Origin of the sequence: Mongoliibacter sp. (genome assembly GCF_007692705.1) — a bacterium.
Taxonomy (GTDB): domain Bacteria; phylum Bacteroidota; class Bacteroidia; order Cytophagales; family Cyclobacteriaceae; genus Mongoliibacter.
This window is the reverse complement of the sequence record NZ_REBN01000116.1, coordinates 1-57,671: the sequence shown is the minus strand read 5'-3', so window position 1 is coordinate 57,671 and position 57,671 is coordinate 1. Positions and strand designations below refer to the sequence as shown.

Below are 57,671 nucleotides of genomic sequence, written 5' to 3'. Positions count from 1 at the left end.
CTATTGTCATGGGAAATGCAGCTTATGAGGCAGGCAATATAAGCGGTGGAGTCATGGGCATGGAACTCTTTTTTCAGGTGCCAATCATTGAATTTGGCAAGCTACAGGTTAACCTGATGAACTTGCTGATTGGAGCTGCTGCTTGGTTCTTATTGATGACAGGTTCCTATCAAAGAATTACAAAAATTTTAACAGCTTTGGTGATTTTGATGAGTCTGGCCTTTCTTATCAATGCAATAATGGTCCGTCCTTCTTTTATTGCAATATTCCAAGGGTTCAAACCAAATATTGATCAAAGCAATATACTCCAAATCGTGGCTTTGATAGGGACTACAGTGGTGCCATATAATTTGTTTTTACACTCATCCCTAGTGGGTGAAAAATGGCAAAAAATACAAGATTTAAGAGCAGTAAGAGTTGATACAATAGTTTCTGTTGTTTTGGGAGGATTGGTTTCCATGGCTATAGTAATCACCGCAGCAGGAAGTGGTGTTAAGGAAATCAATTCAGCCCTTGAACTGGCGATAGGTATAGAGCCATTACTGGGAACATTTGCCAAATACTTTATAGGGTTTGGATTGTTTGCTGCAGGCATTACTTCGGCCATCACAGCACCTTTGGCGGGCGCATTTGTGGTAACTGGAATTTTTGGTTGGTCAGGAGATTTAGGTAAATCACCCATGCGCTGGAGCATAAGTGGAATATTGGGCTTAGGACTGCTCTTCGCATCTTTTGGAATCAAGCCTGTACAGCTGATCAACCTGGCCCAATTTGCCAACGGTTTGTTGCTTCCCTTGTTGAGTGCATATATTCTTTGGCTGGCCAATAAATCCTCCCTTATGGAAAAGCAAAGCAATACTTTAATTATCAATCTACTCGGTTTTGCAGTTTGGCTAATCACTTTGGTATTAGGAGCTATGAGCGTGGCAAAAGTAATGGGCTGGATTTAAGAATTAATAAATAAGAAATTGATTAATTTACTCTTTAAATAAATATAAACCCTATGAAATCGATTTTACAGCTGTTACTAATTTTCATGTATTGTCCTTTAGTTTTCGGGCAAGGCACGCAATTACTCAGAGAACCCAGTATATCGGATCAGTATATCGTTTTTGTCCATGCCAATGATCTGTGGCGTGTAGATAAAAATGGAGGTGATGCCATCCGTTTAACCACCAATGAAGGAATGGAACAATTGCCTCATTTTTCCCCTGACGGAAAACACATTGCTTTCACTGCCCAATATGATGGAAATACGGATGTTTACGTCATACCTGTGGAAGGAGGAGAACCAAGGAGGCTTACTTGGCATCCTGGGCCTGATTTGGTTTCCGGTTGGGCCCCGGATGGAAAGCATATTCTTTTCACTTCAGGAAGAGAAAATGTTCCTACCAAAGAATCAAGATTTTATAAAATTTCTCTGGAAGGTGGCATGGAGGAAGCCCTCCCTATTCCAAGAGCAGTCAATGGCAGAATCTCCGGTGACTCAAAGTATATTGCTTATCAACAGATTGCATTCTGGGATCCAGAATGGAGAAATTACAGGGGTGGACAAGCCAAGCCAATATGGATTGTGGATATGGAGGATTATTCCCTTAAAATGACCCCAAGATCTGACAATGAAAGACATACACAACCTATTTGGCATGGAGATAAGGTGTTTTTCCTTTCAGAACTCGATTTTGCCAGTAACATCTGGTCTTATCATCCCGGTTCAGAGGAGCTGAAACAAGAAACATTCCATACAGATTTTGATGTTAAAAATCTGGATTCCAACGGTGAAGAAATCGTTTATGAACAAGGAGGATTCCTTCACTTGTTAAACCCAGTTACTGGAGAAAGCAAGCAACTTGAAATTTATGTCAAAGGTGACTTTCATTGGGCAAGGGAACGTTGGGTGGAGGTCAAGTCAAATGGACTTTTAAATGCTTCCCTATCACCTACTGGCCAAAGAGCACTTTTCGAGTACAGAGGAGAAGTTGTTACCGTACCGAAGGAAAAAGGCAATGCCCGAAACCTGACAAACAGTTCCAATGCTGCCGAAAGAGCACCTGTATGGTCTCCTGATGGACAACAAATAGCTTGGTTTTCGGATATTTCAGGTGAATATCAGCTGATGATCAGTGATCAGGAAGGGCTCAAAGCAGCCAAGGAAATCAAACTTCCCAATAAGTCATTTTATTTCAAGCCTGCCTGGTCCGCTGATGGAAAATACATTTCATTTACAGATACAGACTACAATTTGTGGTTGGTCAATGTCAGTAGCGGAGATTCCAGAATTTTGGATACGGATCGCTTTGCGCACCCCAACCGTTCACTCAATCCTGAATGGTCTCCTGATGGAAAATGGATAGCCTATTCAAGACTCTTGGACAATCAATTCAAAGCGATCTTTTTGCACCATGTAGAGAGCAATAAGAAAATACAGGTAACTGATGGCATGGCTGATGTAATCTCTCCAATTTGGGATAGCAAAGGCGAATACCTTTATTTTTTGGCCAGCACAGATTTTGGCCTGAATACAGGTTGGCTGGACATGAGTTCGTATGATAGGCCCATCAACAGGAGTCTATATGCAGTGGTCTTAAGCAAAAAAGGTAAATCACCTTTCCTTCCGGAAAGTGATGAAGAAGTAGAAAAGGAGGAGAAAAATGGAGATAAAAAGGATGACAAAAAAGTTCAGGTCCAAATCGATGAGGAGGGTTTAAGTCAAAGAATTATCCCAGTTGACATTACGGCAAGAAATTATACAGCCTTATATTCCGGTCCTGAAGCCCATGTTTTTTATGCAGAAAGTGTACCCAACGAATCCGGTCTGAAGCTTCATCGATACAATTTCAAGGATCAAAAATCAGAGGTATTCCTAGAAGGAATCAGTACGGCGGCAGTCTCTCATGACCGCAAATCAATGCTTTATCAAGCAAAGGGGAATTGGGGAATTGTAGAGACAGAAGGAGGTACAAAGAAAACTGGCGACGGTGCCTTGAAAGCCCTTTCAGGTTTCAAGATTAAAGTGGATCCGCAAGCGGAATGGAAGCAGATTTATCGTGAAGGATGGCGTTATCAAAGGGACTTTTTGTATGTGGACAATGTACACGGGGCTCCTTGGGACGAAATTTACGAATGGTACCTTCCGTGGGTAGACCATGTCAAGCATCGGACGGATATGAATTATGTTATAGATATTTTGGGTGGGGAAGTAGCCGTAGGACATAGCTATACCTCCGGTGGTGACTTCCCTGCCATCAAAACGGTTCCCATTGGTCTTTTGGGAGCGGATTATATCCAAGATAATGGTAGGTACAGAATCTCGAAAATCTATAATGGAGAAAGCTGGAACCCTACCATCAAAGCACCTTTGGCAATGCCGGGACTGGAGGTTAAAGAGGGAGATTATATTTTGGAAGTCAATGGTGTAGCAGTAAATTCCGATGATAATCTTTATAAGTTTTTTGAAAATACAGTAGACAAACAAATCCGACTCCGCATCAATGACAAGCCTGAATTGCAAGGTTCGAAATTGCTTACCGTAGTTCCTATTGCCAATGAAAACGGCCTGAGGATGATGGATTGGGTGGAAGGTAACCGTAGAAAAGTAGACGAGTTGTCAGAGGGCAAATTGGCATATGTATATGTTCCCAATACAAGTCAGCCTGGATACACTTATTTCAACCGCTATTATTTTGCCCAACAGGACAAAAAGGGGGCTGTTATAGATGAAAGAAATAATGGAGGAGGATCTGCTGCTGATTATATGGTCGACATTATGGCAAGAGAGCTGCACGGATATTTTAATTCCAGGGCAAGTGACCGAAGACCTTTCACCACACCGATGGCAGGTATTTGGGGGCCTAAAGTCATGTTGATCAACGAGCGGGCAGGATCCGGCGGAGATCTTCTCCCCTACCTCTTTAGCAAGATGGAAATTGGACCATTGATCGGAACCCAAACATGGGGTGGATTGGTAGGAACCTGGGATACACCATCATTTATTGATGGTGGCCGAATGGTAGCTCCCAGAGGTGGGTTCTTTGATGTTGATGGAGAATGGGCTGTGGAAGGCGTAGGTGTCGCACCGGATATTGAAATAGAACAATTGCCAAAATTGGTGATAGAAGGCCAAGATCCTCAACTTGAAAAGTCAGTTCAGGAGGCTCTTCGCTTACTGGAAACCCAAGGGGTGGAGTTAAAATCTGAACCTGAGGCACCTATTAGATATTTCAGGCCTGAAAAGAAAGACTGAATCAGAAACTAAAGAAGGCGGAAAATACCTTGCCGCCTTCTTTCTTTTTTTATGATTTTAAGCATCTAATTGGTATCAATTTCGTTTGGACGGTAAAAATCCCTGAATTAGTTGCTATTTTTTCAATTGTTATCTCAAATGATTGAATATTATTCATTACTTTTCAAATCTAAAGTCTAATCACCAAGTCAAGATCTATGAGCGTATTTTCTGTTATCACAGGATCGGGAAAGTATATTCCTGAAATAGTAGTCAAAAATCAAGATTTTCTGAAAAATCACTTTGTAAATGAAAAAGGGGAAGATTTGCCAAAATCAAATGAAGATATTGTCAATAAGCTACAGGAAATCACAGATATACAGGAGAGACGATATTTAAGTAAAGAGTACAATACTTCTGATATGGGTTTTTTTGCTGCAGAGCAGGCTATTAAAGCATCAGGTATAGATCCTGAAAAACTTGACTATATCATTTGTGCACACAACTTTGGAGATATTCTTCACGACAATAAAAAATCTGATCTTGTACCTTCATTGGCCTCAAGAATCAAACATTTACTTAAAATAAAAAACCCCTACTGTGTAGCATATGATTTACCTTTTGGTTGTCCGGGATGGGTTCAGGGAGTTATTCAGGCAGATTATTATATCAAATCTGGAGATGCTAAAAGTATATTGGTAATAGGCGCTGAGAGTCTTTCAAGAATTTCTGACCCGCACGATATAGACAGTATGATCTATTCAGACGGTGCTGGTGCGGTGGTGGTAGAAGCTGAAAATTCAGAAAAACCTATTGGAAACCTAGCACATAAAACACGATCAGATACTTTTTCGGAAGCACATTATTTAAAAATGGGTATCTCATATCATCCTGAATTTGAAGACAATACCCTCTTTATGAAGATGAATGGTAGAAAGTTATATGAGTATGCTTTAAATACTGTACCTCAACTTGTAGTGGATACCATAGCAAAATCCGGCGTGCCCTTTGGAAAAATCAAAAAAGTATTGATCCATCAGGCCAATGCCAAAATGGATGAAGCCATCATTCAGCGTGTTTTTAAGTTGGCAGGGGCCAATGGGGTAAATTCACATGAAATTATGCCCATGACTATTTCCAAGCTTGGAAATAATTCCGTGGCTACAGTTCCCATTTTATATGATATGATTGTAAGAAACGAGTTGAATGGACATCAGATCAATTCTGGTGACCATTTGGTATTTGCATCAGTCGGAGCAGGAATGAATGTCAATGCATTTGTGTATTTGGTGCCTTAAACAAAGCTAGTTGAAGATAGCCTGTTACTTTTAGCATTGAATTTTAAAGGCAACATAAGAATTTTGATTTGATCGACACTTATAAAAGTTCATAAAGATGAGGCGTAGCTTTTAACTACGCCTCAATCAATGCCTTCAAGTCCGATAAATTATTTTCTTGTTACGGCTGACCAATCTGGGTGAATTCTAAGTGCTCGGTTTTCAAAATTTATAGGCTGGATATTGCCGTTGATTTTTGTTTTTCCAAAGTAAAAATTGAACCCATTAGCGATATAAAATATCATTTCAGTTTTATCAGGGGAAAGTGTAAAAGACTGAGGCAAATCAGTTTCGGAAAACCCAAGTTTATTCTTGATTTGGATATCATCAGTTCCATCTAGATTCATCATCCAAGGTTCAAGGAAAAAGCCTGGGGCATTGAATCTTTGCATATAAACTATCGTGTTGCCATTTACAACCCTAGGTGCAAGGAAGGAATAATCGGTGGTTTCTTTAAGAATTTTAATATCACCGCCATTTGAGTTCATTGTTGCTATAGAACGCTTGGCAGGCTCCCCTACCTCATTAATGAAATATATACCCAAAAATTTATTACCGTTGTCAAGAATCTCGTTTACCGAAAATGATTCCCCATTATCTAATTCAAGTTCAACTCTTGCCGCAGTTTCAAGATCATAGGTAACTACTTTATTCCCACTTCTGAATGTAATTTTCTTGCTGTCAGGGTGCCAAACCGGATTAAATTGATTCATAAACCCAACGTTTGTGTTTTGTTCAAAAGGAATCATTTCCAAATTATCACCATTTGCATCCATAAGGAAAAGCTGAACAGAATTATTTTCCTCGATTCTATCGTGAAAGATGAGTTTTGTTCCATCAGGAGAAATTCTAATAGAGTTCGGAAAGCTGATTACTTTATCCAGAAGTAATTTTTCATTTGTCCCATCCAATTTTGAGGTATGAAATTTAAACTCTGTGAAATTGTCCAATCCTTTTGAATATACAATTCTATCTCTCAATATGGCTTTGCAGCTGACTTCAAATTCTACGGATGTTGTTCCATCAGCTGCGACAGTCACCTCTTTGAGCATATTTCCATTTCCCGTACAGTGAGATGAAATATTTGTCAACTCTACATTGTATAGCCCAACTCTTTTATTTGGAATGGTATACTCCCCGTTTGCATCAGTATTTAGTTCTGCAGAGCCTTCTACCTTTAAAGTATATCCATCCGGATCATCATCTGCGCCCAAAGTGCTGATTTTGACCAGAATATTCCCCGTTGGTTCCGGATCATTGGTATTAGGTGCTGTAGATTCTTCCTTATCACATGAACTTAAGAAAAGCATTGTGCCTACTAGGAAAATAAGAAATGTCTTATTTCCAATACGAGAGAAAAGTAAAGCAGGAATTATTTCACTTGAAATGACAGTCTTTTCGTGAAGCTTTGTTGAGCTCGAAAACTGTCTCAATCCGGATTTTGTTGGATTTTTCATAAAAGGTACTGATTAGGTTGAAAATAATATCAAACCCATATCCAATACCCTTGAGTCTTGTTACCAGTATTTTTTCATTTTATATTCAAAAATTCATAAAAAAATATTTCCAATCAGATAAGTAATTGCATGACCCCTGATTTTCACCCTTTGTTCTGCTAATTCACAGCTAAGTTTTCCACCTCTATGTGAAACTTGATGTGCCAAAAGATGCATTTTACCTAATTTTTGTGCCCATAAGGGTGTCAAACTGGTATGCGCGGAACCTGTAACTGGATCTTCGGGCACACCCACCAAAGGGCCAAAAAAACGGGAAACGAAATCAACTTCATCACCAGGCGCAGTAACAATAACTCCCCTAGCCCTGATCTGGGAAATCTTATGCAAGTCATAATGAAGTGTCTTGATTTGCTGCTCATTATCAAAAATGAGGATAATGTCGGATTTTCCTTTATAAGCCTCTGTCGGAACTGGTTGAAAAGGTGCCGTCAACCAGGGTGAAAGTTCAATTTCTTCTATTAGGTCAGTAGGAAAATCCAATTCTAAAGACCCATCGCTTTTTTTCATTACGGATAAATCTCCACTTCTATGAGAAAAAAATGAAATTTGATCTCCATCAAAATTTTCATGCTCAAAAAGTACATGTGCAGTAGCCAAAGTGGCATGTCCGCACAGATCCACCTCAATTCCAGGGGTAAACCACCTTATCAAGACTTTTTCACCATCTATGATATAAAAGGCTGTTTCTGAAAGATTATTTTCCTGCGCGATTTTTTGAAGTATATCATCTTCAAGCCAGGATTCTAGTGGAACCACTGCGGCTGGGTTTCCGGCAAAAACCTTATCTGCAAAGGCATCTACCTGATAGATTTTCAGTTCCATATCTTTAAAATTATATCAATACAATAACCATTCTTTCTTGACCATCATTGAAATTTGCGGTAAGGATGTTAATTCCAAATTAATCACATTCCATACCTACCAATGATTGAATATAGCGATTTTTAACTATTCTGTCCATACCCTTTGCATTTGAAAGCAGGAACAAATCAGATTCCAAAAGGGTATAAAACCAAAAAATGTCTAAAACAGGTATGCTATGAAATAGGTCAAAAAAAGACCGGAGAAATCCGGTCTTCTCTATGCTACTCTGATTTTAAAGAATATACTGGATTTACCCTGGAAGCTTTAAGTGCCTGAAGCGTCACTGTCATGTAGGCTATAAAGAGAATTATACTAGCTGCAAGGACTATAAACCACCATTCAAAATCAATCCTATAAGCATATCCGGAAAGCCAATCCTGCATTAACCAATAGGCTATGCCAGATCCAATCAAAATGGATATTCCTACTATCGTGATGAACTCTTTATTGATCACATTCAAGATAGAAAAAGTTGAAGCCCCAAGTACTTTTCTAATTCCTATTTCTTTTGTTTTTTGTTCTGCGATATGTGCCGATAAACCAAATAAACCCAAACATGAGATCAGAATGCAGAGTATGCTGAAGTATTTGGCAAGTTCCTTGGTCCTCATATCCTCTTCATACATCCTTGCATAATTTTCATCCATAAAACTGTAATCAAAAGGAAAGAAAGGCTCAAAGGTTTCTGTGACATTCCTGATCTCAGCTAAAGTTTGCTGAATATTATTGGCATTCAATCTTACGTATCCCCTTGATGCATAAGTCGGTTCTAAATTTATTATGACAGGTTCCATCCCCTGATGCAAACTCTGAAAATGAAAATCTTCTACGACTCCAAGAATCCTCTGCTCCTCATTCCAGGAGAAATTGCTGACTTCAGGATTGTCTTTTGACATCAATTCAAAGGCCCGCTTATTCAGAAGTACCGCATTGCTGGTATCACTGACTCTGTCTCTTGAGAAATTATCACCTTGAATTAGCTTTATACCTGTGGTTTCAAGAAAATCATAATCCACATTCATAATTTCGAACAAGGCTGTAAACTCAGGATCTTTTCCTTCCCAACTGACGGACCCTGTATTGGAATTTCTTCCTAATAAAGAATGGCTTGCCCTACTTGCAAGTTGAACTCCTGGCAAAAGCTCCAATTGGTTTTTGTACTCTTCAAAATTGTTGAAAAGTCTTCCTTCCAAGTTGACAATCAGTAACTGCTCTTTATCATAGCCTAAGTCTTTGTTCAAGGTAAAGTCAATTTGTTTGAATACCACGATGGTGGCTACGATCAACATGGTCGCAAGAATGAACTGGAATAATACCAGTCCTTTTCTAGCCATTACCACACCTTTTCCTGAGCGTGTGAGGTTTCTGAAAACAGATACAACCTTGGTTGCGGAAAGGTAGAATGCAGGGTATGAACCTGCAATGATTCCAGTAACCAAAAGGATACCCAATAAATACAGCCATGCCCTCAAATCACCGTAAGGAACTGTCATGGTTTTGCCAGTTAGGTTATTGAAAATAGGTAATGTCAGTTGCACTAAAATCAGAGCAAGAAGACCTGCTAAAACCGTTAGAATGATGGATTCTGCAAGAAATTGTTGAATTAGTCCATTTCGGTCTGCCCCTACTACTTTTCGAACACCCACTTCCTTAGCCCTTTTTTGTGATTTGGCAGTTGAAAGATTCATGAAATTGATGCAGGCAATGATCAGCACAAACAGTCCAATAATTCCAAACAACCTCACGTATTCAATTTTTCCGCCAGCTTGTTTTCCATCTACAAACTTTCCTCTCAAATACAATTCAGCCTGTGGATAGGCAAACAATTTGACATTACTTCCTTCAAATTTTTCTGAAATAAAATTCTCAATATTGGCAGAAAAATTTTCCCAGTCAGAATTTTTATTCAATTTCACAATGGTATTTGGACCGTTATTTCCCCATTGTTTCAACCAAGAGTTATATGGTTTTTCGAAGAAAAAATCAAAAGGCAAAATGAAATCAAAACTTCCGCTAACATTATCTGCCTGAGTATCCAATACAGCAATTACCTTAAATGCTGTATCTTCATCAGTCTCTTTGAAAGTCACAGATTCTCCTATGACGTCGGTTCTTCCGAACAGTTTGATAGCGGCTTCCTTGCTCAGTACAATATGGCTGATTTCATTAAGGGCTTGATTTCTGTCCCCATGCAAAATATCATACTGCATGATATGAAGATAATCTGGTTGTGCATAAAAGCCCGTTAGGTTCAGTTTATTATCTTCATAGATAAACAATCCGGATTGATTCCATGAATAACAAGCCGATAACTCTACTTCAGGAAACTCCTCTTTCAATGCAGCTGCTAGAATTCCTGGTGTAGAAGTGGTGGTGAAAACTTCAGAACCATAGATCTGATGTTCCATTATCCTGAAAACCTGATCGATTTCCCGGAAAGACCTGTTCATGGTCATTTCGCTCTTTACCCATAAACCAATGGATAAGGTAGCCCATAATCCTAATGCCAGTCCAAATAAATTAATGAAAAAGGTCAACTTATGCTTGGCAAATCCCCTTAGTGCGATTTTGAGGTAGTTAGAAAACATGGTGTTGAAAGTTTAAGTGGTTGGAGGTTGGATAATAGAAATAAGAAGCGAGAACCGAGATACGAGATTATGCCTATTCAATATTTAGTTTTGTACCTCATTTCAAACTTGTAATAGTTTCATCTATTTAGATTTAAAACTGGTTCTATGTTCCTTATCTACCGAGTAACAAATGGAAATGAGTAAATCCGAATGATGCTAGATTTTTATATCGCCGAAGGCATATATCAATTTATATCGCAATGCATATATCTGGTTGGACATAATCAGACCTTAATACTAATGTTTCTTTAAGCTTATTTCTACCCCCTGAACTTCTATCAAATATGAAACTGCTCTCTTATATTTTCGGTGACAACTTTACCATCAAATAGATTGATGATTCTGTGTGCATAATTGGCATCGTGGGGAGAGTGGGTGACCATCACAATAGTGGTTCCCTCATTGTTCAATTCTTCCAAAAGTCTCATCACTTCTTCTCCGTTTGCAGAATCAAGATTACCTGTAGGTTCATCAGCAAGGATCACTGAGGGTTTGGCTACTATTGCCCTGGCAATGGCCACACGCTGCTGCTGTCCACCTGAGAGTTGTTGAGGGAAGTGATCTTTTCTATGCATGATGTTCATTCTTGTCAACACTTCTTCCACCCGTCTTTTTCTTTCATCTGCAGGAGTCTTGAGGTACAATAAAGGCAATTCCACATTTTCAAAACAGGTCAGTTCATCGATCAGGTTGAAGCTTTGAAAAACAAAACCAATGTTACCTTTTCGTAACTGGGAACGCTGTCTTTCAGAATATTGCGCCACTTCATTGTCTATAAAATAGTACTGACCTGAGTCAGGGTTATCCAAGAGCCCGATGATATTTAGTAAGGTAGATTTCCCACAACCTGATGGGCCCATGATTGCTACAAACTCGCCTTTCTTGATTTCAATATTGATGTCATCCAACGCTGTAGTTTCTACTTCTTCTGTGGTGTAAAGCTTCTTGAGGTTTACGGTTTTGATGATGTTTTCCATGGTTGTATTAGTATGGTAGATATTAGATTTATGATTTTAGATTTTTTCTTGTTTCTTTTTGGCATCCTCAGATCACGGTCAACAGTCCAGAGGAGCGTAAGTCTTAGATGGTCATTTAGATTATTCTGGTTACTCACTTTCCATCTCGGGTCTCATGTCTTATTTCAAATTCAATACCTCATTCTTCCCAAAATTCTCGTATCCACTCACGATTACCTTTTCTCCCACTTGAAGTCCTTCAATAACTTCATAGAATTCAGGGTTTTTTCTGCCCAACCTGATATTTCTTCTTTCGGCTTTTCCCGAAGATTGGTTGAGGACGAATACCCAATTGCCTCCGGTGTCTTTATAAAATCCACCTGTAGGAAGTAATATTGCTTGCTCACTTTCGCCTAATTCCAACCTAATCCTGACTGTCTGACCTCTTCTGATTCCAGTCGGAACTTCATCAGTAAAGAACATATCTACTTCGAATCTTCCAGAAGTCACATTTGGATAAATTTTCCCTATTTCAAGTTCGTAAGCGCCCCCAGAAAAATTGAAAGATCCTTTTAGCCCTGTATAAACCCTAGGAAGATAAAGTTCATCAATCTGAACCCTCACCTTGAATTTATCCAGAATATCAATCTGCCCATAGCGTTGTCCGGGACTTATAGATTGACCGACTTCCATCTGTTCTGTAGCCAATTGACCAGTAATTGGTGCTCTGACAGCCAAGTTGTCAAGAATATGCCCTACCCCATCCAATGACTGATTCATTCTTCTTTCAGAATCAGAAAGCTGTTTTTTCTGGCCAGCTCTTGAAATGGAATCGTTTCTATAAGCTTCATAAGTCAACTTTCTTCTTTTTACATTGTATTCGTATTGTTCTTTAACCTCCTCAAACTCTCTGTCCGAGACTAGTTTTTTCTGATGAAGTTCTTTAAATCTTTCATACTGAGGTTTTAGAAGGCTGATTTGGTAATCTATTTCGGCCAATTGGGCTTGCTGACTAAGGTCATTCTGATCCAGTTGGAGTCTTACCTGCCTCAGGTTGTTGATCTGAAAATAAAGGCCTGATTCCCTTTCCATAACTTCCAATTGGAGCTTAGAATTGGCCAATAGTAAAATGGTATCTCCTTCGTTCACAAAGGAACCGGACTCCTTGACCAATTTCTGAATATTTCCTCCCTCTAAGGCATCCAGGTAGAAAGTCTCACCTGGTTCTATATTTCCACTGACAGGTATATAATCCGTAAACTCACCTTCTTTGACTGTTGCCAAGGTCACTCTTTCCATGTTTACATTCATGGTGGACCGGGCGTCTGCAAATACAAATTGGTATATTATAAAACTCACGACCAAAACAGCACCGGTTATCATAGCGATAAATTTTGGAGTCCAGGTCTTCTTTTTAATTTTTCTATCCATTTTAAATTACGGGTTATTCCTTGTCCCTCATTTGCCAATTAATATGCCATGCGTAAAAAAGGCCATTAAGGGCCAAAAAGGGCTTCCCCATGGTTTTCATTGGAAATTTTCCGTACAAAATTGTCCGCTAGCGACCAAAAAGTGTAGAATAGAACACAGAGATCTCAATATGCAGTGGTAGTACAAAAAAATAAAGATAGGCTGAATGCGCTGCTTAGACCTTTTTTTCAAAATCTTTGACCGATTGTATCATTTCGGTACAAGTTTTGGCAATTTATAGCTCAAGATAAATTGGGGTGAATTACATTTCAATTTTCGTAGCTCAGCTAAATTGATAATTTGTTCTTATATTTTTGATATCCATGAAAGAAAATAAAACCGGAAAAATCCTTATTGTTGACGACAACGAGGATTTATTGAGAGCAGCCAAAATATTTCTTAAGAGACATTTTGGACAGGTCGATACGGAAACCAATCCCGGGCTTCTACCTGTGCTTATTGTCAATGAGCAATATGATGTCATCTTATTGGATATGAACTTTACCAAAGATGTCAGCAGTGGGCAGGAAGGTTTTTATTGGTTGGATAGAATATTGGAATTGGACTCCTCTGCCGTAGTTGTACTGATTACTGCTTATGGAGATGTCAATACCGCTGTCAAAGCTATTAAAGAAGGAGCCACCGATTTTGTACTCAAACCATGGGAAAATGAAAAGCTGTTGGCAACACTCAATTCTGCCCTACAACTAAGAAGGTCCAAACTTGAAGTTTCACAACTCAAAAATCAACAGCAGCAACTTTATCAGGATATTGATAGCAGATTCAAGGATATCATAGGTCAGAGTTCTGCCATGGTCAAGGTTTTTGAAACCATAGAACGTGTGGCCGTAACCGATGCTAATATTTTGATATTGGGAGAAAATGGGACAGGAAAAGAGCTAATTGCAAGAGCCATTCATAGGAACTCTAAAAGACATAAAGAAGCCTTTGTAGGTGTGGATCTAGGTTCGATTACGCAAACCCTTTTTGAATCAGAGCTATTTGGACACAAAAAAGGTTCTTTTACTGACGCGAAAGAAGATAGGGCTGGCCGCTTTGAACAAGCTAATAAAGGCACTTTGTTTTTGGATGAAATTGGAAACTTACCTTTATCTCTTCAATCCAAATTATTGGCTGTACTGCAAAACCGAGAAGTTACAAGAGTCGGTTCAAATAAGAGCCTGCCCGTAAATATAAGACTCATTTCAGCCACCAATATGCCAATTCACAATATGGTATATGACAATACTTTCCGACAGGATTTGTTGTACAGGATCAATACCATAGAAATTACCCTCCCACCCCTTAGAGAACGTTTGGAAGATATTCCTTTGTTGGCAAATCATTTTATTGAACTGTATTCAAAAAAGTACAATAAGGATATTAGAAAAGCAGGTGAAGCATTGATCAAAAGGATGCAGAAATACCATTGGCCAGGAAATATCAGGGAATTGCAACATAGTATTGAAAGGGCTGTAATCATGACAACACATTCTGTTCTACAACCCGAGGACTTATTTATGCAAAAACAGTTGGCACCTGAAAAGCAGGAAGAAATGGTGAGTTTAGACCATTTGAATATAGAGGATGTTGAGAAGATTTTGATCAGAAAAGCTTTGCAGAAACACAACGGGCATATTACCCGGGCAGCAGAAGAATTGGGACTCACGCGATCTTCACTCTACAGAAGACTAGAAAGGTATGGGCTTTAAATCATTTGCTGTAGGAGTAATCATCAGGGTACTTTTGATCCTGATCTTTATCTATTTGGGAGTATACTTTTATTTTCAGGAATTGCCTGTGATTCAGGTATTGATTTTTGTTTGGGTCACTGTTTTGTTGACAGTAAACCTGATTTCCTATGCTACCACTACCAATAAGAAAATAAGCAGGTTTTTAGAATCTATCAGGTATTCGGATTTTTCGTCTTCTTTCACAAAAGACAGCAAACTGGGTAACTCATTCAAGCAAATGAACATGTCCTTCAATGAGGTGATTGAAGCATTTAAGAAAACCCGCGCGGAAAAAGAGGAGCAGATGTTGTTTCTACAGATTATGATTCAGCATATCAATACGGGTATTATTTCTTTTGACAGTAAGGGTAAAATCGGAGTGATTAACGGAGTGGCCAAACAACTGCTTCAGATCCCCCAATTCAAGGACATACACGACTTGGGAAAGCTTTCTGTAGAGTTATTACAAAAAGTACTAAAACTCAAACCCGGAGGCTCCTTTTCTATGAGGATCAGCTCTGACTTACACCTCAATGTACAGTCAGCTGCATTTAAAATGGAAGGTAATAGTTGGACCTTGCTTTCATTTCAAAATATCAAGTCTGAATTGCAGAAGAATGAGCTGGAAGCCTGGCAAAATCTCACCAAGGTACTCCGGCATGAGATTATGAATTCGATGACTCCTATTGCCAGTCTAGCGAATTCATTAGGCATTATCCTAGAAGAGGACACAGAAGAAAATGAAGATGGTAGTCTTCATTTAGAAAAAGAAAGCTTTTTAGACCTATCTGAGGGTTTGGGCACTATTTCCAAAAGAAGCGTAGGCTTGGTTGATTTTGTAAACGCTTACAGGGACTATACAAATATTCCAACACCTGTATTGAAAAGATTTAGATCCAAAGATCTTATCGATAACATTTGTGTACTGATGAAAGAGGAATTACAAGCCTCTGACATCAAGTTGGTTTCTACTATTAGCCCTATAGACCTAGAATTACTTGCAGACCAGGACCTGGTACAGATGATACTTATAAACCTGATCAAAAATGCCAAGGAGGCTATGGAAATTTCCTCAAAAAGGGAAATCAGGATTATTTCTGGCAATGATAGCCAGTCCATCCCATTTATTCAGGTTGTTGATTTTGGAGAAGGAATTGTTCCCGAAGCCTTGGAAAGGGTGTTTGTTCCTTTTTTTACAACCAAAAAAACAGGTAGTGGCATTGGGTTGGCGATTTCCAGACAGATTATGAATCTTCATAAAGGAAGTTTGGAGGTAGAATCAAAACCTGGTGAAAAAACAATTTTTACGCTTAGATTTGGCTGATGTTATTATCTCTTTATGAATTACGACTTTATCATCAAAACTTCAGATACTGAAGAAGAACTTCAGGGAATTTTACAACTTCAGGCAGTAAATCACGCGAATTCCTTGACTTCTGTAGCAGATGGCTTTGTCACGGTCAGACATCATTTGGAAGATCTGAAAAAAATGAATGCTATTGCTCCTCACATCATAGTGAAAGATGGGCCTAAAATAGTAGTTTATATTTTGGCAATGACGTCAGAATGTAAGGAAGATATACCGGTATTAAAACCTATGTTTGAGCAGTTTGACCAAATTCTATATAAAGGATCTAATGTGTCTGATTATCAATATATAGTAATAGGTCAGGTTTGTGTAGATCAAGATTACAGAGGTAAAGGTTTATTAGATTTGGCCTATGCTTTTTATAAAGAAACACACAAAGGTAATTTTCATTTTGGAATCACTGAAATTGCCACTCGCAATCAAAGATCAATAAGGGCGCATCAAAGGATTGGATTTAAGGAAATCCATCAGTTTACGGATTCACTGCCGGAAAATTGGAGTATTGTCCTTTGGGATTGGAGTTGATTTTGGAAAAGGAAAAATAATTGATAATAACGAGAGTTTTCGTAAAGGCCCAATGCTAAGATTTGAACCAAACTTTTATAATTCTAAGGGAAAATAAACTTTGGAACAAATCCGCCTTCCTCCCTTTTAAAATCCTTTAGCGGATATTCTTTACCTGTTGAAAAATCTATGATGACAGCAGTTTTGGTGTCTATTCCCACATTCAAATCAGGATCAAATATCTTCCCTTCAGAGAAAGCATAATGTACCTTTAATATTGGGTGGAAAAATACTTGTCCTTGGGTAAATTGCATAGAATAGGCAACATCATTTTTTGTCTGGTAAAAATTTGAAATTTCCCATTCTGGATGATTGAAACCTTCTTTGATAATCAACACCTCTATTTTTTGTAAAAACTCCTCAATCTTGGGGTTGGGTTTTTGAAATTGAGATACAATCAAAAATGATAGCAAGAATAAAGGCACCTTCATAGCGTGTTGTAAATTTTTACCCTCAATAAAAATAGAAAAGATGTAAGTTAAAAGAAAGAAAATCAAACGCTTATTTTGATTTTACCACCTGAAAATCAATAATTTTTGAATTTTTGCTATTCGTGTCTGATAATTTTTTTATGGACGGAAATACCACATCGTGCCTTTCAAATCTAAAATTTTGCTACTTCATATTATAAAAAAGTATTTTAAATAATTCTAAGTATTATCTGCAGATTTACCTTGTAAAAAACCTTTTTAATTGTAATATTTTAAAGTTTATTGTTACTATTTTTACGTAATATTAATATGAAAATGGATCACCCAAAATCCTAGTAACTCATTAATAATATAAAGACTTGATGACATTACGGTCATGCATATACGGACTGCTTCTCTTCGCTTTCGGAACCTTTCTGAATGCAACAGAACTTTTTGGGCAAAACTGTAGTCAGAATAATGTCGTAGTTGAAAGATTTGAATTAAGAGATGTTAATGGAAACCCGTTTAGCTCTGCAGATGATTACGAATTGGGAGAAGAAGTCACTGGGACCCTTTATGTTGTATTAGGAGGAAGTAATTCAGGTAATGCATACTCCACTAAGGCATTTTTTAACATTTTGATTAATGGGAGTCAAATTGGCGGTCGAAGAGATGTTTGCCTTTCCCAACTTGTAAACCCAACATTCGGAACTGCAATTTTTGCAACAAACTTAACTTGGAACTGGGGTGATCTAGTGCAATTGAACGGTCTCTTGGTGAGGTGGTTTACAAATGATAATAGCTCCAATACCTGTGATCAAATAACTGAAAATACAAATAAGTCAGCACAATGCTTTTCGGAACCAAATGATATTGTAGCAGAAATACCGGTTCAACCCAGTTTGGACTTTGATGCCGAAACCTGCGATCCTACAGTAAATTTTATCAATCAAACATTCGGAGGTAAGCCTCCATATTCTTATCTGTGGGAATTCTTTGATGGGGGAACATTAATAGGTACTTCTACTGATGAAAATCCAACATTTACATTTCCAAGGATAGATACTTTTAATGTGTCTTTATCTGCTACTGATGATGATGGTATAACCAATACCCTTACCAAACCCATTACCATCCCTGCTATAGAAATTATTATTGAGGTTACTCCTACACGTAATAATGAAAGTACTGGATCTATACTTGTGCAACCTAATGGGGGAACGGGTCCTTACACAGTAGAATGGAAAAGGGTGGACCCTGAAGGTGCTTCGGGATCTGTAAGTGGTATAAATAATTCCTACCTAATTGAGAATTTACCATTTGGAAGTTATGAGGTCACTGTGTACGATTCTCAAGGATGTCCTGGATTTGTAGAAACTTTTATTGATATAGCTACGATTCTGTTTAACAGGATGGGTGATATTAATGCAATCTTGGACGTTGATCAAAGGTCCGTGTTACTGAATTGGAATACAGAATCCGAAGGAGATCCAGGTCTTTTTATTATTGAAAGGGCTGATAATTCAGATTTAAATTTTTCTGAAATTGGAGAAATGCAAAGTACAGGGTTTTCTGACCAACCTATCAACTATTCTATTATCGATGAAAAACTACCTGTTTCCGGAGGGAGAATATACTACAGGGTCAAGTATATTGTCAATGATGAAGTGGACATGTATACTGAATTGGTCTTTGTTGACCTATCTCAACTGCCTGCAAAAGTAAATTGGTCTATTTTCCCTAATCCAGCTGTTGACAATAACCTTACACTGAGCATGAAGGGACACCATCATTACCTGGATAGGAGTCTTTCCATCAGCTTATATTCAGCTAATTTTTCTCAAACATTATTGGTGACTGTCAAAGAGGAAGAAATAGACCTTGGAGAATTGATTAGAAATTTCCCTAAGGGAATTATTATCGTACACATTAAAGGGAATCAAATTGACCAATCACTAAAAGTCTTAAAGAAATAATTCTTAGAATTATAATTATGACACTTTATCAATGTTCATCCATTTTTTATCAATTAGGTATTCATCGATAGAAATTTTGTCAAACAAGCTTCAATGTATTTGAAGTTGGAATTTGTACATTGTACCAAACATTATTCTTTTATCTATGTATGTAAAGCGTTACTATAGTTTGTTCATGACCGTTAGGTGGTCAAGAAAATCCCTTTACTTTGGCCTGCTTTATTCGGCCATTATCATTGTCATCTACGAAGCTACTGAGCTTCAATTCACACTTCCTTGGGAGCCAATCTCCGTTATTGGTATAGCTGTGGCATTTTACCTTGGTTTTAAAAACAACAGCTCTTATGATCGCACTTGGGAAGCAAGGAAAATATGGGGAGCCATAGTCAATGACAGCCGCACTTTTGCTACAGCGGTAATTGAGCTTTTGGAAAAGAATAAAACTGAAAACGTGGACGAAGTTAAAAAAGACCTTGTCTATAGGCACCTCGCATGGTTGATCAGCCTCAAATACTCTCTTAGGTCCAAGAGGACTTGGGAACACAATGAGGACCCTTATAAATTAAAGTTTGCTCCGGCTTTTTCAGAAGAATTCAAAAATGGATTTGATTCTGAAGTTCTCCAATACCTTGATTCCAAAGAATTCAATTTATTAAGAACAAAAACTAATATTTCTACGCACTTACTAAAAACACAAACGGCAAAAATCAAGGCATTGGAGGATGCCGGCTTAATTTCAGATTATAAACTGGTTTGGTTTCATCAATTGATCGGAAAGTTTTATGACAGTCAAGGCATGTGCGAGCGGATAAAAAACTTTCCATTGCCAAGACAATATGCCTCTACCGCACTTTGGATGAATTATGTTTTTTGTGCATTGATTCCATTTGGCTTGCTCAGCATTTTTGAGGCATCTCCAGTGCTGCATGTTTGGTTGACCATTCCTTTTTCAGGCTTAATTATCTGGGTCTTTTTTCTTATGGACAGGATTGGGGACTATTCAGAAAACCCTTTTGAAGCTTCTTACAATGACGTACCCATTGCATCCATCACCAGAACCATAGAAATTGACCTTAGGGAGATGTTGGAAGATGAAAATATACCGGAACCATATCCGGTAGAGAATGGATTTTTGATGTAAAGCTATAAGTTTATTTACTCTTACTGTCTCCTAACCTTTGGGCAATGGCAGACCCCACCATAAGTTGTAGGGCATGGTATATCATTAGGGGAAGCAATATGATTCCAAAAATGGTAGGGTCAGGAAACATTACCCTACCCATTACAGCTCCTTGTACCAAGGATTTTTTGCTTCCACAAAACACTACGGCTATGATATCAGCTCTACCGAAACGCAACAATGTAGAAAGCCAGTACATCAGCCCCATCATTACTAAAAAGAACAGCAGCATTAAGGCACCAAGGCTACCTAGTTCGAGAAAAGTATAACCTTCAAACATCCTCTCAGCGAAGGATTCAGCAAATGCTGTAAAAACAATCAATAAAATTATGGCTTGATCAAAGTTCTTTAAACTGTTTTGAAAACGATTCACAAAACCAATCAGGTATTGATGGCAAAACAGTCCAATTATTACGGGGAACAATACTTGTAAACTCAGTTTGATAAATGTATTTGTCAAGTCAAAACTTATGGCAGTTTCGGGCAATAATATGTCCATCCAAACAGGTGTAATGAATATCCCTACAATACTGGAAATACTAGCATTGAAAATCGCGGCGGGCAGGTTCCCTCCTGCGATGGAAACCATGACTACTGAGGAAGAAACAGTAGAAGGTAATGCTGCTAAATAGAAGGTGCCCAGCCACAAATAATTCCCTTCCTCTCCCCATATCCAATAAAGAATCAATATTACAATTGGGAAAATCAGAAAAGTAGAAGCTTGAATCAGTATATGCAGTTTCCAATTGGAAAGGCCTTCTTTTAATTTTTGTGGGCTTAACTTAACCCCGTAAAAAAAGAAAATGATTGAAATCCCGATTCCAGTCAAAAACTTTAAAGGAAGAGGACTCGCATCAGTACCCCATTCGGGAAAAAATTTAGCCAAAGCTATAGATGAAATCAGTAGAAAAAAAAAGGTATTTAATCCGGCTCTCTTAAGTGTTTGCTTCAGTTTGCCCATATGGATCTCAGCTATTGCTTCTTTTGATGTTATCACAAAATACCGCTGTAGCAATGGCTACGTTAAGCGATTCTGCATGTCCAAACCTTGGAATGGTGATTTTATGATGGACTGATTTCTCCAATTCTGTTGAAATTCCTTTTGACTCATTCCCCACCAACAATATACCCCCTTTATCAAATGGGGTATTGTAAATGGAGCTGCCATTTAGAAAAGCTCCATAAATAGGTAACTGTGTTTTTGAAAAAAATATACTTAAGTCTGTGTAAAAAAACTTTATCCTTGAAAAGCTCCCCATACTTGCTTGCAACACCTTGGGATTATAAAAATCTGCAGACTCTTCCGAAAGGATGATTTTTTGAATACCATACCAATCGGCAATTCTAATGATGGTGCCCAAGTTTCCCGGATCACGCACATCATCCAAAGCAATCGCCCATTCGTTATCTTTGACGCTTATTTCAATATTCTCTTTTATCTTGGCTACAGCAAGGGCGCTATCGTTACTTTTAAATGCACCGGCAGATTCGAGTACTTTTTGAGTAACATGAATGGCCTGCCCCGGGAAATTATCTACCATAGCTTGATTGCCAGAATAAAATTTATCCGTAAACAATAAATGAGTACTGATGAAATCAGAATTCAGTAGTTCCGTTACATTTTTGCTCCCTTCCACAAAAAAAGATCCCTCAATCTTCCGGAATTTTTTCTGTTGTAAGGATTTAATAAACTTAAGCGTATTTTTGCTTAACATTCGGTAATTGCCAAATAGTGAATAAAGCCAAATATATAAACTTTCTTTTTCTGCTGTTTTTATTTTCCTCCTGTTCTTTGACAAAAGGACTGAAAGAAGGGCAATACTTGCTATATGATGTAAACATTGAAGGAGTAAAAAGAAGCGATAGGACTGAGTTGCAAAATCTTGTCAAACAGACACCCAATACCCGTATCCCTCTGCTTAATGCTTCTATCGGGGTTGCCATATACAGGTTTGGAGAGTGGACTTTTGACAGTACAAAGCATATTAATAGACAGTATAAACTAAAATTGGAAAGGGATACATTGCTTTCCATACAGGACACGGCCAATTTATCCAACAAAGAGGGCAGAAGATTAGTCAAAATCACGGATAACCTGACTGCCATTGAAAAAAAATTGGAATACGGTAATTTTTTCATGCGTACAGGAAACCCAAGAGTAGTTTATGATAGTGCACAGTCGGAGGAAAGTGCCAGGCAAATGACTTTTTACTTATTTAACAATGGCTTCTTTGACTCAGAAACTGATTTTAAGGTTGAGAAAACAGGTAAGAAAGCAAGAGTTACCTATTTTGTAACTGAAAGAAGTCCATACATCATCGATAGTTTTTATACAAGATCTGATGACCGTAAAATCTATGACCTACTGATCAAACACGACGGCAAAGCCAATATAAAACCTGGGAATAATTACGAACAAAGTGCGATTACCCGAGAAAGGCAACGTGTTGAAGATCTTATGAAAGAGAACGGTTATTTTACTTTTACTCGCTCATATATAGAGTATAATGTATATAAGGACACACTTAATAAATCAGTCCAGATAGAACAGCTCATACGAAAGCCGGTTTATGCTGATGATCATCAGGTCTATACTCTTGATTCTGTTTATTTCAGTATAGACCCCCCTTCAAATGAATTTATTGATGAAGGCATCAAAACCCGATTTAGGGATATCAATTTTGAACTTTATGATGAAAAGTACTCCGAAAAAATCATTGCTTCCAGAATATTCCTAAACAAAGGAGACCTTTACAGCCGAAATGACGTCATAGAAACACAAAGACAATTGGCGAACCTGGATCTATTCCGTTTTGTCAATATTGCTTTTGATACTTTGGGTAATGTATTGAGACCAAAAATATATACCCAACCGAATCAAAAATACCAAGTGACCAATCAGCTGGGAGCCAGTATTACAGAACAGGTTCCAGGACCGTTTTTTAGCCATTCTTTAAGAAACAGAAACCTTTTTAGAGGTGCTGAAATATTTGAATTTTTCTTCAGGGCAGGATTGGAAGGGGTTGTTTCTTTTACAGGAGAAGGAGGGGTATTTAGAAGCCGTGAGTTGAATACTTCCGGATCTGTGATCTTTCCTCAATTTTTGGTTCCTTTTGTAAGCACTTTAGAAAAATTTGGTAGGTATAACCCAAGAACCAGGACCCTTATAGGTTATAATTATGTGAATAGGCCTGAATATGTCCGGGAAAGTGTGAATGGTATCCTATCCTATAATTGGAACACAAGGGACCTCCGGCAACAATACACTTTCAATGCATTGGATGCAAATTTCATCAGGTCGAACCTAAGTGGAGATTTTAATGAGATCTTGGAAGATTTGCAAAATCAAGGGAATAACCTAATCAATTCTTTCCTCCCCTCCTATGTAAGTAGTATTTCAGGCCAGGTAATTATCAACTTTAACCAATACGGAGCCTTTGGCAGAAATAGGTCTTCTTTATTGAGGTTGTTTATGGAAAGTGGTGGAACTTCCTTGAATTTTATCAATAGAGAGTTTGTAGACGAAAGAAGCTTGGCATATTTCCAATTTTTGAAATTCCAAGCAGACTTCAGAAGGTATGTCCCTATCAATAGGCAACAGACTTTTGCTTACAGGTTAAACCTCGGGTTAGCAAGACCTTATGGCGTTAGTGATGGTGTACTTCCGTATGAAAAATACTTCTTTGCAGGTGGTAGTACAGGTATCAGGGCTTGGCAACCAAGACGTTTGGGACCGGGATCTTTTACCCCTGATGTGTTAGAAGATGGGAGTTTCGATTATAGGTTTGAACAACCTGGTGAGATACTTTTTGAGGGCATGTTTGAATTGAGGTCAAAAATCTACGGATACTTTGATGGTGCTTTTTTTGTGGACATTGGCAATAGCTGGACATTTGCAGAAGACCCCACAAGACCTGGAGCAAATTTTGAATTCAACAGATTTTTTAATGAAATTGCAGTAGGAACTGGCCTCGGTTTAAGAATGGATTTTGAGTTTCTTGTGCTCAGGCTGGATATGGGCGTCAAAGCCCTTGATCCAGCAAGACCACAGGGAGAGAGATTTATACTTGGCAATTTCTTCAATAGATTTTTGGGAGAAAGGGGTCAGACTGTATTCAATATAGGAATAGGTTATCCATTTTAATTTACATTATGAAGACGTACGAAGAATTTCTTGACACAATCAAACAAAGCACACCCCCTAAAGAATTGTCCACTCATTTATTGGCATTATGGTATGATGCCAACAATGACTGGGATAAAGCCCATAAATATGTAGACGGTCCAACAGACCCGACTTCGCATTGGATCCATGCGTACCTACACAGAAAAGAAGGAGACATGGCCAATGCTGATTATTGGTATAAAAGGGCGGATAAAGTTAGGCCTGATATTTCATTGGATGAAGAATGGGCATTAATCGCCAAAAAGCTTATTTCTCTGACGAGATAACCTTCAACAAAAAAAGCTTTGGTTCTTATTGACCAAAGCTTTTTTGATTAGGCAAGCTTTTATTTGCCAGAATATAAATTGGAAATATTCGGTATAAAATTTTCCAAAAAAAGTCAGGATTCTTTCTCGTTATATAAATTACAAAATCAGTGTATACGGAATGATACCAGTAGAATAATTTATGGCTGCTTCTTGATTTATTTCGATTCTAATTGATATTTATAGATAACTTGTCCCGGTTTATCGGGATTGGTCAAATGCAATCATTAATCTCATGTTTTGAAGTTACTGACAAAGAAGCGTATAATCATATAACAAAATAACTCTACTAAAATCAATCCTCCATTTCTCTCAATTCCACTTTGACAGCCTGGGCTTTAGGTATCACCCCACCTCCAATTTTTTCAGCGATATAGTAAGTGATTTGTGCACCAAAAAGAAAAATAACGACTGAATAATAAACCCAAATCAACAGAATAACCAAAGAACCTGCGGCACCATAAGATGAACCAAGGTCACTATTACCCAAATAAATTCCAATCATATATTTACCTATTCCAAAAAGTAGCATAGTAACGAAAGCACCTAACCAAGTATCTCTCCATCGTACTTTTGCATCCGGTAATATCTTATACATTAAAGCAAAAACGACAATAAGAATTACCTGAGAAACTATAAAACTCGCAATTGAGGCAAAATTGATAGGTAAATCTACCAAATACTCAGTTAGGTAGTTATTAGCAATAACCAATGCAGCATCTAAAATCAAAGTTATCAATAATATAAAACCGATAGAAGCAACTAATGAGAAACTCAGAAGCCTATTGATGATAAATTTTAATATACCTTTTTCAGGTTTTGGTTTGATATGCCAGATATAGTTGATGGCATTCTGCAAGCTTACAAAAACAGTAGTAGCACTGAAAGCCAATATCATAAAAGCAACCACATAGGGGATTCCTGATTGTTCAGCACCTTTAAAGTTATCCAGTATTTCCTCCAATGTCTCCCTACTTTCCGGTCCAGCCAAAGCTTCAACCTGAATTAAAACTTCTTCCTGGAATTCAGATTCAGAAATAAAGGTCGTCCCTATATTTAAGATGATAATCAGTAATGCGGGTAAGCTAAATATAGTGTAAAAGGCAGTGCCTGCCGCTAGTCCTGTAGACTCTCCGGAAGTGAAATCCTTTACACTGTCAATGATAATTTGAAAAAAGGTAAGCTCTTTTAGTTTTTGAATCATAATTATCTTATTTCTCCCAGAGGTCTGACAAGGTGTATGGACTTTTTGTTCCTGTGAAAAAAGAACCGTCGATATACCTGAAATCAGTACCAATGTTAAGAAGCGCTTTCATATCATCTGCATCAAGATCAACTTGAATGGAGGCTAGGTTTTCTTTAATTCTTCCTTCGTTAGTAGATTTTGGGATTACTGCTATATCTCTGTGAATTGAAAAAGCGATCAAAACCTGTCCTACGGTGCAATTATGTTTATCTGCAATTGCTCGTACCATATCATTTTCCAATAAGCTTGGTTCATTTTCCTTTTTAATCCTCGCAGCCCTGTCGCCGGAACCTAAAGGTGAATAGGCAGTGACCAACATTCCATTTGATTTACAAAACTCAACCAGTTTTTTTTGCGGAAGAAAAGGGTGCAGTTCGATCTGATTCATTTCCGGTTTGATTTCGGCACTTTCAAAAACTTCCTCAAGTTTTGAAATATTGAAGTTTGACATGCCTATATGTTTGGTCAAACCTTGATTGTGTGCTTCCTCCATCCCTGCCCAAGTTTGGCTCAAAGGCACATCCTTATAGGTGAAAAACTCCTCACGTGTCTGTGCAAAACCTACTCCATTTTTGAATGCAATTGGCCAATGAATAAGATAAAGGTCTAGGTAATTTAACCTGAGTTCAAGTAATGAATTTTTTAAAGCTGGGATAACATCCTCAAATCTATGGGAGTTGTTCCATAGTTTGGAGGTTACAAAAATTTCCTCCCGTTTGACCAATCCATCCGAAAAAGCTTTTTCGAAAGCCTTTCCAACTTCTTTTTCATTATCGTAAATAGCTGCACAGTCAATATGCCTATATCCTGCAGAAAGTGCCCACAAAACGGCGTCATAGACCTCTCCTGGTTTTGACTTCCAAGTACCCAAACCAATCATCGGCAATTGGTCTCCATTTTTAAAAGTGAGATATTTCATTTTTTTTATTTTTAAATCTTTTTTAAATCTACGAATTATTAGACCAATAAGAGTATTGACTAATCTTCTCCCTGAAATTTTTCCAAGTAATTCCTGAATCTGTTCATTACCCATAGGTGAATTCTAGCTTGAGTATTGATATAAACATACCAAGGCAACCTGGGAACAAATTCATGAATCGCCGAAATGATATGCTTCCCATCCATGACATCGCGGAACTCTAACCAGCCGTAGTCAAACCTCTTAACAAGCCAGCCTCCTGAAATGTAAAAAAGTTGACGTTTTACATCACTTCTGTCAGGTATCCAAGTCAATTGGAGCATAGGTTTCTTACTCTTCAGAAATAAATAAAAGCTTACTTCACCTTTTTTCGTTTCTTCAGCATTTATCATAAAGCGGAAAAAATTAGGTAACCAGAGTTTATATCTGTTTGCTACCCAAATGGCACTCCTGTGCCTCGTGCTAGGTAGCCTTTGTATGCTCCTTACTGTATTTCGAACTTCCGTATCTTTAATAAATTTGGGTAATCTTGGTTTTTCTGCTTTTGGATCCAAAGCGTATTTTACTGCTTCCTCATAAGTTTGGTAATCAATCTCTACTTTATCAAATTTTAGGTCATCAGCTACTGTCAATGTATGCTTTAAGCTCTGAACTAAAGGAGAAACCAATGTATAGGGTGTTTCTCCAAAGAAGCTTACCCATAATTTGGATAATCCAACCGAAAAAACAGGAACTGAAAAGATCCACCTTTTTTTACCCATTACTTTGGCAGTTTTTTCCAACATACCTTTGTAGGTGAGTATTTCAGGAGAACCAATTTCATAGGCTTTATCATACACATCTTCATTACCGATACAGCTGTCCATAATGGTGAGCGCATCTCTCAGAGAGATGGCCTGTGTTGCTGAAAGCGTCCATTTCGGACACATCAAGGCCGGAAGTTTCCTTACCAAGTTATAGATCATATCAAAAGAGGAACCTCCTGGACCTACAATTATTCCGGCCCTTAGAGCTGTAACAGGAACTCCTTTTGAGCCTAAGGCCTTTTCTACTTCAAGTCTACTTCTTAAGTGGATGGAAATCTTACTTTCTTCAACTTCTTTGGGAAGGATGCCACCCATGTATAAAATCTGCTTGATTCCATTGGTTGCCGCCGAACGCGCAAAATTATCGGCTAATAATAGATCTGTATCTTCGAACGAACCCTGATTGAGCCTTGTAGAGGCACTCATAGAGTGAATCAGGTATATGGCATAATCTGCACCTTCTAAAGCTTCAGTTGTGGAGGTAATGGAAAATAATTCAACCTTTCGCCAAGTGACCTCAGGATGGGGATTATCGCTTGCCTCTCTCCTACTCAAGGCTATAATATTGTATTTGTCCTTTAATTGGTGGATAAACCACCTTCCTACGTATCCACCGGCACCGGCTATTGCTATTGTTTTTTTCAATTTAATATACGGGTTGAAGTGAAAGAATCAGTGCTTCAGCAGCTTTTCGTCCAGAAGTCATGGCTGCATTCAAAGAACCATATAATAGATGGTCTCCAGCTAGAAAAACGTTATCAAAAATCTTACTACTGGTAGCTGGAAGAGTAACGGCCATCTCCTCTACATCAGGTAAAGCATCGTAGATTTCATATGTCTTGACATGCTCAAAAAACTCTGCATTGATATTGGTTAAAGCTGACAATTCAATTGCAATAAGTTTCTCAAGTTTTTCGTCAACAGCTACTGGCTTTGTGATGGAAACAGACAATAAAGCTCTATCGTTTTCTGCATAAGATTTACTTACATCAGTTAAAAACACCAGGTTATTGACTATAAATTGTTCCCCCGTCAATAAACCAATCATTGGTTGTGCGATAAAAGACTTAGATAGTGAATAATAAATGTTGACCACCTTTCTGTAAGGTTTGATTTGACCTTTCAATTGAGGTATTACAAGATCAGGCCGGCAGGCCACAATCACTGCGTCCGCTTCAAGAATCTCTCCTGATTCCAACTCAATCTGAGTTCCCTGTAAGGATTTGACTTTTTCATTGAACCGGATTTTTGTTGTTTTCAATTTATTTCTCAACTGTTCAGGTATCATTTGCATACCTTTTTCAGGAATAGCAGCATGTCCTTGTGAAAACATTTTAAAAACAAACTTAAACATCCTGGAAGATGTGGAAAGATCATTTTCAAGGAAGATTCCTTTGAAGAAAGGCTTGAAGAAATTATCAATTATTTTAACTGAAAACCCGTAATCCTGTAAATATTGAAGGGTAGCTGAATTTGGTTCTGTAAAAATTTCAGCATCTGACTTCTTTTTTAATTCTTGAGTCAATTGGAAAATTTTAATTTTATCTTTTAATGTACCCACTGCCGAAAAAGCCATACTTATTGCTTTTGAAGGATTTCGAAGAGGATCATGCACACTGAAAGAATTACCCGGTTTCAATATTATAGCGCCAGGATCAAAGTTTTTCAGATTCAACAAATCGTAGTCTAAGTAACGCTGTGCTTCGGGGTAAGCTGTCAATAGGACTTGAAATCCCCTATCCAACAAAAATCCATCAACTTTGTCAGTCCTGACTCTACCACCTACTTCATCGGATGCTTCTAAAATTACAGGGGATAGTCCTGATTTTTCAAGCTCAAACGCTGCAACCAAACCTGATACACCTGCACCAATAATGTAAATATTTGATTCTTTCTTCATAATGAATTGGTATATGTTAATGACCAATAAAAACTAAAATTGTTTTGAATTGCTCCGGATAAAGCTATCCTACCGACTAACCATCAAATCGATCAAGCAAAGAATTATTCTTTCAATTTACTCATTAGATTGATTAACTTCCAATTTCAAACATTATTCAAATATGAATTTCAATATAAAAATCACCCTCATCACGATCCTTTATTTGATTTGCCATCAATCAAAGGCCCAAACACACTATTTTCCTGCATTTGGTGAATGTGAAGAAAAAGCACCAAATGATTTACAAGTAGATGCCTCCAAATTAAAAGCTGCAATTGATTTTGCAATACAGGAAGAAAGTACCGAAAATAAAAACCTTAAACTGGCACATTACCAAAGTGCTTTTGGTCGGGAACCGCTTGGATTTCCCATAGGGCCACTTAAAGATCGTGGAGAGGCTACAGGTTTGATTATCTACAAGGGTTATGTGATTGGCAAATGGGGGGACCCGGAACGCGTAGATCTCACCTTTAGCGTAGCCAAAAGTATACTGTCTACTACAGTAGGATTGGCTGTAGATAAGGGTTTAATTAAAAGTGAAAAAGACCTTGCCTATAAGTATATGGGGCCAATCATTCCTTATGAGCCCCAAAAGGCCATGATGAATAAATCTGATCACCTGTCTGAAGAAGATGTGATAGATCTTTTTGAAACCGATCACAACAAAAAAATAACATGGGAACATTTACTGCGACAGACTTCTGATTGGGAGGGTACACTTTGGGGAAAACCTGATTGGGCCGATAGGCCACAGGGAAATTCGAACGAGTGGTTGACCCGAGAAAGAAATGCACCTGGCACGGTATATATGTACAATGACACCAGGGTAAATGTCTTGGCATTGGCAGCAATGCATGTGTGGAGAAAACCCCTTCCCCAAGTACTTAAGGAAAATGTCATGGATAAAATTGGCGCAAGCCATACCTGGAGATGGACTGGTTATGAAAACTCATTTGTGATATTGGACGGTCAAATAGCCCAATCTGTAAGCGGTGGTTCACATTGGGGTGGTGGAATGTTTATTTCAGCCTATGACCAGGCAAGGTTTGGATACCTGACCTTAAGAAAGGGAAATTGGGATGGAACCCGGGTTATTTCCGAAGAATGGATTAATAAATCAAGAACGCCAACATCTGTACAGACAAATTATGGTTTTATGAATTATTTCTTAAATACTGATAAAAAGGAGATCCCTGGCGCCCCAGCTTCTGCATTTTTCCATCTTGGTGCAGGTGTAAATATGGTGTATGTGGATGAAGAGAATGATTTAGTAATTGTAACCCGATGGATCAAAAATGATAAAAAATCCGAGTTGGTTAAAATGGTACTGGAGAGTATTCCAAATGCAAAAAACTAGGTTATTAACCTAAGCAAATTAAAAGGGATGGTTATTGATTTGACCATCCCTTTTTTATGAATTCAAAAATGATTTCAGTTATTGATTTAATAAGACCTGATTCTAATTTTAATCATTTGAATAAAACCACTTCAAAAGCAAGAATATAAAATTTAAGAATTATCTGTATTGTCTATGACGTTACTTCTACTCCCAAATTTAGATTTTTTCTTTGGGCTGGGTATATGCTCTTTGGGATTTGGAATATTTTCTCTCTGGGGAAGTGAGCTCTTGCTATCACTATTTGCTGCCTTATTGTTTTCTCTCCTAGGCATGCTGGTTTCAGAACCTTTAGCTGAGGATTGATTCTCTCTTTTAGGAACTTCTTTTTTGAAATTCTTCTTTTTATCAAACTTAGGTTTGTTTTTTCCTTTGTTTTTGGAATAACCTCCACTTCCTTCTTTGTAAGAAGGTCCATTCTCAAATCCTTCAGGTAAAGGGATTTTCTCAATTTCCAAACCAATTAATGATTCTATTCTTTTGAATTTATACTGATCCTTATCATTGACAAAAGTAATTGCAGCACCCTTACTGTCGGCTCGGGCAGTACGCCCAACCCTATGGACATAATCTTCCGGGTCACTTGGCGTATCAAAATTGATGACGAGTTCTATTCCTACTACATCAATTCCACGGGAGATTATATCAGTTCCAATAAGAATCTTAAGACTTCTATTCTTAAAGTTAGACATTATCTTTTCTCTTTCAACCTGCTCTAAATCAGAATGAAATGCTTCTACCTGGAAGTGCTTTTTTAAGCTTTTATAAAGACTTTTTACTTTTTCTTTGGTACCCGCAAAAATGATTACTGCTTCATAATCCTTTTGATTCAGGATATGTTTGACCAGCTCCTCTTTTTGGGAATCGTAAGCCAAATAGGCACTTTGCGTGACTCCTTCAGCTGTTTTTCCCAAGGCCAAGCTTATTTCTTCAGGTTCTTTGAGCAACTGCTTAGAAAACTGCCTGATTTTAGGGGGCATGGTGGCGGAGAATAACACTGTTTGCCTATCCTTAGGCAGGTAGTTGACAATGGTCAGGATATCATCCATAAACCCCATATCCAACATCCTATCCGCTTCATCCAATACAAGGTGCTTCAAGTTATCCAGTTTGATTTTTCCACCTGCCAACAAAGCGATTAGCCTACCTGGTGTGGCCACTATTATTTCAGCACCGGATTCCAATGCTCTTTTTTGTTGTTCCCAGACCAAACCATCACCTCCTCCATAAACGGGTATAGAACTGACACCTACAAAGTATGCAAAACCTTGTATCTGTTGGTCAATTTGAATGGCAAGCTCGCGTGTAGGAGCTAATATTAATGTATCCAAGCCGGTAGATCCAGATTGGGCTATTTTATTCAAAACGGGAAGAATGAAAGCTGCTGTTTTGCCTGTTCCCGTTTGAGCACAAGCGATAAGATCTTTTCCTTCTAAAATAGCAGGAATAGCCTGCTCTTGTATAGGAGTGGGTTTTTCGAAACCCATTGCATCCAACCCTTCGTTGAGGGAGGATTCAAAATTAAATTGACTGAAATTCAAAATCATGATATTAAGTGTAAACAAAAGCCCATGCCATCAATGCAAATTGCAAAGGAAGTCTTACCAATAAAATCCATTTAGGGATACCTCTGCTTCCTTTTTGGTACATATATATATTGGCTGGAAAAACCGCCAATAAAAGAATAATGATACCATAAGCTGACAATGACCGGGTAGATTCAAATAACAAGCCTAAACCGAAAATAATTTCAATGAAGCCTGTTATTGCATTTAGTACTTTCGGGTAAGGCAAATATGGTGGAATTATTTTGATATACATCCTTGGTTTGATAAAATGCATTATTCCGGCGAAAATATAAAATCCTGCCATCAGGTAAAGAAAAAATAAGTACATAGGTTTTTTCTTGAGTTATTTAGAAATCAATAATTATATTACGCCTAAAGTAAGGTAATTTCTAATAAAAATTACATACTACGCTTCTTCTTAAAGTTTAATAGTATGCATACAAGAAAATTAGTGTTGAGACCAAATTTAAAATTTTTCATTTTAATCTTTATTTTTTTTCAACAGGATTTGCTTATTGCACAAGCCGGGGATGAACGATATTCGATTAAAGGTCAGTTAAAAGATGGTCTTACCGAAGGACGAATCAATGGCGCTACCATAACTTTAAAAGAGACTGCATTTGCTACCACATCTATGAATGGTGGCAATTTTCTAGTTGAAAATGTCTATAACAACAGATTTATTTTGAATATCAATGCACCTGGATACCAGTCCTATCAGTCTGTGGTAAATGTCAAAAACGATTTAGACTTGGGTATGATTACTTTATTCCCAATTGGCTACGAAAATCCGGACGAAAATGCCTTACAAAAAACTATACGTGCGACAAACATTTCGGAGTTGTTTACCAAACGGCCAAATTTTATCGGAGGTAATCAGGTTTTCGGCATTCCCCCTGAACCTAAAAGGCTGGAAGGTAATTTCTATCTTGATGTCAAGTGGAACAAGGCCTCAATACTTTTATACAGGGATTTCGAGGTGTTGGAAGGATATTACGCCAGATTCAATATCAGTACGAATACCTTCGAGCTGCGCATGGATGAAGAAGATGTGGTGACTACACTTCCGGGTCTAAGGGTTCAAAATATAGTATGGGTAGATGAAGTGGCAAATGTACCGAGGTATTTTGTAAATGGAATGGACTTAAAGGATAATGGGGTTCCGGTATCGGGATTTTTTGAAGTACTGGTTGACGGGCAAGTGCCTTTGGTCAGGAGAACTATCGCTTCGATTAGAGAATCAAATTATAATGAGGCTCTGATGGTCGGAGAACGTAATGACCAAATCAAGAAGAGGAATACTTATTATTATTTAAAAGATAAAAATATTCATAAAGTACCAAACAGAAGGCGCAAACTTGTCTCTGTTTTTGACGAGCATACAGAAAAAATGGAGAATTTTATAAAAGAAAATTCCATTAATGTAAAAACACCTTCAGGATTATTTGTTGTTTTCACCCATTACAACAGCATGTTTGAAGGCTATGAGCCCTTAATTCCAAAATTATTAGACGATTAATTCATGAAAAAACTATTGACCTTAATGCTGTTATTACTGACTGTATGCACAGCATATTCCCAAAGCACCCAGAAACCACCTTTGCATGGTAAGCATTGGATGGCAATTACAGGAAAACCTTTAGGTGCCACTGCAGGAGCCATGATTTTTGCTCAAGGAGGTAATGCAGTAGACGCATCTTGTGGCATGCTGGCCGCTGTCTGCACCATGTGGGATGTATTGAGTTGGGGTGGTGAAACGCAGGCCCTTATATACAATCCGAATACAAAAGAGGTTATTGCTATAAATGCCATGGGAGTAGCACCTACCGGAGCCACTCTTGATTTTTTCAAGGAAAAGGACATGAAGTATCCGCCGGAGTTTGGACCATTGGCAGCAACTACACCTGGCACTCCGGGAGGTTTAATGACCATGCTCGCTGAATATGGCACGATGAGCCTTAAGGAAGTACTTGCACCGGCTATGGAAATGGCCAAGGGTTACCCCATAGAGGCACAAACAGCTAACATGATAGAGGGACGCAAAGACTTGATTAAAGACTGGCCATATAGTAAGAAAGTATTTTTACCACATTTAGGTGAAGAAAGAGAAGCACCGTATCCGGGAGAAATTTTTGTTCAGGAAGATCTTTACAAAACTTTACAAAAACTGGTAGAGACAGAGGCCGAGGCATTGTCCAATGGAAAATCGAGAAAAGAAGCTATTTACGCTGCTTACGAAAGATTCTACAAAGGAGATATAGCAGAAGAAATTGTTAGAGGCACCCGGGAACAGGGAGGGCTTTTTACCATGGACGATTTGGCAAATTGGAAAGTGAAGATTGAAAGCCCATCAAAGACCAATTATAAAGGAATTGATGTTTATAAACTTCAGGAATGGACTCAGGGCCCTGCACTTCTTCAGTCTTTAAACATTCTGGAAAATTTTGATCTGAAATCTATGGGTTACAACTCCTCTCAATACATACATACCCTTTACCAGACCATGAGTTTGGCTTTTACTGACAGAGATTTTTACTATGGAGATCCTGCATTTGACCCCAAAAGCCCTATGGAAGGTTTACTTTCCAAAGAATACGCAAAAGAGAGGGCAAAATTGATAAAGGATAAGAATGATCCAGAAATAGGACCAGGAGACCCCTATCCTTTTCAAGGTGAAACCAACCCTTTTATGGATTTATTGAAAAAGAGGAAAGATGCTTTAGCCTATCACAACCCTGAAGTACCTGTCCAAGGTCCCGAGGATCCTTTTCTATTGAGTTTCCAATCCGGTACTACATCTATTCAGGCCACTGATAAGGATGGCTGGGTGGTCTCCATTACGCCATCCGGCGGTTGGGTTCCTGCGGTGATTGCCGGAAATACAGGAGTAGGACTTAGCCAAAGGATGCAAAGTTTTGTTTTAGACGAGCGACTCAATCCTTTTAATCTCGTCGCCCCAGGTAAAAGACCAAGAGTAACTTTAACACCTAGCATGGCGCTTAAAGATGGAAAGCCTTTCCTATCTTTTGCAGTTCAGGGAGGAGATACACAAGATCAGGATTTATTACAGATGTTCTTGAATATAGTAGAATTCGACATGACAGTTCAAGAAGCGGCAGAAGCAGCAAATATTCACAATTACCATATGCAGTCTTCTTTTGGAGCACATGATTCCAAACCAGGTTCCATTACGCTCAATCAGGAAGTGCCTACTTGGATAAGAAGAGAATTGGCCAAAAAAGGTTATAAGATGAATTTTCTTGAAAGGACTTCAGGTCCCTTGAATGCAATTTGGTTTGACTGGAAGCATGACAGCTTTTGGGGAGGATCCAGTAATCATGGTGAAGATTACGGTATAGCTTGGTAAAAGAAAAAGCCCGGAATTAAAGTTATCCGGGCTTTTGTATGATTATACTTTTTATCTGATTGCATTCTCCAGAGTGGCAAGGTAAACCCATTTTTGATCTCTTGATTTCAGCCCCTTTTCAATTGCCATCTGCTGTTCTTTGGTGGACTCCATATCTTCATATTCCTGGGCATTAAAAAACTGAAGATAATCTTTGTAAATATTCATTGTCAAATGCGTGGTTTTGGCTTCACTTCCAAATGGCAGAGCTGTTCTTAATAAACTCCATGAGCCCATCAATCCCTTATCTATCCGACTTTGATGTATGGCTTGAAATACTTCTCTTTCAGCTTTTTCATATTCTTCGAATTTTCCTTCTACAGCTTTCATCATATCAAAAGAGGCCAAAGTTCCCTTTTTGAACTGAAATGAATCCTTAGTAGTAGCAATTTCTTTCATATAAACCCTTTGAGCCAAATCCCTACTGCTCTGAGCATCAGAGAATCTCTTTCTAGCTTGATTTTCATTCAGGTGTGGATGAGCTATCATGGCATACCTTATCAGATCCTCTTCTTCGAGTCCATTCATCATGCTTACAGGATCTTTGTAATAAGTAATTGTTATATACTGAAATTCACCTATATCTGCTCCTGATTGAAGAGACCAAAGGTCCCAACCCGTAATTCTTTTGTCATTGATTGCGGCTTGATAAACTTTATCCATAAACTCCTTGAATTCCATAAAATCATAAGTTTGGTTGGACTCCACTTTCATGAATTCAAAGACCATAAACCGTTGCTGTTGAGCCTGTAAAGCTATTATCAGTCCAAAAGATAGAATAGCGGAAATAAGTAACTTTTTCATATCGGATTATTTTAGGTTATTTTTTAACACTTGTTTCTGATCTTTTAAAATTTAGGAATAAAATTTTGTTTTTAATAATTTAATCCTTTGTTTTTTACTTAAATTTTCATTTTTAGCAATTAATACTTCTTAAAGGTCTTTTTTGACAAAATCATTCTAATGATCAAAAAGGATTAGGATAAAAATCATATTGTTGGTAGCTTTTGAAAAATTTGGAATAAAATGAAACTTTCAAGAAGAGATTGGTTAAAAAATGCCTCTTTATTTGGCGGCATGACTTTGTTGACGGGAGGAGCAGCGGTATCCGAGTTGTCCGCTGAAGAAGTCAAAAAATTCAATCCCAGGCCATTCAATACTCCTATAAGGTTGGGATCAAATGAAAATCCATATGGTCCATCCGCAGCTATGCGAAAAGCCATGACTGAAGCCTTTGACAATGGCTGTAGGTATCCCTGGTCTTACAATGCAGCACTTCAGGATATGATTGCTGAACGAGAAGGTGTTACCAGTGAGCATGTTGTATTGGTTGCAGGTTCAACCGAAGGTCTAAAGGTTGCGGGAATCACTTATGCGGGTAAGGGTGATGAGATTATATCGGGCTTACCGACATTCCTGACAATGATGGATTATGCTAAGGTATGGGGTGCAGACGTCAATTGGGTGCCGCTCAATAAAGATATGGACTACGACCTTGAAGAAATTGAGAAGAGAATTACTTCTAAAACCAAACTTGTTTTTCTTTGTAATCCAAATAATCCAACAGGTAAGCTTTTGAACAAAAATGCAGTTATGGATTTTTGTGAAAGTGCCTGCAAAAAGACAATGATTTTCAGCGATGAGGCTTACTACGACTATATCGAAGATCCCGAATATCCTTCAATGATTGAGCTCGTTAAAAAAGGAGAAAATGTAATTGTATCCAAAACACTTTCTAAAGTTTATGGACTGGCAGGAATACGGATGGGATATTTAATTGCGAAACCTGAGATTGCGAAAATGTTAAAAGAAAGGGTTGTGGCCAACACCAATATTATGGCCATAGAAGCTGGAAAATCGGCACTACAGGATGAAGAATTTTATAAATTTTCATTGGCCAAAAATCTGGAATGCCGAAAAATGATTGAATCCACCTTGGATGAATTGGGACTAGATTACCTACCATCACAGGCTAACTTCGTTTTTTTCAATGCCAAGCAGGATGTTTCAAACCTAGCAGTCAAAATGCTGGAAAAAGGAGTAATCATAGGAAGACCATTCCCTCCAATGAACAATTGGTGTAGAATAAGTACTGGCACGGTAGAAGAAGTTGCATTTTTTAATCAAGCACTTAAAGAATTACTGGTTTAACCGTCATGATAAATTTCAATCTCAGATTGGAGAATGAGCATATATTGCTTAGACCTTTGGAGGATTCAGACCTTGAAAAATACCTTGAGCTCACCAAAGAAGCAGATATGTGGCGTTTTTATACCCATGATTTATCCACTATAGAAGGTTTGGAAACCTGGGCAAAACCGGCTTTTGAAGAAGAAAGACTTCAATTTACAGTAATTGATAAAAAGACGGATAAAATCATGGGATCAACCGCTTTTGGTAATATTTCTGAGCGGGATAAAAGACTGGAAATTGGTTGGACCTGGTTGGGCAAACAGTATCAAGGTATTGGTGTTAATGGAATTGTGAAAGCACTCCAATTGACTTACTGTTTTGAAACTTTAGAACTTGAAAGGGTAGAATTCAAAACAGATGTACTCAATTCTCAAGCTAGAAGGTCCCTATCCAATATCTATGCTATCGAAGAAGGTGTATTGAGAAGCCATACCCTGATGACTAATGGGAGAAGAAGGGATACTATTTACTTCAGTATCCTCAAACAAGAATGGGCTTATGTAAAAAGGGAAAATGATTGGTAATTCAAAAATAGCATACCTTGAATACAGCAATGGAAACATTAAAATTTTGACTTCCCCTCCCCTGCTGATAATATTGATTTTAATTTTATTTCAATCCTGTACTTTTCAAAATGAAGAAAGAACTCCCTTACAATTGATTAACAATGTACTTATCGATGGGCAAAGATTGGAGTTCAAAGCAGCAAGACTCAATCTCACCGGGCCAGTTACTATTTCGAATGAAAATTCTCATATACAGGCTGTATTGGAATTGTCCACAGATGAAAACTTTGAAATACCAGTTACTCCGGGGACTAGTATATACAGGCTGCCTATTTTTGCTGTTAATGAAGGTTATAACTTACCTACTTTTCCACTTCAAAATGGTGTTTTTGAGGTGATACCTGAATCTTTATTAGAAGAAGATTTGAGCTTTATGGAAGGGGTGAATTTTGTGGCTCCTGTTCAGCTCTTTTTATCTGCCAACAGTTCAGGAGAATGGCTAAGTGAAATTACAGGAGACACCGGTACTGTACAAATTCAATTTGAAATCAGTAATGGGTTGGTTAGGCTTACCAACAATTGGAATTCAGAAGAGGAAGGAAGACAGATTACAGGAGCTGTCTCCCTACCATTGAATTTGAGTAATTTCAGGCCTTGATCATATTTTAGGCAATTGCCAGCCGTTATTGTAATTTGCTTTCATAAGGTCATTTGCATCTGTATCTGTAAATTGACCCTTTTGCTCATCCCAATATATTTTATTACCGGTTTTGAAGGCTATATTCCCCATTTGAGCATTGATTGCAGCAATGCTTCCGGTTTCTATACCACAGGTAAGTTTGGTGGCATCATTACTGGTAATTGCATTTACAAAACCCTGTGCATGCAATTCCAGTGCATTACCTTCCGGTTTTGTATGGGGTACTTCTTCAACTTTATTTTTTCTTTCTCCCTCAACATTTTCGGTTTCTGGAATGACTTTCCATCCTCCCCTGTTCACTACCAGAGTAGCATTGTTGCCGATAAAAGCTATCCCCTCTGTAGTGCCATAATTACCCCCATCTATCCCCGTTGCATGCTCCCAGAGCATATTGAATCCATCATATTCATACACCGTTTGAAGCGTATCTGGAGTTTCAGAGGCATCATCAGGATAGGCGAATTTTCCTCCTGAAGCCATTACCGATTTGGGTGCGGTGACTCCCATGGCATGTAGAGCAATATCAATTTCATGAACACCCCAGTCTGTCATCAATCCACCCGCATAGTCCCAGAACCACCTGAAATTGAAGTGAAATCTATTTTCATTGAAAGGTCTTTTGGGCGCTGGACCCAACCACATGTCGTAATCTACACCCTTGGGAACAGCTCCATCTGGTAGGACAGGCACAGGTTTCATCCAACCTTGATAAGCCCATGTTTTGACCAAGCGGATCTGTCCAAGCTTTCCTGATTTAACATAATCTATCGCTTGGGCATATTGTGAACCACTTCTTTGCCATTGTCCAACCTGTACCATTTTACCATAGCGCTTTTGTGCTTCTACCATTAACATACACTCTTCTATGGTATTGGCTATGGGCTTTTCCACATATACATGCTTACCTGCCGAAAGGCTATCAACCAGATTAAGACAGTGCCAATGATCGGGTGTTCCCACAATTATGGCATCTATGTCTTTATTCTCAAGCATTTTCCTGTAATCTCCATAAACCGCCGGTTTTTTTCCCCTAAGGTTTTCTACATCCGATGACCTTTGTGCAAGTACTGATTCATCAATATCTGCCAAGGCAATGCAATTCACATTTGGCAATTTTAAATGAGCATTCATATCTGACCAGCCCATTCCTTTGCACCCAATAACTCCAAAATTGATGGTGTCTGAAGGGGAGATTTTATTGGCAAGATTTCTTAAAGTTTCTGCCTGTATAAAGGAGGGAACACTTAGCCCCGCCCCTGCCAATAAGCTTGTTTGTAAAAATTTTCTTCTCGATTTCATGTGTTTATTAGGGTTTGATTGAAGGTTAAAAGGTAAAGGATTTTACGGTAAGTGAAAAGGTGTATGTTATGGAAAGAATAATTTATTCAGCTTTAGAGCAATTAAGACCAAAATCCCTTACGCATAAATGCGCTTAGTTATTGACAGAAAGCCTATGATACTTTGGGAAATCTTGTTGTTAAATGAAGATTTAAACTGACTCTAAATTGGCTTAACGGCTTATTATACTCTAAAGAGAGCCTTCTTTAGATTTTAACTTATACTAATTCCAAATATGATTTTATATATGATGCAAATGATAGAATAACTAAATATTGATTAAATTTGAATAAATGTCAAAAGATATAAAATCGAGCCTGCCTACCGGACAGGCAGTCATGATCCCGTACCTACGGGATCACACACTGGGATGATTGTAAACCATGCGAAGATTCTCCCGAAAGTCGGGACAGGCTATCCCGAAAAACCGGAACAAGTTATGTCAATTGAAAAGAAATTATAATAATATGAAAACACGTGAAATAGTAACCTTGCAACGATCCTTGTTGCACGATACCGAAAAATTACTGAACGAGCAGATCGGAATGGAAGGGAAATCTTCTGCATCATACCTTTCCATGGCATCTTGGTGTCATATGATGGGCTATGAAAATGCCTCCAAGTACCTATACACTCACGCTGATGAAGAGAGAATGCATATGATGAAACTTTTCAAATATGTAAACGAGGCAGGTGGTCATGCTATTCAACCGGAAATTACAGGAATAAGACACAATTTCAACTCATTAAGAGAAGTATTTGAATTGATACTTGAGCATGAAATCAAAGTCACCAAATCCATCAATTCTATAGTTGACCATGCTTTCGGAGTGAAAGACTTTGCTACTTTCAGCTTTATGCAATGGTACGTTACAGAACAGCGTGAGGAGGAAACCATAGCTAGAAGGGCATTAGAACTCTTTGAAATTATTGGTGAAGAAGGAGTAGGATTATGGACCATAGATCAGGAATTGGGTAAATTACATGCTATCTCTGCTGAAAATGAAGGTTAAATAGATTCTGCCAAAAATTGAAATGATTACGGTTCCTAGGGACCGTAATTTTTTTGCATATATTTATTATCCACTAACTCCACAGCACTATGGTAGATAATATACTTAAAGTAGAACAGATAGGTAAAAACCTTTTAAGGCTAGCTATTGCCGGTTACATATGGTCAATTGTCATCTTATCTTTTCAATGGGACAAAGACAAACTTTGGATGGCCTTAGTCTTGGTTGTTTTAGTCATAATACCAGTGTTTTTACTTTTACATTTTAAAAGTCCTAAAATGGGAATAGCTGGAGGAATTGGAACAGCCTTGTTTTTTCTCGTTTCGGCTCTTGTAATCTTTACTTCTGATGTGCAAGCTGATGCACCGGGCAAACTCATTTATCTACATATAGTTAGAGATATTTTATTGCTATTGGCTTCTATTGTATTGACCGGAGAATCTTTAAAGGAACTGGTTAGGGAAAAAATCACTCAGCCATTTCCTAAGGCATGACAGAATAAGTTAACTGAAATTGAAATCTTCGGATTGCTAGTTCTTAAGGGATAATTTTTAAGTGAAGTATGCTGTCTGACAACTGTCTTTAGGATTTTAGCAATTGAACTATTAGATTTAAATTTAAATAATCAAAATTCATGTGTGCTAAAGTTTCTATTCCATATCTTTTAATTTCTTTATTTTTTTTTTCCTGTTCCACCAAAGACTCACCTGAAAAAATCAGTGCCGAAGAAAGTGAACCTCATAAGGTTATCCGATCAAATGATGGAATGGTTTTCATTCCTGGTGGTGAATTTTATATGGGAACAGATGAAACGGAAGCCTATCCAGTAGAAAAGCCGGCAGTAAAAAGAAAAGTGAAGGGATTTTGGATGGATGAGACAGAGGTCACTGTTGCTCAATTTACCCGATTTGTGGAAGAAACAGGTTATCTCACCGTGGCAGAAAGGGTTCCTGATTGGGAAGAAATGAAAAAACAATTGCCTCCCGGCACGCCCCGACCTGCCGAAGAAGACATGCAACCTGGTTCTATGGTGTTTTCGCCTCCTTCGCATGAAGTCCCTTTACATGACATCAGCCTATGGTGGAAATGGGTATTGGGTGCAAGTTGGAAACATCCGGAAGGTCCAGGTTCAACCGTAGAGGGTAGAGAAAATCATCCTGTCGTTCACATAGCTTTTGAAGATGCGGTGGCCTATGCTGAATGGGCTGGAAAGCGAATACCAACCGAAACGGAGTGGGAATATGCTGCAAAAGCAGGACGGAAACACCAGCGTTACGCTTGGGGCGATGGCTTCAAGCCTAATGGTATTTTTATGGCAAATACATTTCAAGGAGAATTTCCGCATGAAAACTTATCTGAAGATGGGTTTGAAGGAACTGCTCCGGTCATGAGTTTTCCTCCAAACGATTATGGCCTTTACGATATGATCGGAAATGTTTGGGAAATGACTTCTGATTGGTTCGATGCCATCAAATTTCAAAGAATATCAGGAAATGCACCTGCATTAGATTCCAGTATTTCGCAATGTTACAACCCAAGCAACCCTTATGCGCTTGAAAAAGTCATCAAGGGCGGTTCATTTTTATGTGCGGACGATTATTGTATTAATTACAGGCCATCTGCCCGACAGGGCCAGGATTTTGAAAGTGGTACCAGTAATATTGGATTTCGATGCGTTAGGGATTCAGAATAATATTTTTGTCAAGAATAATTTTGGCTTGGTATTCGTATATATTTGCAGGAGTTTTCGTATATAAACTTGATATGAAGAAATTTTTGCTGTTACTTTTCCTAATTCTATCTTTTGAAGAGTTTTGTTTTGCTCAAGATTATCATTCCAGGTGGTTGTTTACAACTGAACTTTCTCCTTCTTTTCCATCTTCTAGAGATCGAGTAGTTTCAAATGCCGATAATTATTCAAGCTTGGAATGGAGAAATAGAATAGGTGTTAGGACTTTTGGGAATCTTTTTATTGGTGTTCAGGCAAGTGTCAGAAATTACAGCGAAACTTTGACCTTGAGTACTGACATACAATCCCATATCGGTAGTAGCACTATAGAATCCAGGTTAGAGAATACCATGCTGGGTTTTGGTCCATTTTTCAATTATTACCTTGAACTCAGTCCAAAATTTTACCTGCTTGGTTCAGGGTTTATTGGTTTGGAAAAAGGTGTAGGAGCATTTAATTATACCCTCATAAGCAACACATGCCCATCTTGTGAAGCTGAAGGGGTAACAGGTACGTTTCCTCGAAGATTAGGTGAATCGTCATTTAAAGACGTCCTGCTTACATACAGTGGTGATCTCGGAATGGGCTACCTGATCAATGATGCAGTAGGTATACAGTTTATGGTTAATCTTTTGAGGTATGAACGATCTAGTTATTTGACACGAGAGTATAATGGAGAGCCTTTTGATAATCCAGGATTTAGGATGTTTTATTCTGAAAGTGTAAGGAGCTGGTCGTCGATCAGTGATCGGATGATTTTTCACGTTGGAATATTTATGGCCTTAAACTTTGAATAGTATTCAAAAGATTGATTTTATAAAGAAATGAAAAAACCTGTCATCTTTAAAAGATGACAGGTTTCTCTAATCAATTCAAAATTTATGTGTGAATCTATTTTTTTAATTTGACTGGGACTGGCTTTACTTTCCAAATCTCATTGCAATAATCTCTTATACTTCTATCACTGGAGAATTTACCCATTCTTGCTACGTTCAAAATGGACATCTCAGCCCATTTGGATTTATCCCTGAATGTTTCGGCTACTTTATCCTGTGCCTCAATATAAGGTTGGTAATCAGCCAATACCAAGTACTGATCATCAAACATCAATGACCTTACAAGACTTTTAAATGTATCTGTATTCAGGTGGGAGAAATAGCCACTATTGATTTGATCCAAAGCCAATTTCAAATCAGGGTTGTTTTTATAATAACTATAAGGATCATATCCATTATTTTTCACTTGATCCACTTCATCAGCATCAAGGCCGAATAGGAAGAAATTCTCTTCACCTACACATTCCCTGATTTCAACATTTGCACCATCCAAGGTCCCAATAGTTAAAGCACCATTAAGCGACAATTTCATATTCCCTGTTCCTGATGCTTCTTTACCAGCGGTAGAAATCTGTTCAGATAAATCTGCTGCAGGATATATTTTCTGCGCATTTGTTACATTGTAATTTGGATAAAAAACAACTTTTAACCTGTTTTTCACATCCGGATCATTATTGACCACCTCTCCTATTGAAGTTATCAGTTTGATGATCTCCTTGGCGACTTTATATCCAGGCGCAGCTTTTCCAGCAAATATTACTGTTCTTGGAACCATATCAATTTGAGGATTATGCTTGATCCTGTTGTATAGTGTAATTACATGAAGTGCATTAAGCACCTGCCTTTTGTATTCATGCATTCTTTTAACATGAACATCGTATAAAGATTCAGGGTCCACTCTTAACCTCATCCTTTGAAGAATTCTTTTGCTCAGGCTGAGTTTTTGCTGGTATTTAACATCCATCCAAGCTTTTTGGAAGTCCTTGTCTTTGGCAAATTTTTCTAGTCCCTTCAATTCATCCAAGTATTTGATCCAGCCATCACCGATTTTTTCAGTGATAAGTTTTGTAAGTTCTGGATTGCTGAGCACCATCCATCTTCGGGGTGTCACACCATTGGTCTTATTACTGAATTTTTCAGGTGTAAGCTCGTACCAATCTTTTAAAACAGTTTTTTTCAAAAGCTCAGTATGCAAGGCGGCAACACCGTTGATGGCAAAACTTCCAAGAGAAGCTAAGTTTGCCATTTTGATGTATTTCTTTTGACCTTCTCCAATTAGTGAAAGGCTGGCAATTTTTTGATGATCACCAAAGAACTTTACTGTCACAACATCCAAGAACCTTCTGTTGATTTCGTATATCAGCTCAAGGTGCCTTGGAAGTACTCTTCCAAATAATTCCAAATCCCACTTTTCCAAAGCCTCTGGCAACAAAGTGTGATTTGTATAGGCAAACGTCTTGGTAGTGATATCCCAAGCGTCATCCCATTCCAATTGATATTTATCGAGTAAGAGTCGCATCAGTTCTGCAACACCAATGGCTGGATGGGTATCATTTAGCTGCACAACAAATTTCTTATGAAAATCCTGGATTTTATCCCCTTGTCTCAGGTGAATCCCAAGCATATCCTGCAAAGAGCAGGACACAAAGAAATATTGTTGCTGTAGTCTTAGAATCTTACCTTCTTCTTGTTCGTCATTTGGATATAATACTTTGGAAATATTTTCGCAAAGAATTTTTTGCCTTACAGCATCGTTATATCCACCCGCATTGAAAAGTTGAAAATCAAAGGATTTTGGAGCCTCAGACTTCCATAATCTTAATGTATTGGTGGTATTTACGTCATAACCTAAAATAGGAGTGTCATATGCCACGCCTTTTACAATTAAATCAGGAATCCAATTACTACAGTATTTCCCATTATTGTCAGTGTAATGTTGGACGTGTCCACCAATTTTCACCTCATAGTTCAATTCCCTACGCTCAATTTCCCATGGATTACCCCTTCTGAGCCAATTGTCTGTATCTTCTACCTGCCAGCCGTCTCTTATATCCTGTTCAAAGATGCCAAATTGGTACCTAATGCCATAACCTATGGCGGGAACCTCTAAAGTTGCCAAAGAATCCATATAACAAGCTGCCAGTCTACCCAAACCGCCATTTCCTAAGCCTGGTTCTATCTCTTTTTCTACTAACCAATCAAGGTCTTTACCTAATTCCTTAACAGCCTGTTCTGTTTCTTTATAAATTCCTAAGTTGATAAGGTTGTTTGCAAGATGAGGCCCAAGTAGGTATTCTGCTGACAAATAAGAAACCACCCTGTGCTTTCCATCTAAGTATTGTTTTACAGAAGCTACCCAGCGGTTAAGGATTCTATCTCTTACCGCATAGGAAACGGCCATATAGTAATCATTTCGGGTAGCGATCTCTGGAAATTTTCCCTGCACATAAAACAAGTTATTTGAAATCGCTCTTTTCAGAGCTTCCACACTCAGTCCGGTTCTTGCATCTTCAATGAGTATATTTTGAATCTCTTGTTTGTCAAGTCCCTTTTCCTCGAGCTTGGATTTAACTTTAGAGACTGGATTATTTTTTTTCATATTATCTTTAAATCAATTCACTGCGAAAGTTAAACAAATACAGGTCCTTATAAAAGGAAGGGGTTAAAAACCAATTTACAAATTGTACAAATTAACATGTGCCAACTGACATATTTGCGGAATATGTTTTCAAACTGTATATTGAATGGTGCTTTGTAAATAAACTTCAAGAATCATGAAAACCTTCCTCTCTTCATTCATTTTTATTATATCGATAACATTATTATTTTCCTGTAATCCCCGCTCAGAGCAAAATGGAGAAGAAATCGATGAAATTGTGGTAGATGACGAAATGTTTGCTCCTGACGAGCATAATGCACGGATCTCCCTGGATTATGAGGGAATCTATGAGGGCGTTTTGCCATGTGCTGATTGTGAGGGTATAGAGACCACAATTGAAATCGGCCCTTCTTACTCATTTACCAAAAAGACAATTTACTTGGGAAAAGACAATGATTCTATCCAAGAATCTTCGGGAACTTATAGTTGGAATGATGGTGGGAATACCATTACCCTTGAAGGGGTTGAGTCACCCAATCAGTATTTTGTTGGTGAAAACTTATTATTTCACCTCGATATGGAGGGTAATAGAATCACAGGAGATTTGGCAGATAATTATACACTCCGAAAAAAGATAGATTAAAAATAGTTCGCTGCTCACATTTTTAGACCTCAAAAAAAGAATGACAAGACTTACACCAGAAATAGTTTTAGGGTGACTAGAGAATGCAAGTCCCTATTTTTTTCCCTTCTTAATCAAATATGATCGCCAGGAAACTCTCTAAGCAGATGTCTTCGGAAGTTTTTCCACCTGTAGTTAATTGTAATCCAAAGAAAAGGTCCGTGATTGACTCTAAGCGTTTCAGGGTTTGGCGTAGCCATTCGCAAATGATAGCCTGGAGAAAGTGTCACCGCATTTTTCGTAAAGCTAAACAAGGCAAAAATCCTATGCTCAAACGGGTTATCTGCAAAAGATGGACCTACAGTGACTAAAGATTCATTAAAAAGAGTGGTTGAAAAGTTAAAATTGTCACTCAACACTTCACCCCAATTATAACGAACGCTTGCATTAAACCTCATCCTATGATTGAGACCAAATCCTTCAATTATTTCTGTATTACTGAAATTTGCCCTGTACCTCATATCATGCCTGTACCTCAAACTTGTGGATAACCGGGATGAAGAAGGTAACCTATATACCACTTGTCCCCAGGGTCTGTTTTCAGGCCTCACCAATGCTCCGGCAGAAAAAGGGGCAGTTAAGCCTAAACGTGCATATCCTAGCGTAAAGGAGAGCCGTTGATCCTGTGTATGGAGTGTCAATCCACTTCTTACAATCAGAAATATATCTGGAACATGATGTGTGTCAAGCCATACAGACCAATTTGGAGCAATTTGACCTGAGGTCATAAAGCCATACCACATTTCAGTATCTGAGATAACTTCCCTTTGCGCCATAAGAAAATGGCTTTGGGTATATATGAGAAAAAAGAGTAAAAATCTGCGCATAAAATAATTACTTGGCACTAAGATAATTCTCAATCTCCAATAGGACAAAAAGCTTCAATGAATCGTCTTGAATATTGAGCAAAAGAAAAATTAATATAAATACGGAATGATGCCAGTAGAATAATTTATTGCTGCTTCTTGATTCATTTCGATACCAATTGATATTTGATATTTATAGATAACTTGTCCCGGTTTATCGGGATTGACCAAATTCAAACGTTAATTTTATGTTTTGAAGTTATTGGTAAAGAAGTGAATAATAACAAAAATTAAAATGATACTTCCCCTGAAGAATAAATTCTCTTTTTTAACGGTCTATCTCATGCTATTTTTTGCGTCTTGCATAAATAGTGATCAATTACCTAAATACCAGGGAGAAAAAATAATTGTCAATACCAATCTTTTTGATGAGGATTTCTTAGGAAGTGTCACAATTTTGGAAGCTGAAGTAAGAAATGAAATGTTGTATTTAAAGGTTGGGTACAGTGGTTGCAGTCCCACAGATGACTGGACCTTGGTATTTTCGGAACGATTTTTATATTCCCAACCTCCTACCCTTCAGGCAAAATTGATTTTCGAACCTGTGACAGATTGTGGTGCGTATTTCACTTCTAATTTAAAATTTGATCTTGAAAAAATAAGAAGTTTTGCTGCAGGTCCATATCATATAACACTTCAGGGATGGGGAAAAAAGTTGCAAGTTCCTTAATTACAAACCAAATAAGCTAGGAAGCCAAAGAGTCAATCCTGGCCAAAGGGTAACTACTACCAAGCCAATTATCATGGCCAAGAAGAAAGGTAAAAGCGGTTTTACTGCTTGTTGAATATTTATTCCAGCTACCTGAACACCCAGAAATAAAACAGAACCAACAGGTGGTGTACACAACCCTATACAAAGATTAAGAATCATGATGATTCCAAAATGTACTGGATCCACTCCTAACTCAGTAACTACAGGAAGAAATATCGGAGTAAAGATCAATACAGCAGGAGTCATGTCCATAAAAATCCCCACGAATAATAATATAAGATTGATGATGATGAGAATGACTATAATATTGTCACTTAGCGATAAAAGCGTTTCACTTATCCCTTGAGGAATATCTTCCGCAGACATAACCCAAGACATACTCATGGAGGTAGCTATCAATAACATGACAATGGCTGTCGTTTCACTGGATTTCAGAAGTATGGCAGGTATTTCTTTCCATTTCAATTCCCTGTAAAAAAATGAAAGTGCTAAAGTGTAAACGACAGCTATGGCCGAAGCCTCAGTTGCCGTAAAGATCCCTCCAACAATTCCACCTATTACAATTACCAATAGCATCAGCGAGGGAAATGCCCTTAGAGACTTATCTAAAAGTTCTCTTGTACTGGTTCTCTCTCCTGCTGGAAGCTTGTGCTTTCTGATAAAAATTGCTGCAGTCAACATCAACACAAAACCTATAAACAAACCTGGTAAATACCCTGCTACAAAAAGTGCGGCAATGGATACCCCACCTGAGGCTAATGAGTAAACAATTAGAATATTGGAAGGGGGAATGATAAGTCCAGTTGTAGAGGAAGTGATATTGACAGCAGCCCCAAGACCTTTTGGATAACCTTCATCATCCATTCTTTTCCCTAAAATACTTCCTATAGCAGAAACTGCTGCTGCTGCAGACCCTGCTATTGCCCCAAATAACATGGCAGCGATGACATTTACATAAAGTAATCCACCTGGCAATTTACCCATCATGGCTTTAGCCAATTCTATTAAGCGATTGGCAATACCACCCCGATTCATAATTTCTCCTGCGAGAATAAAAAAAGGAATGGCCAATAAGGCAAAGCTATCCAAGCCGGTACCCATTCTTTGGGCAATGGTAGTTGCTGAAGGTACTGCTGCTACTGAAACCAAAAGTGTAAGAAGGCTTGAGATACCCAAACTCCAAGCTACCGGTACACCTATCGACATTAAGGTAAGAAAAGTAAGAACCAAAATCAGTATGCTGATCACTTCCATGTTTATCCTTTTTGAGTTTTCAGGGTAATTGAAATTTGAAAAATATTGTAATACATCACCAAAAGACCACTAAAGGGAATGATGATGTAAATGAAAGCCAATGGCATTTGTAAAGTAGCTGACTTTTGTTCAAGTATATATGTAATATAAACCAGATTACTACCACCCAATACCATAGCAAAAAATGCGAATGACATGACAATAACATTAATGAGTATTATCAGTCTATTTCTTGCTTTTCCTTCTAATTTTTGAGGTAAAATATCGATTGCTAAATGCTTGTCTTGCCCGGCAACATAGGCTGAACCCAGCATTCCAAGCCAGATCAACATGTACCTGGATAATTCGTCAGTAAATGAAGAGGGATTTTGAATGACGTATCTGGACAGGACTTGCCATGTAACGTTCAAAACCATGGCAGCCATCAAAAACATCAATGCATTGCTGACAATTTTATCTATTACAAATTTGGTTTTAGTTTGGGTCATACTGCTAATTATTTCATTTTACTGCCCTGATCTTTTCGATGATTTCATAAAAGTCCGGCTGAGTGGATTTATAAGATTCAAAAATTGGGACTACAGCTTCTCTAAAAGGTCCTGTCTCTGGATAATGTATTTCTACTCCTGCTTTCTCCATTTCTGCCAATGATTCTTCCACTGATTTTGCCCAGAGGTCATACTGATAAACCGCGGATTCATCTGCAGCTTCCTGAAGCCAATTTTTTTCTTGTTCGCTTAGTATATTCCAGACCTTTGTACTGATAATCACCATATCCGGAATAGCCGTATGCTCATTGATACTGTAATACTTGCAAACTTCATAGTGCTTAGAGGTAAAAAGACTCGGAGGATTGTTTTCTGCACCATCGACTATTCCTTGCTGTAAAGCTGTATACAGCTCGCCATAGGACACTGGTGTGGGTGATCCTCCAAACGCTTTTACCATGTTGATGGCAGTATTGCTTTCCATTACCCTCATTTTTAGACCTTTAAGATCCTCTGGATTTTCTATGGGTTTGTTTTTGGTATAAAAACTCCTTTTCCCGGCATCATAATAACAAAGGCCTCTAAGCCAGTATTTTTCTCCTTCCAGAAGTAGTTGTTGCCCAATCTCTCCTTTAAGTACTTTGTCTCTGTGTTCATCGTCCCGAAAAAGATAAGGCAATGAAAGTACCTGAATTTTCGGAGCAAAATTCTCCATTGCGGCTGATGAAACCTTTGTCATTCCAAGACTTCCAATCTGAAGGAGTTCTACCAATTCCCTTTCCGTCCCAAGCTGTTGATTGGGATAAATGCGAATTTCCATTTCTCCATTTGATTTTTCATGGACCAGTGAGGCCATATAAACCATTGCTTCATGTACAGGATGACTTACGCCCAATCCGTGACCTAGTTTGATAACCCTTACGTTACCAGGCCCTTTGCATCCAGCCAAAAGCAGAAAAAAGACAATCATAAAGATATATCTCTTAACCCCCTCCTTCCTCATGATCAATTGATTGACAGACATCATCTTTTTATCTTTTGAATTATATTCAATGAGCCTTTTACCCGGTTTTTCAATCCGTCAAAATTACCAGACTCCATTTCTGCTGCATTAAAAAGTTGAGAACCCATTCCTACACAAAATACACCTGAATCAAACCATGACTTTAAATTTTCTTCATCAGGGCTTACTCCCCCTGTGGCCATTAATTTGACTTCGGGAAGTACGGACAGCACAGATTTGATAAAAGCAGGACCAAGAACATTTCCGGGGAAAACCTTAACCAAAATGGATCCACTCGTGATAGCCTGGTATACCTCGGTCACAGTAGCACAACCTGGGATATACATCACTCCACGTTGAAAACAATAATGTGCAACTTCTGAAATCATGGCTGGTGAAATGATAAAATCTGCACCTGCATAAAGATAGCGTTCCGCATCCTTTACCGTAAAAATAGTTCCGATTCCAAAAATCAAGTCTGGGTATTTTTCTGTATATAATTTAAGAGATTTGAAAACATCAAAGGAATTTGGCAGTCGATTGGTATATTCAAAAACCCTAATTCCTGCCTCATAACATGCATCTACAGTTTTTTTGGCTATTTCTAGGTCTCTGTGAGTGAATAAAGGTACTAGACCTGATTTGGAAATTTCATCCAAAATCTTTTGTTCATTCATGGTTTAATGGGTTTGTTATTATCTGAGCAATTTGCCCACGTTTTTTTCTTGAACCAAATTTAGGACTTCTTCCACAGTGACCAGATTGGCGTCTCCAGGGATACTATGTTTCAGAACAGATGCTGCAGTCGCAAAATCCAAAGCTTCCTGATCCTCAAAGTGCAATAAGCCATAAATCAGACCTGCAATAAAAGCATCCCCTCCTCCTACTCTATCTACTATATGGGTAATTTCGTAGGTTTTGGATTTAAGCACCTCACTCCCATTCCAAAGAATTCCTTTGAGTTGATTATGAGAAGCTGAAATGGATTGCCTTTTTGTCTTGGTAATATATTTTAGCTTTGGAAAATCTTTTTTGGCTTGAAAGCAAGCATCCACCCAGTCATTGACTTGGATATCCATACAGTTTTCAAAATCAGAACTTCCCGCAACAATGACATCACAATACCTAATCAGTTCAGGCATAATTTCCAATGGCTCTTTTCCGTATTGCCATAAATTACGTCTATAATTGATATCTCCACTAATTTTGACTCCCTTTTCGTGGGCTACTTGAACTGCTTTCAATAACATATCAGCTGCATTTTGTGAAATAGCAGGCGTGATTCCTGTCCAGTGAAACCAATCAACATCATCAAAAACTTCATCCCATCTGATATCCTTACCATCAAAATTGGAAAAGGAAGAATTAAACCGGTCATAAATTATCCTCGAGGCCCTTTGCATGGATCCATTCTCTAAAAAATATAGCCCCATCCTTCCTTCATGATCATAGACAAAGTCACAATTAACAGCCATCTGCTTCAAATAAGCCTTCGCTTTTTGGCCTAAATCATTTTGAGGGAAGGCAGTAACATGAGAAGTAGACATGCCAAATTGGGCAAGAGAAATTGCCACATTGGCCTCAGCACCGCCAAAAGAAACCTGATACTGATCTGCTTGAACAAATCTTTCATGACCTGGAGTGGTCAACCTCATCATTATTTCTCCTATGGTGGTAATTTTTTTGCTCATCTTGATTTTTAATATATATCCTTAAAAATAAAACCTTAAATTTTCAAATACTTGATTTGTATCAAGCATTACGCAAACGTTTTCCCAAAATTCAATACCATTCTAAATTTTGAAAAAGACGATTAAAATCCACCCTTCTGATAATGTACTTGTGGCCTTGGTAGATCTGCTGCATAATGAAACTATACACTATGAAGGTAATATTATAAGCTTGATTCAGGAAGTTCCTGCCAAACATAAATTTACTATCCAAAATATCAAAAAGGGAAATGAAGTCTTTATGTATGGAAATATAGTGGGTCGGGCAACAGAGGATATTCCAAAGGGCTGTGTGATCACTACCCAAAATGTCGAACATGCTACCAGTTCTTTCGGAAAAAAAACATCAGATTATAAAAATGTCACCAGCCTTCCAGACATTTCAAAATTTAAGGAAAGGACTTTTCAAGGTTACCTTCGCAAGGATGGTCAGGTTGGGACCGCCAATTACTGGTTGGTGATTCCATTGGTATTTTGTGAAAACCGTAATGTGGAAATTATCAAAGAGGCATTTTTAGAGGAATTAGGTTTTAACAAGCCCAATCCATTTAAGAACTTAGTCAAACAGATGAAAAAAGCCCTAACCATTGGAGAGCCTTCAGAAATAGAAGAATTGTCCCTTGAAGGTGCTAAAAATATAGCCGACAACCGTTTTTTTGAAAATATTGATGGCATCAAGTTTTTGACGCATCAAGGTGGCTGCGGTGGAACTAGACAGGATTCGGAAATGCTTTGTGCGCTTTTGGCCGGTTATCTCAATAATCCCAATGTGGCTGGCGGTACTGTTTTGAGTCTTGGCTGTCAAAATGCTCAAATATCCCTTTTAGAAGAGAAAATAAAGGACATTAATAAAGATTTTGATAAGCCGCTAATTATCCTGGAGCAACAACAAGAAGGCACAGAAATAGCCCTATTGACGAAGGCTATTAAAAATACATTTGTAGGAATGGCTGAAGCAAACAGGCTGGAACGTCAGGAAGCACCTTTGAGTAAGTTATGCATAGGATTGGAATGCGGAGGTTCAGATGGATTCTCTGGTATTTCCGCCAATCCAGCTGTGGGGCATACTTCAGATTTGTTGGTTGCCTTGGGAGGAAAAACTATTTTATCTGAATTCCCTGAGCTTTGCGGGGTTGAACAGGAATTGATCAACCGATGTGTAGATGAACAGACTGCCAATAAATTTGCCCATTTGATGAAAGCTTATGCTGCATCTGCTGCCGCAGTTGGTTCAGGTTTTGATATGAATCCTTCACCTGGTAATATCAAAGATGGTCTTATCACAGATGCTATCAAATCTGCAGGGGCAGCCAAAAAAGGAGGCACATCGGCCGTCGCTGATGTATTGGATTATGGGGAATATGTCAAAAAACCGGGTCTAAACTTACTTTGTACTCCTGGAAATGATGTAGAAAGCACAACAGCTATGGCTGGTTCAGGAGCCAATTTGATATTATTCACAACAGGTCTCGGTACACCTACTGGAAACCCTATTGCTCCGGTGATTAAAATTTCCTCTAATTCTAAGCTAGCTCAACGTATGCCCGATATCATAGATTTCAATACAGGAGAAATCATTACAGGAGAAAAATCAATAGAAGAAACCGGCGAAAACTTATTGGAATTGATTATTGATGTGGCCTCAGGTAAGGTTACTCCAAAAGCAGTAGCACTGGGTCAGGATGACTTCATTCCATGGAAAAGGGGCGTTTCACTTTAAATAATGAAGTGAAATGCGAAATCCCATCAATTACTTTCCACAACGAGCATCTTGGATTTGGCTGCTTCATAGCGTATGGTTTTGATCTTTGAATATTCAGGAGAAGACCACCAGGATTTAGCTGTATCCACATTTGGAAATTCCAAAATCACCAATCTTTCCGGGTTCCAGTCACCTTCAAGTGATTCGTTTTTGACTCCCCTGACCAAAAAACGACCTCCAAACTTTTCTATGGTACCGAGAGTATGTTTTTTATACTCTTCATAAAGTTCTGGATTGTGAATACTAACTTCGACTATTACAAGTGCTGGCATATTGATTATTTTAGAAATTAAATGTTGATTCAAATTTGTGATTATTAAAATGAAAAAGAAAGATATCATTCAATTTGGTACAGGAAATTTTTTAAGAGGTTTCAGCTGCTGGATGGTACAGCAAATGAAGGATCAAGGTTTTTTTAAAGGTGATATTTTTATGATTCAATCACATGGTGACAGCGTTCCAGAAACATACCAAAATCAAAACAACCAATATCATGTGATGGAATTGGGAGTTTCTAAGGGAAAAGAAATTAACCAAATCAGCAAAATTGATTGCATCAAGGCGGTAATCAATGCCAAGAATGAGCCTGAAAGATTTTTGAAACTTGCTGAAAATCCAGGACTAAGATTTGTGATTTCGAATACTACTGAGGCGGGAATTTTTTTCAAACAGGAAAACCCAAACATTGAAAATGTATTTCCAGTGACATTTCCGGGTAAGTTGACGGCCTTACTCTATATACGGTTTAGCTTTTTCGAAGGGGAACTTGAAAAGGGTTTGATTATTTTTCCCTGTGAATTGATCCAGGATAATGGGGCTGAACTTAAAAAAATTGTTTTAAAACACGCAAATAGCTGGTCTCTTCCTAAAACTTTTTTGGATTGGTTGGACGCATCTACTCTTTTCTGCAACACATTGGTGGACAGAATAGTACCTGGTTTTCCCAAAGAAAATATGGATAAAATCAGACCTAATCTTGAATTTGAGGATGAATTGCTTGTGATGACAGAACCATATCATTTTTGGGCTATCGAAGGAGATGAAAAGATCAAAGATGAATTTCCCGCAGAAAAAGCAGGTTTACAGGTTAATTTTGTAAAGGACTTAAGCCTTTACAGAAAAAGAAAAGTCCGGGTCCTGAATGGTGCCCATACGGCTATGGTTCCCATGGCTTACCTCAAAGGCTTAAGGACAGTAATTGAAAGTATAGAACATCAGGGGCTTGGTCAATTAATTAGCGATATAATTTTTAAAGAGATAATTCCAGTTTTAGGCATGCCTGAGAAAGAGACAGAAAAGTTTGCTTTAGATGTCATTGATAGGTTTCGAAATCCATTCATCCGGCACGAATTACTTTCTATAGCATTAAATTCCATTTCCAAGTTTAAGATAAGGGTACTTCCAAGCATGGTGGAATTCTACCAAATAAATGGTTTTTGGCCTCCCCTACTTTGTCAAGCAATGGCTGATTTACTTGTTTTTTATAGTGGCATGGATAAGGAAGGTAAAAAAATTCCATTAAAAGACGATTTGGTTGTAATAAGTATATTCAGTGAAGCTTGGGAAGCTGATAATGTGTATACATTCCTGCAAGCAGTTTTAAGTCAAGACTCACTTTGGGGGGAAGATTTAAGTTTCTATGCAAGCCTAACAGATGAGCTCGCTGAGAAGATTGATTATCAAAGCCATAAGTCATTTATGAAAAAATGAGTGATGTGAAAAAGTCAAAAATCCATGAATTTGCTTTTAATTTGCATCATGGAAATCCAAGCAGACATAAAAGAAAAACTCCTCAGTACGGCAAAGTCTTTTTTAAAAGAACAAATCAGCAATTTGGAAAAGGAACTTAAGGAACTTCAACAATCAGCCGAGGCCGATGAAAAAAGTTCTGCAGGAGATAAGTATGAAACCCATCAGGAAATGCTGAATCAAAGTAGAACTATACTTGAAAAAAGACTGAGCAGTTCCAAAACGATGATTAATCAATTGAATGCTGTTCCAGTAAAAGAAACCAAAACTGTTGAGGATGGTAGTCTACTCAAGTTGCCTATGGGAAATATTTGGGTATCCGTTCCCTTTGGAAAGCTTGATTTTGAAGGTACAGCTTACCAGCTGGTTTCTCCCGATTCCCCATTAATTCAGGCAATTTGGGGTCAAAAAGAAGGAAGTATTGCAACTTTTAGAGATAAAAGTTTTGAAATCGAAAAGTTGGTATAGCCATTTAGTTTATTTGATAAGTTCGTGGATGCAATTGG

49 protein-coding genes (1 of these 49 running past the window's edge) are annotated in these 57,671 nt (G+C 38.0%); 25 read left to right on the top strand and 24 right to left on the bottom strand.

All coding sequences use genetic code 11. The features are described from left to right. From EA341_RS05310 to EA341_RS05300, 3 genes are all read left to right on the top strand, one after another. Window positions 1-950: part of an NRAMP family divalent metal transporter coding region (locus EA341_RS05310; RefSeq protein ID WP_293011989.1), annotated on the top strand (this coding region is incomplete at its 5' end). The annotated region extends 178 nt beyond the left edge of the window; the window shows 950 of its 1,128 annotated nt. A gap of 53 nt (window positions 951-1,003) precedes the next feature. Next, the gene (locus tag EA341_RS05305; RefSeq protein WP_293011987.1) at window positions 1,004-4,243 is read left to right on the top strand and encodes a S41 family peptidase; all 3,240 of its coding nucleotides are present in this window, start codon (window positions 1,004-1,006) and stop codon (window positions 4,241-4,243) included. 197 nt (window positions 4,244-4,440) lie between these two features. After that, window positions 4,441-5,520 carry a 3-oxoacyl-ACP synthase III family protein gene (locus tag EA341_RS05300; RefSeq protein WP_293011985.1) on the top strand — a complete coding sequence of 360 codons (1,080 nt, stop codon included), beginning with the start codon at window positions 4,441-4,443 and terminating at the stop codon, window positions 5,518-5,520. A gap of 149 nt (window positions 5,521-5,669) precedes the next feature. On the opposite strand, the gene EA341_RS05295 is transcribed toward EA341_RS05300, so the two are convergent. The 5 genes from EA341_RS05295 to EA341_RS05275 all read right to left on the bottom strand — a co-directional run bounded on the left by EA341_RS05295 (window position 5,670) and on the right by EA341_RS05275 (window position 12,957). Then, window positions 5,670-7,016 (bottom strand): hypothetical protein, encoded by a 1,347-nt coding sequence (locus EA341_RS05295; protein WP_293011984.1) that lies wholly within the window; start codon window positions 7,014-7,016, stop codon window positions 5,670-5,672. 93 nt (window positions 7,017-7,109) lie between these two features. Further along, entirely contained in the window at window positions 7,110-7,898 is a 789-nt protein-coding gene (locus tag EA341_RS05290) for a PhzF family phenazine biosynthesis protein (protein ID WP_293011982.1), read from the bottom strand. Between the two features lie 263 nt (window positions 7,899-8,161). Beyond that, window positions 8,162-10,528 carry an ABC transporter permease gene (locus EA341_RS05285; protein WP_293011980.1) on the bottom strand — a complete coding sequence of 789 codons (2,367 nt, stop codon included), beginning with the start codon at window positions 10,526-10,528 and terminating at the stop codon, window positions 8,162-8,164. A gap of 320 nt (window positions 10,529-10,848) precedes the next feature. Continuing rightward, window positions 10,849-11,547, bottom strand: coding sequence for an ABC transporter ATP-binding protein (locus tag EA341_RS05280; RefSeq protein ID WP_293011979.1), 699 nt, complete (start codon window positions 11,545-11,547; stop codon window positions 10,849-10,851). Window positions 11,548-11,706: 159 nt separating this feature from the next. Next, on the bottom strand, window positions 11,707-12,957 hold the full coding sequence (locus tag EA341_RS05275) for an efflux RND transporter periplasmic adaptor subunit (RefSeq protein ID WP_293011977.1): 1,251 nt from the start codon (window positions 12,955-12,957) through the stop codon (window positions 11,707-11,709). Between the two features lie 362 nt (window positions 12,958-13,319). Between EA341_RS05275 and EA341_RS05270 the strand changes: the two genes are divergently transcribed. From EA341_RS05270 to EA341_RS05260, 3 genes are read left to right on the top strand one after another with little or no spacing between them, the layout of a single operon-like run. After that, complete coding sequence (locus EA341_RS05270) at window positions 13,320-14,708, top strand: sigma-54 dependent transcriptional regulator (RefSeq protein WP_293011975.1); 1,389 nt, start codon at window positions 13,320-13,322, stop codon at window positions 14,706-14,708. Then, the gene (locus EA341_RS05265) at window positions 14,698-16,053 is read left to right on the top strand and encodes an ATP-binding protein (protein ID WP_293011973.1); all 1,356 of its coding nucleotides are present in this window, start codon (window positions 14,698-14,700) and stop codon (window positions 16,051-16,053) included. The genes EA341_RS05270 and EA341_RS05265 overlap by 11 nt, the downstream gene beginning before the upstream one ends. Before the next feature lie 15 nt (window positions 16,054-16,068). After that, window positions 16,069-16,623: a GNAT family N-acetyltransferase gene (locus EA341_RS05260; protein ID WP_293011971.1), complete on the top strand. Its 555-nt coding sequence runs from the start codon at window positions 16,069-16,071 to the stop codon at window positions 16,621-16,623. An 83-nt stretch (window positions 16,624-16,706) separates the two neighbouring features. Here EA341_RS05260 and EA341_RS05255 read toward each other — a convergent pair whose 3' ends face one another. Beyond that, on the bottom strand, window positions 16,707-17,093 hold the full coding sequence (locus tag EA341_RS05255; RefSeq protein WP_293011969.1) for a hypothetical protein: 387 nt from the start codon (window positions 17,091-17,093) through the stop codon (window positions 16,707-16,709). Window positions 17,094-17,455: 362 nt separating this feature from the next. Here EA341_RS05255 and EA341_RS05250 point away from each other — a divergent pair, with 362 nt between their 5' ends. Together EA341_RS05250 and EA341_RS05245 are read left to right on the top strand one after the other, a co-directional pair. Next, window positions 17,456-19,051: a PKD domain-containing protein gene (locus EA341_RS05250; RefSeq protein ID WP_293011967.1), complete on the top strand. Its 1,596-nt coding sequence runs from the start codon at window positions 17,456-17,458 to the stop codon at window positions 19,049-19,051. Window positions 19,052-19,196: 145 nt separating this feature from the next. Continuing rightward, window positions 19,197-20,192 carry a bestrophin family protein gene (locus EA341_RS05245; protein WP_293011965.1) on the top strand — a complete coding sequence of 332 codons (996 nt, stop codon included), beginning with the start codon at window positions 19,197-19,199 and terminating at the stop codon, window positions 20,190-20,192. Window positions 20,193-20,202: 10 nt separating this feature from the next. On the opposite strand, the gene EA341_RS05240 is transcribed toward EA341_RS05245, so the two are convergent. Together EA341_RS05240 and EA341_RS05235 are read right to left on the bottom strand one after the other, a co-directional pair. Then, window positions 20,203-21,192 (bottom strand): bile acid:sodium symporter family protein, encoded by a 990-nt coding sequence (locus EA341_RS05240; protein WP_293011997.1) that lies wholly within the window; start codon window positions 21,190-21,192, stop codon window positions 20,203-20,205. A gap of 7 nt (window positions 21,193-21,199) precedes the next feature. Further along, window positions 21,200-21,946 (bottom strand): RNA methyltransferase, encoded by a 747-nt coding sequence (locus tag EA341_RS05235; RefSeq protein ID WP_293011964.1) that lies wholly within the window; start codon window positions 21,944-21,946, stop codon window positions 21,200-21,202. Window positions 21,947-21,963: 17 nt separating this feature from the next. Here EA341_RS05235 and EA341_RS05230 point away from each other — a divergent pair, with 17 nt between their 5' ends. Together EA341_RS05230 and EA341_RS05225 are read left to right on the top strand one after the other, a co-directional pair. Then, window positions 21,964-24,375, top strand: a complete 2,412-nt coding sequence (locus EA341_RS05230) for a BamA/TamA family outer membrane protein (RefSeq protein WP_293011962.1) — start codon at window positions 21,964-21,966, stop codon at window positions 24,373-24,375. Window positions 24,376-24,383: 8 nt separating this feature from the next. After that, window positions 24,384-24,683 (top strand): hypothetical protein, encoded by a 300-nt coding sequence (locus EA341_RS05225; RefSeq protein WP_293011961.1) that lies wholly within the window; start codon window positions 24,384-24,386, stop codon window positions 24,681-24,683. A 334-nt stretch (window positions 24,684-25,017) separates the two neighbouring features. Here EA341_RS05225 and EA341_RS05220 read toward each other — a convergent pair whose 3' ends face one another. Genes EA341_RS05220 through EA341_RS05205 form a run of 4 tightly spaced genes read right to left on the bottom strand, consistent with a single transcriptional unit; the run spans window position 25,018 to window position 29,593 of the window. Continuing rightward, complete coding sequence (locus tag EA341_RS05220) at window positions 25,018-25,926, bottom strand: YihY/virulence factor BrkB family protein (protein WP_293011959.1); 909 nt, start codon at window positions 25,924-25,926, stop codon at window positions 25,018-25,020. 7 nt (window positions 25,927-25,933) lie between these two features. Continuing rightward, entirely contained in the window at window positions 25,934-26,887 is a 954-nt protein-coding gene (locus tag EA341_RS05215) for an aldo/keto reductase (RefSeq protein ID WP_293011957.1), read from the bottom strand. A 59-nt stretch (window positions 26,888-26,946) separates the two neighbouring features. Beyond that, window positions 26,947-28,338 (bottom strand): NAD(P)H-binding protein, encoded by a 1,392-nt coding sequence (locus EA341_RS05210; protein ID WP_293011954.1) that lies wholly within the window; start codon window positions 28,336-28,338, stop codon window positions 26,947-26,949. 1 nt (window position 28,339) lies between these two features. Next, window positions 28,340-29,593, bottom strand: coding sequence for an NAD(P)/FAD-dependent oxidoreductase (locus tag EA341_RS05205; protein ID WP_293011952.1), 1,254 nt, complete (start codon window positions 29,591-29,593; stop codon window positions 28,340-28,342). 163 nt (window positions 29,594-29,756) lie between these two features. Between EA341_RS05205 and EA341_RS05200 the strand changes: the two genes are divergently transcribed. Further along, entirely contained in the window at window positions 29,757-30,992 is a 1,236-nt protein-coding gene (locus EA341_RS05200) for a serine hydrolase (RefSeq protein ID WP_293011949.1), read from the top strand. A gap of 152 nt (window positions 30,993-31,144) precedes the next feature. On the opposite strand, the gene EA341_RS05195 is transcribed toward EA341_RS05200, so the two are convergent. Both EA341_RS05195 and EA341_RS05190 read right to left on the bottom strand, forming a co-directional pair. Continuing rightward, window positions 31,145-32,572: a DEAD/DEAH box helicase gene (locus EA341_RS05195; RefSeq protein WP_293011994.1), complete on the bottom strand. Its 1,428-nt coding sequence runs from the start codon at window positions 32,570-32,572 to the stop codon at window positions 31,145-31,147. A gap of 10 nt (window positions 32,573-32,582) precedes the next feature. Next, window positions 32,583-32,927 (bottom strand): DoxX family protein, encoded by a 345-nt coding sequence (locus EA341_RS05190; RefSeq protein ID WP_293011948.1) that lies wholly within the window; start codon window positions 32,925-32,927, stop codon window positions 32,583-32,585. 105 nt (window positions 32,928-33,032) lie between these two features. Here EA341_RS05190 and EA341_RS05185 point away from each other — a divergent pair, with 105 nt between their 5' ends. Further along, on the top strand, window positions 33,033-34,118 hold the full coding sequence (locus tag EA341_RS05185; protein ID WP_293011946.1) for a carboxypeptidase-like regulatory domain-containing protein: 1,086 nt from the start codon (window positions 33,033-33,035) through the stop codon (window positions 34,116-34,118). 3 nt (window positions 34,119-34,121) lie between these two features. After that, on the top strand, window positions 34,122-35,966 hold the full coding sequence (locus tag EA341_RS05180) for a gamma-glutamyltransferase family protein (protein ID WP_293011945.1): 1,845 nt from the start codon (window positions 34,122-34,124) through the stop codon (window positions 35,964-35,966). 51 nt (window positions 35,967-36,017) lie between these two features. On the opposite strand, the gene EA341_RS05175 is transcribed toward EA341_RS05180, so the two are convergent. Further along, window positions 36,018-36,809, bottom strand: coding sequence for a hypothetical protein (locus EA341_RS05175; RefSeq protein WP_293011943.1), 792 nt, complete (start codon window positions 36,807-36,809; stop codon window positions 36,018-36,020). A 222-nt stretch (window positions 36,810-37,031) separates the two neighbouring features. Between EA341_RS05175 and EA341_RS05170 the strand changes: the two genes are divergently transcribed. The 3 genes from EA341_RS05170 to EA341_RS05160 are packed head-to-tail and all read left to right on the top strand — an operon-like array spanning window position 37,032 to window position 39,362. Continuing rightward, complete coding sequence (locus tag EA341_RS05170; RefSeq protein ID WP_293011940.1) at window positions 37,032-38,156, top strand: aminotransferase class I/II-fold pyridoxal phosphate-dependent enzyme; 1,125 nt, start codon at window positions 37,032-37,034, stop codon at window positions 38,154-38,156. 5 nt (window positions 38,157-38,161) lie between these two features. Continuing rightward, a complete protein-coding gene (locus EA341_RS05165; protein WP_293011938.1) occupies window positions 38,162-38,722 on the top strand; it encodes a GNAT family protein in 561 nt (186 codons plus the stop codon). After that, the gene (locus EA341_RS05160) at window positions 38,712-39,362 is read left to right on the top strand and encodes a hypothetical protein (RefSeq protein ID WP_293011936.1); all 651 of its coding nucleotides are present in this window, start codon (window positions 38,712-38,714) and stop codon (window positions 39,360-39,362) included. Before EA341_RS05165 ends, EA341_RS05160 begins: the two co-directional genes overlap by 11 nt. Here EA341_RS05160 and EA341_RS05155 read toward each other — a convergent pair whose 3' ends face one another. Further along, window positions 39,363-40,703: a Gfo/Idh/MocA family oxidoreductase gene (locus tag EA341_RS05155; protein ID WP_293011934.1), complete on the bottom strand. Its 1,341-nt coding sequence runs from the start codon at window positions 40,701-40,703 to the stop codon at window positions 39,363-39,365. It lies immediately after the preceding gene. Window positions 40,704-41,209: 506 nt separating this feature from the next. On the opposite strand from EA341_RS05155, the gene EA341_RS05150 reads away from it, so the two are divergent. From EA341_RS05150 to EA341_RS05135, 4 genes are all read left to right on the top strand, one after another. After that, entirely contained in the window at window positions 41,210-41,755 is a 546-nt protein-coding gene (locus tag EA341_RS05150; RefSeq protein ID WP_293011932.1) for a ferritin, read from the top strand. Between the two features lie 89 nt (window positions 41,756-41,844). Then, the gene (locus EA341_RS05145; protein WP_293011930.1) at window positions 41,845-42,249 is read left to right on the top strand and encodes a hypothetical protein; all 405 of its coding nucleotides are present in this window, start codon (window positions 41,845-41,847) and stop codon (window positions 42,247-42,249) included. A gap of 140 nt (window positions 42,250-42,389) precedes the next feature. Further along, complete coding sequence (locus EA341_RS05140) at window positions 42,390-43,448, top strand: formylglycine-generating enzyme family protein (RefSeq protein WP_293011927.1); 1,059 nt, start codon at window positions 42,390-42,392, stop codon at window positions 43,446-43,448. Window positions 43,449-43,519: 71 nt separating this feature from the next. After that, window positions 43,520-44,281, top strand: coding sequence for a hypothetical protein (locus tag EA341_RS05135; protein WP_293011925.1), 762 nt, complete (start codon window positions 43,520-43,522; stop codon window positions 44,279-44,281). A 94-nt stretch (window positions 44,282-44,375) separates the two neighbouring features. Here the strand turns inward: EA341_RS05135 and EA341_RS05130 are convergent, their stop codons facing one another. Further along, window positions 44,376-46,919: a glycogen/starch/alpha-glucan phosphorylase gene (locus tag EA341_RS05130; protein ID WP_293011924.1), complete on the bottom strand. Its 2,544-nt coding sequence runs from the start codon at window positions 46,917-46,919 to the stop codon at window positions 44,376-44,378. A gap of 175 nt (window positions 46,920-47,094) precedes the next feature. On the opposite strand from EA341_RS05130, the gene EA341_RS05125 reads away from it, so the two are divergent. Then, window positions 47,095-47,562 carry a copper resistance protein NlpE gene (locus tag EA341_RS05125; RefSeq protein WP_293011922.1) on the top strand — a complete coding sequence of 156 codons (468 nt, stop codon included), beginning with the start codon at window positions 47,095-47,097 and terminating at the stop codon, window positions 47,560-47,562. 113 nt (window positions 47,563-47,675) lie between these two features. On the opposite strand, the gene EA341_RS05120 is transcribed toward EA341_RS05125, so the two are convergent. After that, on the bottom strand, window positions 47,676-48,377 hold the full coding sequence (locus EA341_RS05120) for a DUF2490 domain-containing protein (protein ID WP_293011920.1): 702 nt from the start codon (window positions 48,375-48,377) through the stop codon (window positions 47,676-47,678). 325 nt (window positions 48,378-48,702) lie between these two features. Between EA341_RS05120 and EA341_RS05115 the strand changes: the two genes are divergently transcribed. Next, the gene (locus EA341_RS05115; protein ID WP_293011919.1) at window positions 48,703-49,137 is read left to right on the top strand and encodes a hypothetical protein; all 435 of its coding nucleotides are present in this window, start codon (window positions 48,703-48,705) and stop codon (window positions 49,135-49,137) included. Here EA341_RS05115 and EA341_RS05110 read toward each other — a convergent pair whose 3' ends face one another. From EA341_RS05110 to EA341_RS05090, 5 genes are read right to left on the bottom strand one after another with little or no spacing between them, the layout of a single operon-like run. After that, the gene (locus EA341_RS05110; protein ID WP_293011917.1) at window positions 49,138-50,433 is read right to left on the bottom strand and encodes a TRAP transporter large permease subunit; all 1,296 of its coding nucleotides are present in this window, start codon (window positions 50,431-50,433) and stop codon (window positions 49,138-49,140) included. A gap of 2 nt (window positions 50,434-50,435) precedes the next feature. Beyond that, entirely contained in the window at window positions 50,436-50,921 is a 486-nt protein-coding gene (locus tag EA341_RS05105; protein WP_293011915.1) for a TRAP transporter small permease, read from the bottom strand. Between the two features lie 13 nt (window positions 50,922-50,934). After that, window positions 50,935-51,924: a TRAP transporter substrate-binding protein gene (locus tag EA341_RS05100; protein ID WP_293011913.1), complete on the bottom strand. Its 990-nt coding sequence runs from the start codon at window positions 51,922-51,924 to the stop codon at window positions 50,935-50,937. A gap of 20 nt (window positions 51,925-51,944) precedes the next feature. Then, on the bottom strand, window positions 51,945-52,601 hold the full coding sequence (locus tag EA341_RS05095) for a bifunctional 4-hydroxy-2-oxoglutarate aldolase/2-dehydro-3-deoxy-phosphogluconate aldolase (RefSeq protein ID WP_293011911.1): 657 nt from the start codon (window positions 52,599-52,601) through the stop codon (window positions 51,945-51,947). 18 nt (window positions 52,602-52,619) lie between these two features. Then, on the bottom strand, window positions 52,620-53,615 hold the full coding sequence (locus tag EA341_RS05090) for a sugar kinase (protein ID WP_293011909.1): 996 nt from the start codon (window positions 53,613-53,615) through the stop codon (window positions 52,620-52,622). 106 nt (window positions 53,616-53,721) lie between these two features. On the opposite strand from EA341_RS05090, the gene EA341_RS05085 reads away from it, so the two are divergent. Next, the gene (locus EA341_RS05085; RefSeq protein ID WP_293011991.1) at window positions 53,722-55,374 is read left to right on the top strand and encodes a UxaA family hydrolase; all 1,653 of its coding nucleotides are present in this window, start codon (window positions 53,722-53,724) and stop codon (window positions 55,372-55,374) included. Between the two features lie 26 nt (window positions 55,375-55,400). On the opposite strand, the gene EA341_RS05080 is transcribed toward EA341_RS05085, so the two are convergent. After that, entirely contained in the window at window positions 55,401-55,688 is a 288-nt protein-coding gene (locus EA341_RS05080) for a DUF1330 domain-containing protein (protein ID WP_293011907.1), read from the bottom strand. Window positions 55,689-55,737: 49 nt separating this feature from the next. Here EA341_RS05080 and EA341_RS05075 point away from each other — a divergent pair, with 49 nt between their 5' ends. Both EA341_RS05075 and EA341_RS05070 read left to right on the top strand, forming a co-directional pair. Next, a complete protein-coding gene (locus EA341_RS05075; RefSeq protein WP_293011905.1) occupies window positions 55,738-57,126 on the top strand; it encodes a tagaturonate reductase in 1,389 nt (462 codons plus the stop codon). A gap of 24 nt (window positions 57,127-57,150) precedes the next feature. After that, entirely contained in the window at window positions 57,151-57,633 is a 483-nt protein-coding gene (locus EA341_RS05070; protein ID WP_293011903.1) for a hypothetical protein, read from the top strand. Window positions 57,634-57,671: the final 38 nt, after the last annotated feature.

Excerpts from the sequence above, each read along its gene's own strand:
- EA341_RS05305 (WP_293011987.1), top strand. The coding sequence starts at position 1,004 with ATGAAATCGATTTTACAGCTGTTACTAATTTTCATGTATTGTCCTTTA.
- EA341_RS05300 (WP_293011985.1), top strand. The coding sequence starts at position 4,441 with ATGAGCGTATTTTCTGTTATCACAGGATCGGGAAAGTATATTCCTGAA.
- EA341_RS05295 (WP_293011984.1), bottom strand. The coding sequence starts at position 7,016 with ATGAAAAATCCAACAAAATCCGGATTGAGACAGTTTTCGAGCTCAACA.
- EA341_RS05290 (WP_293011982.1), bottom strand. The coding sequence starts at position 7,898 with ATGGAACTGAAAATCTATCAGGTAGATGCCTTTGCAGATAAGGTTTTT.
- EA341_RS05285 (WP_293011980.1), bottom strand. The coding sequence starts at position 10,528 with ATGTTTTCTAACTACCTCAAAATCGCACTAAGGGGATTTGCCAAGCAT.
- EA341_RS05280 (WP_293011979.1), bottom strand. The coding sequence starts at position 11,547 with ATGGAAAACATCATCAAAACCGTAAACCTCAAGAAGCTTTACACCACA.
- EA341_RS05275 (WP_293011977.1), bottom strand. The coding sequence starts at position 12,957 with ATGGATAGAAAAATTAAAAAGAAGACCTGGACTCCAAAATTTATCGCT.
- EA341_RS05270 (WP_293011975.1), top strand. The coding sequence starts at position 13,320 with ATGAAAGAAAATAAAACCGGAAAAATCCTTATTGTTGACGACAACGAG.
- EA341_RS05265 (WP_293011973.1), top strand. The coding sequence starts at position 14,698 with ATGGGCTTTAAATCATTTGCTGTAGGAGTAATCATCAGGGTACTTTTG.
- EA341_RS05260 (WP_293011971.1), top strand. The coding sequence starts at position 16,069 with ATGAATTACGACTTTATCATCAAAACTTCAGATACTGAAGAAGAACTT.
- EA341_RS05255 (WP_293011969.1), bottom strand. The coding sequence starts at position 17,093 with ATGAAGGTGCCTTTATTCTTGCTATCATTTTTGATTGTATCTCAATTT.
- EA341_RS05250 (WP_293011967.1), top strand. The coding sequence starts at position 17,456 with ATGACATTACGGTCATGCATATACGGACTGCTTCTCTTCGCTTTCGGA.
- EA341_RS05245 (WP_293011965.1), top strand. The coding sequence starts at position 19,197 with ATGTATGTAAAGCGTTACTATAGTTTGTTCATGACCGTTAGGTGGTCA.
- EA341_RS05240 (WP_293011997.1), bottom strand. The coding sequence starts at position 21,192 with ATGGGCAAACTGAAGCAAACACTTAAGAGAGCCGGATTAAATACCTTT.
- EA341_RS05235 (WP_293011964.1), bottom strand. The coding sequence starts at position 21,946 with ATGTTAAGCAAAAATACGCTTAAGTTTATTAAATCCTTACAACAGAAA.
- EA341_RS05225 (WP_293011961.1), top strand. The coding sequence starts at position 24,384 with ATGAAGACGTACGAAGAATTTCTTGACACAATCAAACAAAGCACACCC.
- EA341_RS05220 (WP_293011959.1), bottom strand. The coding sequence starts at position 25,926 with ATGATTCAAAAACTAAAAGAGCTTACCTTTTTTCAAATTATCATTGAC.
- EA341_RS05215 (WP_293011957.1), bottom strand. The coding sequence starts at position 26,887 with ATGAAATATCTCACTTTTAAAAATGGAGACCAATTGCCGATGATTGGT.
- EA341_RS05205 (WP_293011952.1), bottom strand. The coding sequence starts at position 29,593 with ATGAAGAAAGAATCAAATATTTACATTATTGGTGCAGGTGTATCAGGT.
- EA341_RS05200 (WP_293011949.1), top strand. The coding sequence starts at position 29,757 with ATGAATTTCAATATAAAAATCACCCTCATCACGATCCTTTATTTGATT.
- EA341_RS05190 (WP_293011948.1), bottom strand. The coding sequence starts at position 32,927 with ATGTACTTATTTTTTCTTTACCTGATGGCAGGATTTTATATTTTCGCC.
- EA341_RS05185 (WP_293011946.1), top strand. The coding sequence starts at position 33,033 with ATGCATACAAGAAAATTAGTGTTGAGACCAAATTTAAAATTTTTCATT.
- EA341_RS05180 (WP_293011945.1), top strand. The coding sequence starts at position 34,122 with ATGAAAAAACTATTGACCTTAATGCTGTTATTACTGACTGTATGCACA.
- EA341_RS05175 (WP_293011943.1), bottom strand. The coding sequence starts at position 36,809 with ATGAAAAAGTTACTTATTTCCGCTATTCTATCTTTTGGACTGATAATA.
- EA341_RS05170 (WP_293011940.1), top strand. The coding sequence starts at position 37,032 with ATGAAACTTTCAAGAAGAGATTGGTTAAAAAATGCCTCTTTATTTGGC.
- EA341_RS05165 (WP_293011938.1), top strand. The coding sequence starts at position 38,162 with ATGATAAATTTCAATCTCAGATTGGAGAATGAGCATATATTGCTTAGA.
- EA341_RS05160 (WP_293011936.1), top strand. The coding sequence starts at position 38,712 with ATGATTGGTAATTCAAAAATAGCATACCTTGAATACAGCAATGGAAAC.
- EA341_RS05155 (WP_293011934.1), bottom strand. The coding sequence starts at position 40,703 with ATGAAATCGAGAAGAAAATTTTTACAAACAAGCTTATTGGCAGGGGCG.
- EA341_RS05150 (WP_293011932.1), top strand. The coding sequence starts at position 41,210 with ATGAAAACACGTGAAATAGTAACCTTGCAACGATCCTTGTTGCACGAT.
- EA341_RS05145 (WP_293011930.1), top strand. The coding sequence starts at position 41,845 with ATGGTAGATAATATACTTAAAGTAGAACAGATAGGTAAAAACCTTTTA.
- EA341_RS05140 (WP_293011927.1), top strand. The coding sequence starts at position 42,390 with ATGTGTGCTAAAGTTTCTATTCCATATCTTTTAATTTCTTTATTTTTT.
- EA341_RS05135 (WP_293011925.1), top strand. The coding sequence starts at position 43,520 with ATGAAGAAATTTTTGCTGTTACTTTTCCTAATTCTATCTTTTGAAGAG.
- EA341_RS05130 (WP_293011924.1), bottom strand. The coding sequence starts at position 46,919 with ATGAAAAAAAATAATCCAGTCTCTAAAGTTAAATCCAAGCTCGAGGAA.
- EA341_RS05125 (WP_293011922.1), top strand. The coding sequence starts at position 47,095 with ATGAAAACCTTCCTCTCTTCATTCATTTTTATTATATCGATAACATTA.
- EA341_RS05120 (WP_293011920.1), bottom strand. The coding sequence starts at position 48,377 with ATGGCGCAAAGGGAAGTTATCTCAGATACTGAAATGTGGTATGGCTTT.
- EA341_RS05115 (WP_293011919.1), top strand. The coding sequence starts at position 48,703 with ATGATACTTCCCCTGAAGAATAAATTCTCTTTTTTAACGGTCTATCTC.
- EA341_RS05110 (WP_293011917.1), bottom strand. The coding sequence starts at position 50,433 with ATGGAAGTGATCAGCATACTGATTTTGGTTCTTACTTTTCTTACCTTA.
- EA341_RS05105 (WP_293011915.1), bottom strand. The coding sequence starts at position 50,921 with ATGACCCAAACTAAAACCAAATTTGTAATAGATAAAATTGTCAGCAAT.
- EA341_RS05100 (WP_293011913.1), bottom strand. The coding sequence starts at position 51,924 with ATGAGGAAGGAGGGGGTTAAGAGATATATCTTTATGATTGTCTTTTTT.
- EA341_RS05095 (WP_293011911.1), bottom strand. The coding sequence starts at position 52,601 with ATGAATGAACAAAAGATTTTGGATGAAATTTCCAAATCAGGTCTAGTA.
- EA341_RS05090 (WP_293011909.1), bottom strand. The coding sequence starts at position 53,615 with ATGAGCAAAAAAATTACCACCATAGGAGAAATAATGATGAGGTTGACC.
- EA341_RS05080 (WP_293011907.1), bottom strand. The coding sequence starts at position 55,688 with ATGCCAGCACTTGTAATAGTCGAAGTTAGTATTCACAATCCAGAACTT.
- EA341_RS05075 (WP_293011905.1), top strand. The coding sequence starts at position 55,738 with ATGAAAAAGAAAGATATCATTCAATTTGGTACAGGAAATTTTTTAAGA.
- EA341_RS05070 (WP_293011903.1), top strand. The coding sequence starts at position 57,151 with ATGAATTTGCTTTTAATTTGCATCATGGAAATCCAAGCAGACATAAAA.